This window comes from Bartonella sp. HY038, assembly GCF_014117425.1.
In the GTDB taxonomy this organism is placed as follows: Bacteria; Pseudomonadota; Alphaproteobacteria; order Rhizobiales; family Rhizobiaceae; genus HY038.
Map to the genome: position 1 here is coordinate 3,003,015 of NZ_CP059725.1, position 41,986 is coordinate 3,045,000.

18 protein-coding genes, 1 tRNA gene and 2 rRNA genes (2 of these 21 only partly in view) are annotated in these 41,986 nt (G+C 39.7%); 9 read left to right on the forward strand and 12 right to left on the reverse strand.

All coding sequences use genetic code 11. From position 1 onward, the window contains the following. Together H3299_RS12990 and H3299_RS12995 are read right to left on the reverse strand one after the other, a co-directional pair. A protein-coding gene (locus H3299_RS12990; RefSeq protein WP_182418062.1) for a DUF5682 family protein crosses the window boundary here: on the reverse strand, positions 1-1,181 show its start. The gene continues 1,243 nt to the left of window position 1, outside the view; 1,181 of the gene's 2,424 nt are visible here — the first part of the coding sequence; its start codon is at positions 1,179-1,181; its stop codon lies beyond the left edge, outside the window. Continuing rightward, on the reverse strand, positions 1,178-2,272 hold the full coding sequence (locus H3299_RS12995) for an AAA family ATPase (protein ID WP_182418063.1): 1,095 nt from the start codon (positions 2,270-2,272) through the stop codon (positions 1,178-1,180). Before H3299_RS12995 ends, H3299_RS12990 begins: the two co-directional genes overlap by 4 nt. A 181-nt stretch (positions 2,273-2,453) precedes the next feature. Between H3299_RS12995 and H3299_RS13000 the strand changes: the two genes are divergently transcribed. The 8 genes from H3299_RS13000 (at position 2,454) to H3299_RS13035 (ending at position 29,950) form a co-directional block, all read left to right on the forward strand. Next, the gene (locus H3299_RS13000) at positions 2,454-6,206 is read left to right on the forward strand and encodes a DUF4132 domain-containing protein (RefSeq protein ID WP_182418064.1); all 3,753 of its coding nucleotides are present in this window, start codon (positions 2,454-2,456) and stop codon (positions 6,204-6,206) included. 90 nt (positions 6,207-6,296) lie between these two features. Further along, complete coding sequence (locus tag H3299_RS13005; protein WP_182418065.1) at positions 6,297-10,109, forward strand: DUF4132 domain-containing protein; 3,813 nt, start codon at positions 6,297-6,299, stop codon at positions 10,107-10,109. 146 nt (positions 10,110-10,255) lie between these two features. Beyond that, positions 10,256-14,029: a DUF4132 domain-containing protein gene (locus H3299_RS13010; protein ID WP_182418066.1), complete on the forward strand. Its 3,774-nt coding sequence runs from the start codon at positions 10,256-10,258 to the stop codon at positions 14,027-14,029. Positions 14,030-14,127: 98 nt separating this feature from the next. After that, positions 14,128-17,937 (forward strand): DUF4132 domain-containing protein, encoded by a 3,810-nt coding sequence (locus H3299_RS13015; RefSeq protein WP_182418067.1) that lies wholly within the window; start codon positions 14,128-14,130, stop codon positions 17,935-17,937. A gap of 72 nt (positions 17,938-18,009) precedes the next feature. Further along, positions 18,010-21,750 (forward strand): DUF4132 domain-containing protein, encoded by a 3,741-nt coding sequence (locus H3299_RS13020; protein ID WP_182418068.1) that lies wholly within the window; start codon positions 18,010-18,012, stop codon positions 21,748-21,750. Between the two features lie 160 nt (positions 21,751-21,910). After that, positions 21,911-25,750, forward strand: coding sequence for a DUF4132 domain-containing protein (locus tag H3299_RS13025; protein ID WP_182418069.1), 3,840 nt, complete (start codon positions 21,911-21,913; stop codon positions 25,748-25,750). A gap of 53 nt (positions 25,751-25,803) precedes the next feature. Then, entirely contained in the window at positions 25,804-29,502 is a 3,699-nt protein-coding gene (locus tag H3299_RS13030) for a DUF4132 domain-containing protein (RefSeq protein WP_182418070.1), read from the forward strand. 22 nt (positions 29,503-29,524) lie between these two features. Then, complete coding sequence (locus tag H3299_RS13035; protein ID WP_182418071.1) at positions 29,525-29,950, forward strand: hypothetical protein; 426 nt, start codon at positions 29,525-29,527, stop codon at positions 29,948-29,950. Between the two features lie 683 nt (positions 29,951-30,633). On the opposite strand, the gene H3299_RS13040 is transcribed toward H3299_RS13035, so the two are convergent. The 7 genes from H3299_RS13040 to tssI (H3299_RS13070) all read right to left on the reverse strand — a co-directional run bounded on the left by H3299_RS13040 (position 30,634) and on the right by tssI (H3299_RS13070) (position 36,461). Next, positions 30,634-31,365, reverse strand: coding sequence for a hypothetical protein (locus tag H3299_RS13040; RefSeq protein WP_182418072.1), 732 nt, complete (start codon positions 31,363-31,365; stop codon positions 30,634-30,636). A gap of 108 nt (positions 31,366-31,473) precedes the next feature. Then, a complete protein-coding gene (locus H3299_RS13045) occupies positions 31,474-31,824 on the reverse strand; it encodes a hypothetical protein (RefSeq protein ID WP_182418073.1) in 351 nt (116 codons plus the stop codon). Further along, positions 31,803-32,369, reverse strand: coding sequence for a DUF2515 family protein (locus tag H3299_RS13050; protein ID WP_182418074.1), 567 nt, complete (start codon positions 32,367-32,369; stop codon positions 31,803-31,805). The genes H3299_RS13045 and H3299_RS13050 overlap by 22 nt, the downstream gene beginning before the upstream one ends. Positions 32,370-32,762: 393 nt before the next feature. Next, complete coding sequence (locus tag H3299_RS13055) at positions 32,763-33,302, reverse strand: hypothetical protein (protein WP_182418075.1); 540 nt, start codon at positions 33,300-33,302, stop codon at positions 32,763-32,765. 223 nt (positions 33,303-33,525) lie between these two features. Continuing rightward, on the reverse strand, positions 33,526-33,894 hold the full coding sequence (locus tag H3299_RS13060) for a PAAR domain-containing protein (protein WP_182418076.1): 369 nt from the start codon (positions 33,892-33,894) through the stop codon (positions 33,526-33,528). A 15-nt stretch (positions 33,895-33,909) separates the two neighbouring features. Then, the gene (gene tssI / locus H3299_RS13065; protein ID WP_210276108.1) at positions 33,910-35,526 is read right to left on the reverse strand and encodes a type VI secretion system tip protein TssI/VgrG; all 1,617 of its coding nucleotides are present in this window, start codon (positions 35,524-35,526) and stop codon (positions 33,910-33,912) included. Next, the gene (gene tssI / locus H3299_RS13070; RefSeq protein WP_182418077.1) at positions 35,523-36,461 is read right to left on the reverse strand and encodes a type VI secretion system tip protein TssI/VgrG; all 939 of its coding nucleotides are present in this window, start codon (positions 36,459-36,461) and stop codon (positions 35,523-35,525) included. The genes tssI (H3299_RS13065) and tssI (H3299_RS13070) overlap by 4 nt, the downstream gene beginning before the upstream one ends. A gap of 1,293 nt (positions 36,462-37,754) precedes the next feature. On the opposite strand from tssI (H3299_RS13070), the gene H3299_RS13075 reads away from it, so the two are divergent. Continuing rightward, a complete protein-coding gene (locus H3299_RS13075) occupies positions 37,755-38,312 on the forward strand; it encodes an LA2681 family HEPN domain-containing protein (RefSeq protein ID WP_256434229.1) in 558 nt (185 codons plus the stop codon). A 443-nt stretch (positions 38,313-38,755) separates the two neighbouring features. On the opposite strand, the gene H3299_RS13080 is transcribed toward H3299_RS13075, so the two are convergent. The 3 genes from H3299_RS13080 to H3299_RS13090 form a co-directional block, all read right to left on the reverse strand. Beyond that, positions 38,756-38,832, reverse strand: a tRNA-Met gene (locus H3299_RS13080). Between the two features lie 231 nt (positions 38,833-39,063). Next, positions 39,064-39,178, reverse strand: a 5S ribosomal RNA gene (gene rrf, locus H3299_RS13085). Between the two features lie 76 nt (positions 39,179-39,254). Further along, a 23S ribosomal RNA gene (locus H3299_RS13090) occupies positions 39,255-41,986 on the reverse strand; it runs 81 nt beyond the window's last position.

The window sequence follows — 41,986 nt, forward strand, 5'->3', positions numbered from 1 at the left end:
AACGAATAAAATTCGGCTAAGATTCCACTGCCTTCGCCACCTTCATGCCCTTTTAGTAAAGCGGTGCGTAAAGCATCTATAATATCACTGCGCATTGGCCCTTTATGGCCACGCAACTGCGCCAAGCTATTGGCCATTTCCAACGCATTTACTAAAGCTGGAAATGCGATACGCTCATGGCGCATATCTTTGCGCAAATGCGCAATAAATTCGATTACAATTTTTTCTGCAATAATCTCAAAAACGTTACTTGGCTTTGTTTCATCTTCAACAATGCAATTTTGTTGTTGCCAAAGCCGATCATAATACCAAGGAAAAGGCAAACCACTCATATAACCCGTAAGGGCATTTAACTGACGAAAGCCATAGCGGATCAAATATGATTCCTCTAGCGTTTCCACGATCTTTGCTTGTTGTGGCGCACGCACCAAATCCAGTAAAACAGGTGCATGGAAACCACCAACAATAATTACGATCGGACCAGTTTTTTTAGCGCTCTCGCGGGCAATAATTGCCGCCATTTGCGCTTCACGCTCCAAAGTGCCATCACGTTGCAAAAGTTCATCATTGGTAGATTGACGCATATGATCACAATAAACACCAATCCCAGAAAATAGACCGCGCCAATCGCTTTCACCAAGCTGTGTTTCAAACATCTGGTCCCATAATTCATCACCATCGCGGCAACCAATTTTTTGACAAAGTGCCTTGGTATAATCACTACTATCAAAATAGTCCTTGCTTAAGGGAACGAACTTATTGGCAATATGGCTTTGTTTTTCTTCATCACTTTCATCATCGTTAATGTCATTATCGTCAGATGTATCATTTTGAAATCGGGAAAAAATGGGTAGATCAATAAAATGCGTCTCGACCTTGTTTTGGTGTGCCCATAATAAGCCAATATATTCAGGGCTATGGCTACAAATTGGATAATAGCTGCTACCTAACGCATTTTTAGAGGGAAAAGTAACAATGGCGACTGGCGGAACAGTGCCATCATCAATGATCTGATCTATAAGGCGATCATAATGATTAGGGCCTTCAATCAGCACCGTTTTAGGCTTGATTTCGTCAAGTAATAAACGCACAGCAAAAGCACATGCCGGACTATGATGGCGTACCGGCACAATGGTAATCTGCAACTTTTCATCATAAAGAAAAGACGGATGTTTTGTCATGTGAGTTTTAAGGCTCGCGCTGCGCTGTAAAATTCCCTCCAAGGGCCTTTTTTACCGGCGCGATCTTTAACTATATAATCAATATAGGCTTTAAATCTTTTGCCATCCTCCGGCTCATCTTTTAAAATAACCCCTTGTATTTGGTGGGCGATATGGGCGCCCGATACACTGCCATTATCCAAAAAGGCCGCTTCCAGCGCGGCTGCTTGCATAACATTTACCGCTTCTGCCGTTGACATAACCGCATCAGGTTTGGTGAGCGCTATCCCCTCACGCGTGCGGCCAGTGCGCAAATCCTGAAAAGTTTCAACCAAAATATCTATTGTTGCATCTATATTGCTAACCTCAATGCCAAGCGGCGCTAACCTCGCATCAAGCTGTTGGCGCACCAAGGCGCGCTCTTGCTCGCCATCACTGATTGGATGAACAATTTCAAAATTAAAACGTCTTTTTAAAGCGCTCGACATTTCATTTACGCCGCGATCACGTAAATTGGCCGTTGCAATAATATTAAACCCCGGCGCTGCACGCAAAGCATCATTTGAACCAAGTTCAGGTATTGCTAAAGATTTTTCGGACATGATAGAAATCAGCGCATCTTGCACTTCCGGCGGGCAACGGGTAATTTCTTCAAAGCGGACGATGCGCCCTTCTTTCATAGCTGAAAAAATCGGGGAAGCAACCAGCGCTCGTTCACTTGGCCCTTCAGCAAGCAGCAAAGCATAATTCCATGAATAGCGAATATGATCTTCACTGGTACCAGCAGAACCTTGCACAATAAGCCCTGAATGACCGCTAATGGCGGCGGCTAATAATTCTGATAGTAGCGATTTTGCCGTGCCCGGCTCTCCTGCCAACATCAGCCCTTGCGCACTCATCAAGGAAACAATAGCACGATCAATTAAACTATCTTCGCCATAAATCTTACGGGAAATGCCCTTTTTTTCATCACCAACAATGAAACACCGAACAAAACGCGGCGACAACAGCCAACCTTTCGGCTTTGGTAAATCATCAAGGCTTTTTAAGCTTTGCAATTCATCCGCATAGATTTCTTCAGCAGGTTGCCGCAAACTGGCCTTTTTTTCCATAGACTATGACCTTTATATTATAAATATAAGAATACACTAATATTATTTTAGAAAAATTATAATTCTTGTGAATTAAAACATATACTAAAAACTATAATTTACATTGATTTGTAGTCTTGCCGCCTCATTGAAAATAGATATTATACTTTGCAAGGATCACGTCAATTAAAAAGGGGTAGCTATGAACAGCTTAAAGCTAGGCAGCAATTTGACTGTTGAAGATACGCCACCCAAAGTTTCATTGGATCGCTACCGGATTACCTCTGGATTAAATAGTATGCGCATGGGAGATTTAACTTTAGCACCAGCCTTATGTGATTACATAGAAACTGGCAAAAATGAAGCAATCTTGCTCCAAGCTAGAGGTAAGGCTACAACAACCTATTGCAACCTACATAATGGCAAAATACTATATGCATTAAATTATAAATGGCAACCATTAGCTTTTATACGCTTAGGCAAAGTTTTAGCTTCATTATCGCCAATAACAAGTACAAATTATAAGATGCGCGGCACTAGCATATCACCAGATTGGTGGCGTTATAGCGTATATTACTTGCAAAATTTAGATCATAGCTCAATTGCGGCTGCCTCTGATGAATTATATGCATTAATTCAAAAACCCGGAAAACTTTTGTTAGAATTGGCTGATATTGGCGGCTTAGGCGTTGAAGATATTTTTGACGTATTTATTCACAACTATAATGGTTATCGCAATGAAGTAATCCTAAAAGACTTCTACGGCATTGAAGATTGGTTCATAGAAAATAGACAAACGATCATCTCTCTCGCCAAGAAACTTCCAAGCAATAATATGATTGAATTTTGCGTTTCTCTTTACAAATTGAATCTCGTCGAACCTTTTACTGATTTCCTAATTGAAGAAACAATGAGTAAAAGCAAAACTGTTCGCCAAAAAGCATTACTTTCACTAAACCATGCTGATAAAATCATATTAAAAGAACGCATATTGCAGCTTTTTCCAACACAGCCGAGTGCGAACCAAATTTTATTAGTAAATGCAGTGATCGTACTTTTTAACGAGCAAGCAAAATCAATATTGGAAATATGGAAAAACGATAAAAATCCACCCAAACTTAAAAAAACAATTGAAGAGCAGTTAAACTTCCAAAACGCCACTGCGCACTCAGCTCAACAAGATTTTTCAAATAGTGGCGGTTCCTATCTTGCTTTAGATGGCAGTATCGTCACTATTCCTGCTTATGACAAGGCAAAGGAACAAGTCCATTTCGCTATTAATCCTATTGATGAAAGCTATTTTTTACCGGTTTTTGATGCACTTGCAAATTATAATCACCATTTTGATAAATCCTTGGCAAGACGAAATCCAAACGATAAATGGCATTGGACTAAAAACGCAAAAAAACTTGACAAACAGCAGGTCAATAAAGAGCTGCACGCTATTTTATCGGGAAGTTTAGATAAAGCCTTATCGAGCCATAACTTATTTGACACCCATCAAAAGCGCAATTTTGATACCTCAGGCTTGAAAGAATTTGCGCAATGTAAAGACCTTTCGCTTTACCAACTCATGCTATTGTTAAATATGGAACATTATGTTGATCATTTATCGAATTTAAGCACTTTTGGGGAAAATATTTTTGGTCCTGTTATTTTAAAAAAAATGCGTGAAATTGGCGATTGGCGAGTTTTAAACCATATTTGTATTAAACAACAAAGACGCCCAATTTTGGAGCACCTTTTAACTGCAATGGAATGTTATGATTTGCCCCTTATTCCATTTATAAAGGCTGAAGATCTTTGGACGCTTGTTGCCGAAAATCTTGATCTTCTTGACCAAGCCTTTAATATTGCTCCTCCAATTGATAATGTCAGCTATCGTTTTGATATTGCATTTTATCTACTAACACTATTACCCAAAGTTCCAATGCGTTATGCGACAGCCCTCATACTGATGGTGACTGGTAACAACTTGAATGGCAATAGGATAACTCGGCAAGAAAGACAGCAAGCTCGTACGTTATTAGCAGCCTCACCACAGCTTGATCCTGCTATTTCAGGGCTTTTAGAAAATGAACAAAAAGAAATACGCATTAAAGCAGCCGATTGGCTAAAAAGCCGTAAAGCCGTTTCGCAAATTCCTGCTTTGCAAGCAGCACTTAAAAAAGAAAAAAATGATGCAGTACGCGGAGCACTTCTTTCTGCACTTCAACATTTAGGTGATGATATTTCCAGCCACTTTGTAGCAGAAAAATTACTAAGCGAGGCACAAAAGAGATTGGAAAAGGCCAAGGGAAAAGAACTTGATTGGTTTCCTTTTTCCCAATTACCGCAGGTTACTTGGAACAACGGCAATGCCGTTGACCCTCTGATTATCCGTTGGCTATTAATCCTTGCCACAAAGTTAAAGCAACCGCAAGGCAATCCGATGATAACCTTGTGGCTTGATCAATTTACAAAAGAAAGCGCCCATACCCTTGGGGCTTTCATTGTGGAAGCGTGGATTGCCTATGACACGCCAATGACAACCAATGAAGAAGCGACAAGTTTTGCTATAGCTCATATTGATCAGCGCTTACAAACCAATTTACAATTAGTTAAGGCAGCACCACAATCTGCATCTTTCTATACAACCGACCGCGATTTACTATTTGAAGAACTTCGCCATGAAAAATTAGGCAAATACAAACAAAGCGCGATTGACAGTAAGGGTATTTTAGCCCTCGCAACCCGTACTGATGGCGCAATCATTGCAGCCATTGGCAGTAGCTATATTAAAAAACATGGCAAGCGCACCGCCCAAGCCAAAGCAATCATTGACATGCTGGCAGGAAATCCGGCCCCTGCTGCTATCCAAGCAATTTTAGCGGCAGCAACCCGCACCAAACAAAAAACGGTGCAAGACCATGCACGCCAAGCCATTAATGACATTGCTGAGCAGTATGGTTGGACCTTAGACGAATTGGCTGATCGCACTATTCCAACGGCAGGGCTTGATGATAATGGCGAAGCAGAGCTTGCTTGTGGCAAGGGGCGAATTTTTAAACTTAAACTCAATGAGCAAGGCAATCTTATTATTTTTAACGATAAGGGCAGCCAAATAAAAAGCTTGCCAACCGCAAGTAATGCGCTTGAAAGCCAAGAGATTAATGAGGCCAAAAAATTTATAGCCAATGCGCAAAAGGAAATAAAGCAAGTTGGCACAGTACAAACAGAGCGGCTTTTTGAGGCCATGTGCTTGGAGCGTGTTTGGTCGGTTGAAGAATGGCAAAACTATCTTTTCAACCACCCTGTAATGCGGAAAATTATCTGCGGACTTATTTGGATTGGTATGGATAATGATGGAAAACCACTATTAACATTTAGACCAATGGAGGATGGCAGCTTTACCGATAGTAGTGATGAAGCGGTTGATTTAAATAAAGTATCAACTATTAAACTTGCCCATATTAACTTGCTAAATAATGAAGAAGGCAATGCTTGGCGTCACCATAAAAAAGATTATGCATTAACGCCGCCTTTTAGGCAATTGCGTGAAGATTTACCAACCATATCGAACAGTATAAAGCAGCAATTCGAAATTACCGATCGCATCGGCTTTATGGTTGAAAGCAATAGCTTGCGTAACGTGGCTAACAAGCTTGGCTATCAGCGCGGCGATGTTGTTGATGGCGGTTATTTCACGAATTATATTCGCCGCCATACATGCCTTAACCTTGTTGCTAGCATTAATTTTACCGGCAATATTTTGCCTGAAAAAAATATATCAGCGGCTTTAACTAGCCTTTGCTTTTATAAAATGAGCAATAATAAATATTCTGCAAATATGGAAATCACTTTGGAAGAAGTTCCACCCGTTTTACTTGCTGAAACTTATGCCGATTATCATGCTATGGCAGCCGCAGGAACTGGTTTTGACAAGGATTGGGAAGCCAAATCTGAACTTTATTAACGTTATAAAACCATCACATATTTTTAATTTAGCACGCGTAAAATTAACAATTAAACTCGTTTGTCATATTATCATCTGAAAGGGATTAAGATGAGCCTATTTAGAAAACTATTAAATAAATTTTCTAATAAATTCAACAAAGCAACCCTTTATGACCAAACAAGTGAAACCATAATTGTAAAGCGTAAATCTTTTGAAAAGCTGCTTGGAAGTTTAGGGCTAGAAGATAAAGACCTGATCCAAGACCTATACACCTATGTTGAAACAGGACAAAACCAAGCCATATTGCTAAAAGCCGCCCAATCAACCGATAATTTCTATTGGTATGATACCGGACTAATGCTCTATCTTCCGCAAATTTTTGACTATAATTGGCAACCGCTTGGTTACCTAAGAATGGCCAAGATAATAAAAAATTTGATCCGTCACCCTCTTTACTCCAGCCACGTCTATGGTAGCAAGACATCACCCGATGAATGGCGCTATTTTGTAACTTGTGCCATACTTGCGAGCAAAGACCGCAATGCACCGCCATCTGGGGGTAGCCTACAAGGCTATAAAATAGATTGGCAGCAATTTGAGCAATTGGCCAATTTATTCAATGCTTCTATGGCTGAAATATTCGATCTTCTGGTCACGGACCATCCCGCTATGCGTTTTTCGCAACAAATACGCAATCCTGACGATTTAAAGCAATGGTTTATTGATAATAAGCAAGAAATCATTGCACTTTTAAAAACAATTAAAGGCGAAAACCTCACCAATTTTTGCAAGCTCATTCAAACCCTTAAACTTTGTGATGACTATTTAGACGAGCTTTTGCAAATCAGCATGAATAGTTCAAAAGCTGTAAGAAGCGCAGCTCTTACAGCGATTTCAGCTGCCGATAAAAACCTATTTAAAGAAAAAATAGTTGCAATTTACCCTGACCAATCACCAAGCAACCGAGCTTTGCTAGCTTTAACAACGGTTACTATTTTAGAACGTGCGGCACTACCAATATTGCTAAATTGGCAAAGCACCGAAACAGCGGCAAAACCAAAAGAAACCATTAAACAACAATTGTCATTTTTAGGCAGCAATGGCGTTGAAGCTGATGATGGACTAAATAGTGATGACCGCTTAACCTATACGGCTCTTGACGGCAGTGTCATTACCGTACCGCCATGCGTATTTGATGATGAGCAAAAGCAAAGTGAACTTGGTGATATTGATGAAATATTTTATACTAATTTTGCCAATGCGATTGATAATTATAACCAACACCTAGCGCAATTAAAAGCAAAAAGAAAAGAAAATGGTGGTACTTGGCATAGTTATGACGGCAAACAATTAGATAAAAAAATGATGTTGACGCAGCTGCGCAATGTTATGAAAGGCGAAATTGGTAAGGCTAAAAATTTAAACAATGCTTTTTTTATTTTATGGAGAAAAGACGTTGATCTTTCGGGAATAAGTGAATTTGTTGCCAATCCGCAATTGTCACTTTATCAGCTTTTGGCATTATTGGTATCCACTACCACTAACCCACTTTATTACTTGTGTAATAGTGATCAACAATCCATCTTTCGACAAGCAATCATCAGTAAAATTAAACAATTAAACGATCTGCGTGCTTTTGAGCGCATTTGGGTGAATAAGTTAAAACAACAATCTTTTTTACGTCAATTATTAACAGGCACCTATTATAGTAGCGACCAATTTGATTTTCTAAACGATTGCGCTGAGCAATCAAGCAAGGATGCTGTTTCGTACTTTATTTTTGATGGCTTTGATCTATTTGATGAAATTTTTGGATTAAAACCATCGCAAAATAAAGATCACTATGATGTTTACAAGGCTTTTTTACTATTAGAAATGCTGCCTAAAATACCAAAGCGCTATGCAACGGCATTAATGATAGTAGCAACCGGTGGCGCCTTATTTAGTGGGAGCATCAATAAAAACACTAGAATTTTAGGCCGCAATTTATTAGAAAGCATGCCACACATCAATCCTGCTATTGCCAAATTATTGCAAGACGGACAACAAAATACGCGAGTGGAAGCGGCGCAATGGTTAGTTATACGCAAGGCAAAAGATGAGCTTCCAGCGTTAAAAACAGCTTTAAAAAAAGAAAAAAGCGATGTTGCCCGCGCCGCCATGATATCAGCACTTGGCCAATTGGGCGGTGATGTTAGCGAATATTTGGCACCCGACAGATTATTATCAGACGCACAAAAAGGTTTGGAAAAAAATAAGGTCAAAGGCATTGACTGGTTTCCTTTTGACCAATTGCCAAAAGCTGAATGGAAAGATGGCAGCGCGGTTGAGCCGATTATTTTACAATGGTGGATTGTGCTTGCTGCCAAACTAAAAGAGCCACAAGGCAATGCCATGCTAAGCCTTTGGCTTGATCAATTAACTCCAGAAAGTGCCGATAAATTTGGTATTTTTGTTGCAAAAACATGGGTCGCCCATGACACATTTGCGGTTGGCAGTGATGAAGCCAATGCCTATGCATCTGCGCGCATTGATCAAGAGCTGCAAAGCAACCAACAAGCTGTAAAAAAGCACCCGCAATATGCTGAATACTATACCACAGACCGCGATTTGCTCTTTCAAGAGCTTCGCCGCCATGTATTGGGTAATTATAAACAAAGTGCAATTGACGCAAAGGGTATTTTAGCCTTGGCGGCACGCGGTAATGGTGCAGAAATTGCTGCTATTGGCAGTCAATATATCAAAAAACATGGCAAACGTGTTTCGCAAGCCAAAGCAATTATTGACATGTTAGCGGCAAATCCTTCCACTGCAGCCATTCAAATTGTATTAGCGTCGGCTAACCGTACCAAACAAAGGACAGTTCAAGAGCATGCGAAAAAGGCGATTGATGAAATTGCTGCAAAATATGGTTGGAGTTTAGAGGAACTAGCAGAACGCACCATTCCAACCGCTGGACTTGATGAAAATGGTTGTGCTGAACTTGAATGTGGTAAGGGCCGTATTTATAAATTGCAACTCAATAGCCTTGGTAATTTAATAATTTTAAATGATAAGGACAAAGAAGTTAAAGCCCTGCCAACACCTAATCCTAATGATGAAGAAGAAAAAGCTGAAATTTCCGCATCGAAAAAATTTGTCACCAATGCCAAAAAAGAATTAAAACAGGTTGTTACCTTGCAAACCGAACGGCTTTTTGAAGGCATGTGTTTAGGGCGGCTTTGGCCCAAGGCCGATTGGCAAGATTTTCTTTTTAACCACCCAATAATGCGGCAAATTATTTGCTCATTGGTATGGATTGGCCTTGATAAAGACGGCAATAAAATCCAAACATTCAGGCCACTTGAAGATGGCAGCCTTACCGATAGCAATGATGAAGAAATATCACTTGATGCCATTCACATAATCAAGCTTGCGCATATCACTTTACTTAGTGAAGACGAAACCAAGGCTTGGCGAACGCATCTTAATGATTATGAAGTGAAACCAGCTTTTATGCAGTTTCGTGAAAATCCTTTTGTCCTTACTGAGGACATGAAGAATTTAACCGAAATCAATGATCGTCGAGGTTGGATGATTGAAACCTTTAAACTACGGACCTTAACCAGTAAATATGGTTATGAACGCGGACAAGCTGAAGATGGTGGTTGGTTTACCACCTATACGCGCCGCTTTGCTAATGCCAATATTGTCGCTATCATTGAATTTACTGGCAATTATTTTCCTGAAACGAGCAGGCCTGCTGCCTTGCTTAATATTAGTTTTTCTAAATATTCAAGTAACGGCTATTATTGGGGCCAGGGTATGACATTGGGTAAAATTCCACCTGTATTATTAACCGAAATCTTGGCCGATTATTACGCCATTGCGGCGGCAGGTACTGGCTTTAATCAGGATTGGGAAAAACTAACCTCATTATAAGACTGCATTATTACAATACAGCAAAATACAAAAATATCTATGACTTAATATAGTTTAAAAAAGTCATAAAATACGCATGATTAAACTTAAAAATATTAAATATACAAACAAATTTGAATGCATATAACTAACGGGAAGAGATTATTATGAGCGAAGAGACTAATAAAAATTTGCGGCAGGCGGGCAAACTAACCATTAATCGCAAACAAATATTTAATTTTTTAAAAAACCTTTATATTACCAATAATGAGCTTCTTGAGGCTTTAGCCGATTATATTGAAAGCGGAGACAATGAGGCCATTTTACTTTCAGCTTCACAAGCGCCTAATGCGGGGCATTTATATATCTATGAGATAACAGATCCATTGGTGGGTGCACTCAGCAATCTGTGGCAACCGCTTGCTTATATTCGTTTAGCTAAAGTTTGTTCGGCTTGGTCAGCCCCTCTAGATAACAAAGAATATCAAGTTTTTGGTAGTAAAGCATCACCCGATTGGTGGCGCTATAGTGTAACCTTTGCGAATATTTGCCATATGTTTAATGCTCGCTATGCAACAAAATTACGAGATAATGGTTTTGAGCTAACAAAAGAACGGCTACTTGAACTTGCCAAAGCTGGCGGCGCCACAAAAGCAGATATACTCGATGTGCTTTTGGCAACACCTAGGGGGTATGGCGAAGAGTCTGAAATTCCAAACTTTGTTGGCATCAGTCAATGGTTCAAGGATGAAAGGCTTGAAATAACGGCGCTAGCTCCTCAATTATCTGCTGAGCAATTAGCGCGTCTATGTGCGGCCGTTCACCAATTAAACTTTAGCAATGAATATCTTGATGTTTTAGTTGATGCGTCACTTAATAAAGCCAAATCTGCACGCAGCAGCGCCGTTAATGCGCTTATCGGCGTTGATAAAAATGCCCTTAAAACACGATTACGCACCATTTATAGCAACCAAACGCCGGCCAGTCGTGCCTTGCTCGTTTCAACCGCTGTCACATTATTGGGCGATGAAGCGAGCGATTTATTAAATGAATGGGCAAAAGCGGAAGATAATGCAAAGACGAAAGAAGCTATTGAACAACAACTTGCCTTTTTAAATATTGATACAACTGACCAGCAAAACTTAACCGATGATGCATCGCGTTATATTGCCCTTGATGGCACGATTGTAACAATTCCCCCTTGTGAATATGAAAGTGAAGAAAAACTATTTGAATTAGGCACGATTGATGAAATTTTTTATGACAATTTTTCCAAAGCAATTGATAATTATAATACTCATGTAGCTGCTATAAAAAGCGGGGAAAAAAAGACCCACAGTCATTTGCGCGCTAAAGAAGCCAAACCATTGGATAGGGAAAAAACTGTCAACCAATTGCGTCAATTGATGAGCGGCAATAAAACAAAAACTAATCTTGTAGCAGAAGTGCTCGCTCTTATTGATAGCAAAGATTTTGACACATCTGGAATTGCGCAATTCATTGGCAATCCTGCCTTATCACTCTATCAAATATCACTTTTAGCGCAGGCTGATGATATGATTGCACATCGCCATTTAATGTATTATTTCAATAGGCAAGGCTCAGTATATCAGGCTATGTTCAATAAAATTAATGCACTTGGCGATTGGCGTGCTTTTGATCACCTTTGGATGATAAAATTCAACCAATCACCATTTATTTTTCACTTTTTAGAAAAAGATTATTATAAAATACCCTTCCGTGATTTTTTACAAAATTATGCCAGCAAAGCTGGAAAAGACGCTTTTTGGCCGCTTATAATGGATAGCATTTCCTTGCTTGATGAAGCTTTTGGTCTTGCCCCCAAGCGAAGCCAAAAGCCTTTCGAAATGGATTTTGCATTTATGCTTTTAGCGATTTTACCCAAGATTCCAAAGCGTTTTGCAACGCCATTAATGGTTATGGCAACAGGTAATACAGTTAATAATAGCACGATGAACAAAGCCATTGTGCAGCAAGCCCGCAATTTTCTAAATGATTTGCCAAATCTTGACCCTGCCATCGCCAATTTATTATTAGACGGCCAGCAATCAACCCGCATTGGTGCCGCCAATTGGCTAAAAAACCGCAATGCGAAAACAGAAATTCCCGCTTTAAAAGCTGCATTAAAAAAAGAAAAAAATGATGTCGCTCGCGCAGCCCTACTTTCTGCCCTTGATGCCTTGGGCGAAGATATTTCTAGCCATTTTGCGCCAGAAACGCTGTTAAAAGATGCGCAAAAAGGCTTAGAAAAAACTAACATAAAGAGCATTGACTGGTTTCCTTTTGACCAATTATCCAAAGCGAATTGGAAAAATGGTGCCGCCGTTGATCCTATGATTTTGCAATGGTGGGTAACATTAGCCGCAAAATTAAAGCAGCCGCAAGGCAATGCCATGATAAGCCTTTGGCTTGATCAACTCGCCCCAGAAAGTGCTAACCAATTTGGCCTTTTTGTTGCCAAAACATGGGTGGCACATGACACCGTTGCGTTAGGTGATGATGAAGCCAATGCCCATGCCGCCGCCCATATTGCCCAACGTTTACAACAAAACCAACACTATGTAGCACGTCATCCGCAATTGGCTCAATATTATACAATAGATGAAAACCTATTATTCCAAGAACTGCGCCGTGAGGTTTTGGGTAATTATCTTCAAAGTGCGGTTGATGCCAAAGGTATTTTAGCTCTTGCTGCACGGGTAAATGGTGCAGATATTGCCGCCATTGGTAGCCAATTTATTAAAAAGCATGGCAAACGCGCATCACAAGCCAAAGCCATTATTGATATGCTGGCTGCAAATCCAGAACCTGCGGCTTTACAGGTTGTGTTGGCTTCCGCCAACCGCACCAAACAACGCTCGGTGCAAGAACATGCACGCCAAGCCATTGACCAAATTGCTGAAAAATTTGGTTGGACCTTGGATGAATTGGCAGATAGAACCATTCCATCTGCCGGTCTTGATGAAAATGGTGAAGCCGAACTAGAATGTGGCAGAGGCCGTATTTATACATTAAAATTAAATGACGATAGCAATCTTATCATTTTAAATGATAGTGGCAAAGAAGTGAAAGCCTTGCCTGCCGCTAATCCCCAAGATACGCAAGAAAGTGAAGAACTGGCCAGCGCCAAGAAAATTGTCGCCAATGCCAAAAAAGAGTTAAAGCAAGTGATTGCGTTACAAACAGAGCGGCTTTTTGAAGCCATGTGTTTAGAGCGTATTTGGCCTGTTGCTGATTGGCAGGATTATTTATTTAACCATCCGCTTATGCGCCGTATTGTTAGCTCGTTAATTTGGATTGGTCTTGATAAGGATGGCAATCAAAAATTGCTATTTAGACCAATGGAAGATGGCAGTTTAACCGATAGCGATGATAATACTGTAACCCTTGAGGGTGTATTTGAGATTAAACTTGCCCATGTTCAACTCATTAGTGATGAGGAAGCAACGGCTTGGCGCAACCATATCAAGGACTATGAAATTAAGCCCGTATTTCAGCAATTGCGCCAAGATTTGCCGCAAATAACCGATGATCTTAAAGCAGAAAATGAAATTATTGATCGCAAAGGTTGGATGATTGAAACGTTTAAATTGCGTGCAGCAGCCAAAAAATTTGGCTATGTTCGCGGTGAAACCGAAGATAGCGGCAGCTTTTTTAACTATAGCCGCCGCTATGCGGGAGCTGATCTTATTGCCTATATTAATTTTACCGGCAGTTATGTGCCAGAAGAAAATATTGCCGCAGCTTTAACTGAATTGCGTTTTGGCAGAGATAGGGGTGGCAACTACAATTATGGTGGGGAAATTCGTTTGCAAGATGTTCCACCTGTATTGTTAGCTGAAACCATAGCCGATTATCACGCAATTGCTGCAGCAGGAACCGGCTTTATTGAGAATTGGGAAGATCAAGCGGCTTTATAATTTTTTAGTCTCTACCAATAAAGATTTAGAGCATTTTTCAGCGTAAGCGGTAAATGCTCTAAATCCTAAAATATTTCCCCAAAAGCTAAGGAACAATTATGAGCCTGCTTAAGTCGATCAAAGAATTTTTTTATCCCAAAAACGCGTTGAATAGCGATAGTAACAGTGACAGTGACGGCTCTCGCGTGCAAGCAGGCACAAACACACTTAATCTTGAACATCTAAAAAAAATATTTGCAACAGCAGGATTAGACGATCCACACTTAATCAATGATTTATGCCGCTATATGGAAAATGGGCAAAATGAAAGCGTCTTATTAAGGCTATCCCCTACATCATCCCATGGTTCATTTAGTTTTTATGAGATCAACAAATCATTTACTGCAGCCTTAGGCAATGTTTGGCAACCCTTTGCTTTTATTCGCCTCGGCAAAATTTTTGCGCAGTTGCGACCGATAGGAGGCAAAAATTTTGTACATTTTGGCAGCGAATTATCGCCCGATTGGTGGCGACACTGCCTTACCTTTGCTTATATGCCATGCAATAAACACTGCACATTTATTTTTTCAGGTGATCAACATAAAGGCTTAGAACTAACAGCACCTCGCCTTATTGAGCTAGCACATTTTGGTGGCGCAACAATAAATAATATACTTGATGTTGTTTTAACCCTTACAGTCAGTCAATTTGGAGCAAATGAAGTCGATACATTTCCCGGTATTGAACATTGGCTTAAACAACAAAGCCAAGAGATCTCTCAATCCTGCGCCCATTTACCAACCAGACAATTTGCCCAATTGCTTGGCGTTATAGGTGGCTTTAACCTTGGTGATCATTATTTAGATATTCTTATTCCCGCATTGATGCAGAATACAAAAACTGTACACGGCAATGCCATTACCGCACTAACCAGTGCGAATAAAGATAAGGTGGTGAGTAAGCTGCGTGATATTTACGCCGATCAAACGCCTGCTATTCGTCACCAAATTATTGTTGCAACAACAATCATATTAAAGCACCGAGCAAGCGAATTATTTCATGAATGGCTTAAAAAAGAAAAGACACTGAAACTTAAAGACGCTATGGCGCAACAAATAACAATGTTAAACAATGGGTTAACCGAAAATCTTGAGCAAGACTGTGCTGGCTCCTATGTGGCGATTGATGGTAGCACCGTTACAATACCGCCCTATGATGTTGAGAAAGAAAAATCCTATATCGCACTAAATATCATTGATAAAAAATATTACACGGATTTTTATCAAGCCGTTGAAAATTTTAATGCTTTTTATGCTTTGGAGAAAAACGAAAAAAATAAGGATGGGAGCTGGCATTGGACTGATTATAGTAAGCCAATTGATAGTGATTTAGCTTTAGCTGCATTAAAAGATGTTTTGCAAGGGAAATTACCAACATCGAATATTTTGATTGAGCTATATGAGCATGTGACACGCCGTGACTTTGATCATTCTGGCTGCGTTAATATTTTTAAAATTCCTAATCTTTCTCTTTTTCAAATGATGCTATTAGCAAGAAAAACAAAAGACTATAATTATTTAAGCATTGTTTTTTCTGCTCAAGAGGATTTATCGTTGAAAAGCCAAATTATCAATCAAATTGATATGTTTGGTGATTGGCGGATTTTTGATTATATCTTAACGCAAAATCTAGGCGAAGAATCCTTAATTCACGAATTATCGGGGCCCTATGGCCCTTACTATCGTGATGAAATAAATCTTAGTGACAGCCAATTATTTTGGCCGCTGATAACTGAAAACCTATCCTATATTGATAAGGCTGTGGGGCTTTTACCAATAGAAAATAAGGTAGATTATAGCCTATCTGCAGCCTTTGATTTATTAAAAATGCTGCCCAAATTGCCATTATCCTACGTACCCCCACTTATGCTTATTGCAATGGGGCGCGCAGTTAATGGCAGGGCTGTCAGCCGCGAAGATAGGGAATATGCGCGGCAATTACTAAGCCCATTGCCAAATCTTGACGCATCCATCGCACATTTTTTAAAAGATGGTCAGCAAGAACTTAGGACAGCCGCAGCCAATTGGTTAAAAGACCGCAAAGCAATAACCGAAATTACGGCCTTACAAGCCGCCATTAAAAAAGAAAAAAGTGATGGAGCGCGAGCTGCACTCTTATCTGCCTTAAATATTATGGGCGCAGATATTTCAAGCTATTTTGCCCCAGAAAAACTATTGCTTGATGCCGAAAAAGGCCTGAAGAAAACCAAAGTTAAAGGACTTGACTGGTTTCCCTTTGCGCAAGTTCCCTCATTAAATTGGAAAAATGGCACCCTTGTCGATCCCATTATCGTTAAATGGTGGATCACATTAACGGCAAAATTAAAGCAACCGCAGGGCAATCAAATGATGAGGCTTTGGCTTGATCAACTTAAACCAGAAAGTGCAAACGAGCTTGGATTATTTATTTTGCACACTTGGATTACAGAGGACACATTAACCTATAATGAAGATGAGGCCTTTGCTTACGCCAACACCCATACAGATCAAAGGTTACAAGAAAATTTACGATACATTAAGATCTATCCCAATGCCGAAAGCTATGTATTGACCGATCGTGATCTAATTTTTAAACAATTATACGAAAGCGCTTTTGAATATTATAAACAAAGTGCGGTAGATTCCAAAGGTATTTTAGCCTTAGCCTCGCATATTGATGATATCCAACTTGTCGCCATTGCCCGCGATTATATCAAAAAACATGGCTCAAGAGTTTCGCAGTCTAAAGCAATGATGGACATGCTTGTTGGCAATTCCTCTTCGCCGGCCATTCAAGTCATTTTGTCGGCAGCGCGGCGGATCAAACAAAAATCTTTGCAAGATCATGCCAAGCAGCTCATTAAAGACATTGCTGATCGCCATGATTGGACCTTTGACCAATTGGCAGACCGGACCATTCCAATGGTTGGTTTGAGTGAAAATGGTGAAGCTGAACTAGATTGCGGTAAAGGGCGTATTTATCGATTAAAACTAAGTGATGATAATAGCATAAGCATTATCAATGATAAGGGCAAAGGGGTAAAAACTCTACCAACGCCAAATCTAAACGATGCTCAAGATGTAAAAACAATTAATGACGCAAAAAAAATCGTCTCTACCGCAAAAAAAGAGTTAAAGCAACTCATTACATTGCAAACAGCGCGGCTTCATGAGGCTATGTGTTTGGAACGCCTTTGGCCTATTGATGAATGGCAGGCGTATATTTTCAACCATCCGATCATGCGCACGATTGTTACAAAACTTATTTGGATTGGCATGAATGAAGATGGCAAAACAATCGTAACGTTTCGCCCGTTAGAAGATGGCAGCTTGACCGATAACCATGACAATGCGGTATCACTTGATCAAATAGCGACAGTCAAACTTGCCCATATAAGCTTGCTTGATGAGGCTGATATTAAGGCATGGCGCACGCATCTTACTGATTATGAAATAAAGCCGCCTTTCAAGCAATTGCGTGATGACTTACCACGGATAACAAAGGATGTAGGAAATCAAACGCACTTAAACGATCGCCAAGGTTTCATGATTGACACTTATAAGCTACGAACCATTGCCACAAAACTTGGCTATCATCGTGGAGCGGGCGATGGTGAGCATTTTGATACCTATGTACGCCATTATGCTAGCGCCAATATTGATGTTCAAATCGAGTTTACTGGGAATGAACTTCCTGAAAAGAATCTGCCTGCTGCTTTAATAGAGGTTGTTTTTATGAAAGTTAAAAATGGTGGTCATTATCAAAGGCCTATCACCGACCTTGAAAAAATACCCATGGTGCTTTTAGCAGAAAGCATGGGCGATTATCATGCTATTGCCGCGGCTGGCACTGGCTTTGATGAGGATTGGCAAACAAAGTCGGCTTTTTGATACAGTTTTTAATAATTATCAGTTGGGTCAATGTGACCTATTTTTCTTACCACGAAAATTAAAGGTAAAATAATGAGCCCGATGACAACAAACACAAGCATTGAGAAAACCAGCAAGATTGCAATTAATCTCGACCGTTTGAAAAATGTATTTGAAGCAGCGCAAATGAGCGATGGACAGTTAATTGATGATCTTTGCAAATATGTGGAAACTGGAGAAAATGCTGCCATATTATTAAAAGTTTCATCAACACCCAAAACAGGACCATTTGATCTTTTGCAGGTTAGCCACGCAATATCAACGGCAATAGGGCGCGAGTGGCAACCGCTTGTCTATGTGAGACTAGCAAAAATTTTGGCAAATTTACATCCATTATTAAATAAGCAAGACCACGTATTTGGCAATAAAGAAGTAGCAGTTTGGTGGCGATTTTGCGTTAGCATTGCCTTTTCATCACACGCAACACCGGTGGATGACGTCGTCTATCTTGGCAGAAGCCAAAAAAGGGGGCTTAATGCCAATCGTCTTCTCGAATTGGCAAGCCTTGGCGAAGCAACAACAACTGATATTTTGAATATTCTTTTAACGCCAGGAATTTCATATTGTGAAAAAAATGAATTGCATAATTTTCTTGGCATCAAACAATGGTTTGAAGATGAGCATTGCAAGATATCAACATCAAGTAGCCAATTATCAGGCTCAGTTTTAGCGCAGCTCATCGCGGCTATTGGCAGCTATAATCTTAGCCCCCTTTATTTGGATGTTCTCATCTCTGCACTTACACATAAGGCAAAAACAGTTCAAGGCAATGCGATTGTAGCACTATCCAATGCTGGCAAGGAACGGGTAGAAAATAAGCTGCGAAATATTTATGCCGATCAAACCCCAACTATTCGCAGCCAAATCGCCATTTCAACAGCGATTATATTAAAGAAAAAAGCAGTTGGAGTATTGAATGATTGGCTCAGAACTGAAAACGATACCAAGCCCAAAGAGATGATCGAACAGCAATTAGAATTATTAGGTCTGAGCCAGACAGAAAATACCAAGGCTGATTCAAGCACCTCCTATACTGGCTTTGATGGCTCTATCATAGTTATACCGCCTTTTGATTTGGAAAAAGCAAAACCTCACATTGAATTTAATGTTATTGATGAAAAATATTACCAAAATTTTCATCAAGCATTGGAAAACTACAATGCGTTTTATGCGAGTGAAACAGATGGCACAAAAAAAATTGAAACTTGGCATTGGACAACATTTTGCCAACCAATTGATAGTGACAAGTTAGTTACCGATTTAAAAGAACTAATGACCGGCAACGTGATTAAAGCTAAAGCGCTACAAGATTTTTTTAAGAACGCACCTGAGCACGGTTATGATTGTTCAGGTATTACAGATTTTTTTAACAATCCTAATCTTTCTCTTCATCAATTAATGCTATTGGCGCGAAAAATAAGAAAATATAGATATCTTAACATTGTTCTTAAGGGGGGGAATGGCTTTACTTTTAAAAATCCAATATTCAATAAAGTTACCGAATTCGGTGATTTGCGCCTTTTTAATCATATTCTAACCAAATGTTTAAATGAGACGAGCTTAACTTACGACCTCGACCCTTCCTTTTTAAGCGCTATTGATATGCGTGACACCAAGAGTGTTTGGCCGCTGATTGCCGAAAACAGGACCTTTATTGAAAAGGCTTTTGGTCTCAAACCAAGCAAAAGCGATGACTATCATAGTTTGTCAGTCGCCATGTATCAGTTAAAATTACTGCCGCAAGTCCCACTATCCTATGCGATGCCACTTATAATTATTGCCATGGGGCGGGCAGTCGATGGTACCGCGGTTGGTAAAGATGAGCGCGAACAAGCTCGCGCGTTACTGGCCGACTTGCCAAATCTTGATAGATTTATCGCCCGCTTATTGGAAGATAGTCAACAAGCGACAAGAACGACAGCCGCCAATTGGTTAAAGGATCGTGGCGCAAAATCAGAAATTACAGCCCTTTATACCGCATTAAAAATAGAAAAAAATGATGCAGCACGCGCAGCTATTTTATCAGCGCTTAGTGCTTTAGGTGAAGATATTGGCGACTATTTTGCACCAGAAAAATTGTTAAGCGATGCCCAAAAAGGCTTAAAAAAGGCCAAACTTAACAATCTTGATTGGTTTCCCTTTGCACAATTACCGCAATTACACTTTAAAAATGGTGATATTTTTGATCCAACTATTGTATTGTGGTGGATTACATTGGCTGTTAAATTAAAAACACCACAGGGCAACGTGATGACAAACCTATGGCTTGACCAATTAACACCGGAAAGTGCCAACAAACTTGGGTTATTTATTGTTCAATCATGGATTGCTCAAAATATTATTGCCATGGATGAAAATGAAGCTTTCACCTATGCCCAAACCAATATTGACCAACGCCTTCAGCATAATATTCACATATCCAAGCTCTTTCCCCATATGTCGCAATATTTTTTAACTGATCGTGATTTACTCTTCAAGCAACTGCATAATGAAGCCTTGGGTACCTATAAACAAAGTGTTATTGATGCCAAAGGCATTTTAGCCTTGGCAGCCTATGTTGATGGCGCTGAAATTGTGAATATCACCCGCAATTTTTTGAAAAAACATGGCTCTCGTGTATCACAGTCAAAAGCACTGTTAGATATGCTTGCCGGCAATTCTGCCTCTGCTGCAATTCAACTGTTGATAGCCAGTGCAAGACATACCAAACAACCGTCTCTACAAGACCATGCTAGAAACCTCATTGATGATATTTCACAACAACAAGGTTGGAGTTTTGACCAATTAGCTGACCGCACTATTCCTGCGGCAAGCCTTGATGACAATGGTGAAAATGAACTAAAATGCGGCAAAGGACGTGTTTTTAAACTGGCTTTAAATGGTGACCATTTGATCCTGTTAAATGATCAAGGCAAGGAAGTAAAAGCCCTACCTACTGCCAACCCCAAAGATACAGATGAAGTCGAAGAAATAACCGCGGCTAAAAAAATCATTTCCAATGCCAAAAAAGAACTAAAACAAGTTATCCCGTTACAAACCGCACGGCTTTATGAAGCCATGTGTTTGGAACGCCTTTGGCCGGTTGATGAGTGGCAAAACTATATTTTCAACCATCCCATCATGCGCCCGATTATTACAAAACTAATATGGATCGGCATGAATATGGATGGCAAAACAGTGCTAACTTTCCGCCCGTTAGAAGACGGCAGCTTGACCGATAACCATGACAATGCGGTATCACTTATTGGGATAGAAACAATCAAACTTGCCCATATTAGTTTGCTTAATGATAATGATATTCAAGCATGGCGCACGCATCTTACGGATTATGAAATAGCGCCGCCCTTTAACCAATTTCGCGAAGATTTACCGATCATAAGCGATGAAATAAAAAACGCTGCAAACATTGATGATCGTGAGGGCTGGATGATTGACGCTCCGACCTTAAGATCCGTTGCCAATAAATTGGGTTATGAGCATGACCAACATTGTTATGGCGGCTTTTTTACGGCCTATACTCGTCATTTTATGAGTGGCGGCTATATGGCTTATATCAATTTTACGGGTACAAGTTTAGCGGAAAGAAATGTTCTTGTCGCCTTAACGCAACTGGAGTTTCGCCAATACGTAAAATTTTTCAAAAATTTTAATTACGTTGATAAATTGCAAGTAATTCCACCAATTCTTTTAACTGAAACCATTGCCAATTATCATGCTATTGCTGCGGCTGGCACTGGCTTTGATGAGGATTGGCAAACAAAGTCGGCTTATTAGAGCGTTTTTTTCAAAAAGTGTGAAGCGGTTTTCAGACAAAAAACGCGGTGTAAACAATGGATTAGAGCGCTTATCTGATCCAATCAGATCGAAATGCGCTCTAAGCTGCTATCAATATTACAGCTTCACGTGAAATCTCACGCATTATTGGGGGAATAATATGAGCCTTTTAAAATCAATCAAAGGATTTTTTTCAACGAATAGCAATGCCGCCAATATTGAAGAAGCTGCAGACTTTTCCAAGACGCCAAAATTAAATCTTAACCGCAATGCTTTACAAAGATTCTTTAATAAATGCGATATTCATAACCAAGATGTAATCGATAAGCTATGTGATTATATTGAAACAGGCAATGAAGAGATTTTACTAAAAATATCGCCAAAAGCGGCACATTGGAACTTTACGCCTTTTGAAAAGCATCATTTATTTCACACCGCATTTAATGATCAAAGCTATGTTCTTGGCTGTTTTCGGCTTGGCAAAATGATCGAGCATTTGCAACCCAATGATTATAATCTTTCCCACTTATACGGTGATCAAGCATCTCCCGTTTGGTGGCGGGCGAGCTTTACATATGCCTTACTTGAGAGCAAAAATAAGGATGAACAAGCCGGCAATCATCCGCACAAAAATTATAAAATGACCATTAATGATCTTCATCAATTAGCAAATTTAGGTGGGGCAACGATTGCTGACATTCTTGATATTTTTGTAAATGATCTTTTTGGAGACGGTATTACCAATGAGGTAAAAAAGATTGAGAATATCAATCAATGGTTCATTGACAACAAACTGGCAATCACTTCGCTTGCAAAGCAGTTAAATGATGAACAGCTTTCGCAATTTTTTACTATTTTAAGCTGCCTTAATCTTGGAAATGACTATATCGACCTTTTAATTGCAACGACCATGCATGGTGCAAAGACCGCACGTAAAAAAGCACTTATGGCATTAATTACAGCAGATAAGGATTTAATTGAAAAAAAATTAACCGATGTTTACGACGAGCAAACACCAGCAAACCGTATTTTATTGGTCATTGCAGCAATAGCGCTTTTTAACAATGATGCCGCCAATTTATTAAATCATTGGCTGTCAGTTGAAACTTCTGCCAAGCCAAAAGAATTTATTGAGCAACAATTGGCGTTTTTAAATACTAAAACTTCAAATAGTGAAGTAATAACCCAAGATAGTTGTCTTTCCTATACCGCCCTTGATGGCAGCGTTATAACCGCACCTCCTCATAATGTTGATGATGAAATACAGCAAAGTCAGATAGCTTTTATTGAGGATATTTATTACCAAAATTTTTTGCAAGCTATCGAAAACTATAATGCCTATTTAAATAATGCCCAAATATTGAGAGACCAAGCATTAAGAGGCCAAAATGACAGTGGATTCTATCCTTACTTAGAGGATAAATTAAATGCCCAAGCCGCGATAACACAGCTTAAAAATACCATGAATGGTAAAATAGAAAAAGCAGAAGACCTTATTTACGCAATGAAGCTGTTAGAGAAAACCGGCTTTGACAATACGGGCATCTCAAACTTTATCAATAACCCAGCTTTGACGCTTTATCAATTATTAGCCTTATTAAAAGTTGTAGCAGATGATCCATATTTTTATCTTGTCTGCAATTTGCAATCTTCAAACCCATTATGTGCAGCTCTCACCCGCAAAGTCGAAGAGATTGGTGATTGGCGGATAATGGAGCGCATTTGGACGCAAAAATTAAACCAACCCTCATTCATTGAGCAATTTTTATCGGATGGCGAAAACAAAAAACTACACTACAAATTTTTTACCTATTGTTATGAAAAATTGGGCGAAAATGCTTTTTCATATCTTATCATTGATAATATAAAAACATTTGATGAAGTATTTGGTCTTAGTCCAGTGCAAGCCCAATATAATTACGACATTAACAATGCATTTTTCTTATTAAAATTGCTGCCCATGCCGCCAAAACGCTATGCAACGGCAATAATGTTGCTAGCTACTGGCAATAAAATTATGAATATTGGTGTTGTTACTAAAAACATCAAAATGCAGGCCCGCAGATTGTTAACTAGTATGCAGGAACTTGATCCAGCAATTACAAAATTATTACAAGATGGGCAACAAAATGTGCGCGCAAGTGCTGCTGCTTGGCTTGCAAGTCGCAATGCAAAAAAAGAAATTCCAACACTCCAAACCGCACTTAAAAGCGAAAAAAGCGAGGTCGCACGCGCCGCCTATCTTTGCGCGCTTGAACAGCTAGGCGATGATGTTTCAAATTTTCTTGCGCCTAACACATTGTTACTTGACGCAAAAAGAGGCTTAGCCAAGACAAGAATTAAAAGTCTTGACTGGTTTCCCTTAGAACAACTCCCACAAGCCCATTGGAAAAATGGTGATGTAGTTGACCCGATAATCTTGCAATGGTGGGTGACTTTGGCAGCAAAATTAAAGCAACCAAAGGGCAATGCCATGATGAATTTATGGCTAGACCAATTAAAGCCAGAAGATGCGAACCAATTTGGACTATTTGTGGCACAAGCTTGGTTTGCTTACGATACCCCCACTTATGGCCTTGATGATGCCCAAGCCTATGCCGCCCGCCTTGTTGATTTAAGTCACACAAACCCGCAAAGCTTCGCCAGTCAATATCCACAATATGGCTATTTGCTTAGCTTGCATGATGATGAAATGCTTTTTGAAACCATTGTTAAAATGCAAAAGGGTGGATATAAAAATAATGGTGCCGACACTAAGGGCATTTTAGCTTTAACCACAAAGGTTAAGGCTGCACATATTGCAACTTTGGGCGCTAATTACCTTAAAAAACACAGCAAACGTGCGGCGCAAGCCAAAGCAATACTTGATATGCTAACTGCAAATGCTACGCCTATTGCACTTCAAATAATTTTAGCTGCATCCAACCGTATCAAACAACGTAGCGTAAGAGATTACGCCAAATTAGCTCTTGAAGAAATTGCCGATAAAAATGATTGCAGCCTTGAAGACTTGATTGAGCGCACCATACCAACCGCAGGGCTTGATGAAAATGGCGAGGCGGAGCTTGAATGTGGAAATGGGCGAATTTTTAAACTAAAGCTTAACCAAAGCGGTGCGCTGATCCTGTTAAACGACCAAGGCAAGGAGGTGAAATCTTTACCCAATGCCAAGGGCGATAATAAGGTTGATAAGGATCTTATAACTGAAGCAAAGAAATTTATAATTGATGCAAAAAAGGAATTGAAACAAGTTTTCACCTTTCAAACTGCTCGGCTTTTTGAAGATATGTGCTTTGAGCGTCTTTGGTCAACTGCTGATTGGCAAGCCTATATTTACGATCACCCAATCATGCGAAACATTGTTTCAAAATTAATTTGGATTGGCATTGATCATGACAAGAACCAAATAAGTTTTCGCCCTTTAGAAGATGGCAGTTTTACCGATAGTAGCGATAATGCAATATCATTAAACAATATTGAGCACATCAAACTTGCGCATATTACATTGCTTAGAGATTCGCAGGCAAAGGCTTGGCGCCAGCATCTATCAGATTACGAAGTAAAGCCTTCATTTTTGCAATTACGTGATGACTGGCCAATATTTACGGACGAAATGACCACATTAAACCAAATTGATGACCGTAAAGGCTTTATGATTGATAGCTTTAACTTACGAACAATTGCTAATAAATATGGCTATGAGCGTAGCGAGCAAGAAGAGGCTGGGTGGTTTACGAGCTATCAAAAGCCTTATCGATCAGGTAATTTGGTAGCTAAGATACATTTTACCGGCAACTCCTTGCCTGAAACCAATAGAGTAACTGCTATAACCAGCTTAAGTTTTCTACATGATGCGGGTATTGGTTTTTATGGTATCTACCCAATAGCGATCAGAGATGTGCCGCCAGTGTTGTTAGTGGAAGCCTTAGCGGATTATCACGCCATTGCTGCAAGCGGAACGGGCTTTGATCCTGACTGGCAGAAAAAAACAAGCTTCTAAATAAACTTTGCCTATATTTTATTTAGTATGCATTTAATCAATGTGGGGTTGATATGAGCAATAATCAATATGAGATAAAAATTAGACGCCAGCATATGATGCGTTATTTTAAAGCGTTAAACATTTTAAACAAAAAACTCATCTTAGAGTTTTGTGATTATATTGAAACTGGAAAAAATGAAGAACAAATCATAACACTAGCACAACAAAACCAATTGGATTTTATTGAATTTTTTGATGGCCGTCGCCCACTTCTATCAGCTTTGGGATATAAATGGCAGCCCTTAGCTTATGTTAGATTGGCAAAAATTTTAGCAAATTTAACATCAGAACAAAATGCGTTTTATGCTCTATGTGGCACAACAGACTCGCCATTTTTTTGGCGTTACACTATCAATCTTGCCCTGCTTTTGTGCAGTCGTCACTCTAGTTATGTTATTGACCAATGCCATGAAAATTATTTCCTAACTGCTCCGCGATTTCTTGAATTAGCCCAGTTAAGTGGTGTTTCATCTGCCGATATTCTCGATATCCTCTTAACCCAATATTATTGCTATGGCTTTGAAAATTTAACTTACGCATTTACGGGTATCGAACAATGGTTTCATGATCAAAGGCATGTGTTAGCACCGCTGATAAGCCAAGCTAATCCTGAAAAATTATCCCAATTTTTAAATATCGCCCGCCAACTTCATCTTGCTGATGACTATTTAGATATTTTAATCCATGAAACAATGAATGGTGCTAAAAAAAATCGTAATATTGCGATTTTAGCGCTTGCTAGCGCCAATAAAACTTTAATTAAGGACAAGTTACTATTATTATATCCAACACAATCGAGCACCAAACGCATTCTTTTAATCATGGCAACAATTGCCATTTTCGAATATCGAGCAATTGAAATATTAAAGCTTTGGCTTAATGATGAACACAGCACCAAGCCCAAATCTACCCTTGAACAACAGCTTTCCTTTTTAAATATCAATAATACTACGGAAGATGAGCAAGCTATCAACGGTCAATTGTCCTATAAAGCCCTTGATGGAACGAAGATATCAGCCCTACCTTGTGCCTTTGACAATATAGAAAAACAACGCGACTTTAGCAAAATTGATAAGAAATATTATCAAGACTTTGCTGAGGTAATTAACAACTACAATAAAACTACCAGTTACGTCATAGACTGCGATAAATATCTCAGCGAATTTGAGCATATTATGAATGGTGGTGATTTTGAAGGCCAGCCACTGAGTTATCTTATCAGCATATTATTACGAGATCGCCAAGGCCGCAAAGCGTTGGAGCAATGCATTTGTGATCCTTCTTTATCCTTGTTTCAGATTTTAATATTCTGGAAAAGTACAATTTCCAATTTTCCTAATTATTTTTTTTCCACCCGTATTGAACACAAAATAATCAATAAGGCGCTGATAAGTAAAATAAAAGAAATTGGTGACTGGCGCGCTTTTGATCGTATCATCGTGCAACAATGGCAATCCCCCACCATTATCGAAATATGTTTAGCCAATAAATATAGTAAACAGCAATATTTTAATCAATTGCAGGACTATATCCAAAAAACTAGCAAAGATGCATTTTGGCCAATGATAATGGATAATGCTGCGCTTTTAGACCAGGCCTTAGGGCTAGCCCCAATACAAGACCAAAAGCAGTATTTTGTTGAAAATGCGCTTCTTCTATTAAAAATGCTACCACAAATTCCCATGCGTTATGCAACCGTATTAACGATGATCGCAACTGGGCAAGGTGTAAGCAATTCGGTCATTAAAAAACCAACAAAATTGCTATCACGTGAATTGCTTAATGGTATGCCAAAACTTAATCTGGCAATAGCAAAATTATTACAAGATGGGCAACAAAATGTGCGCGCAAGTGCTGCTGCTTGGCTTGCAAGTCGCGATGCTAAGAGCGAAATTCCAGCATTAAAAGCCTTTCTAAAGAAAGAAAAGCATGAGATTGTACGTGCAGCGTTTCTAAGCGCCCTTGAGCAATTAAAGGTTGATATTTCAAATTTTCTTGCGCCTAAAATATTATTACTTGAGGCAAATAACGGCTTAGCCAAAACAAAAATTAAAACTCTTGAATGGTTTCCATTTGACCAAATTCCACAAGCCCATTGGAAAAATGGTGATATAGTTGACCCAATAATTTTGCAATGGTGGGTAACATTAGCAGCAAAATTAAAGCAGCCAAAGGGCAATGCCATGATGGATCTTTGGCTAGATCAACTAAAGCCAGAGGATGCGAACCAATTTGGACTATTTATAGCACAAGCTTGGTTTGCTTATGATACACCGACATATGGTGGTGATGAAGCCAATATTTTAGCGGCTGAAATTATAAAAATGCGTCAAATGCATATAACTATTTTCGCCAATCATTACACACATTATAATCGCTTTTCTTACTTATCTGATGATTTGCTGTTTGAAAAAATTCGTCAAACGGAAAAAGGCAATTATAAAAATAGTGGTGCTGATGCTAAGGGTATTCTAGCGCTGACAACAAGAGTTAAAGGCACTGATATTGCTAATTTAGGTGCAAATTATCTTAAAAAGCATAGCAAGCGTGTTTCCCAAGCTAAAGCGATTATCGATATATTGGTAAAAAATCGCTCGCCTGCCGCCATTCAAGTTGTTGTAAATACGGCTAATCGCACCAAGCAACAAAGTGTTCAAGATTATGCCAAACAAGCAGCAGAAGAGATCGCTGATAAAAATGGTTGGACGCTTGAAGAGCTAGCCGAGCGCACCATTCCAACCGCAGGGCTTGATGAAAATGGCGAGGCGGAGCTTGAATGTGGAAATGGGCGAATTTTTAAACTAAAGCTTAACCAAAGCGGTGCTCTTATCTTGTTAAACGATGAAGGCAAGGAGGTGAAATCTTTACCCAATGCCAAGGGCGATAATAAGGATGATATAGATCTTATAACCGAAGCAAAGAAATTTATAATCGATGCAAAAAAGGAATTGAAACAAGTTTTCACCTTTCAAACTGCCCGGCTTTTTGAAGCTATGTGCTTTGAGCGTCTTTGGTCAACTGCTGATTGGCAAACCTATATTTTCAATCATCCTATCATGAGGCATATTGTTACAAAACTGATTTGGATCGGCGTAAATCAGGAAAGAAAGCAGCAAATCATATTTCGCCCACTTGATGATGGCAGTTTTACGGGCGTTAATGATGCTGAAATAACATTAACAGATTTTACAGCAATTAAACTTGCTCATGCTAATCTGGTAGGTGAGCAGGAAGCTGCAGCTTGGCGCAAACATTTATCAGATTATGAAATAAAACCTGCTTTTAAACAACTACGCGTCGACTTACCGATAATCCCTGATGAACTGGAAGAGCTTAACGAAATTGATGATCGCAAAGGCTATATGATTGATAGCATTCAACTACAAAAAGCTGCATATAGCTATGGTTACGAACGCGGTACCATTGAGGAATATGGGTACTTTTACAGTTATCGGCGGCGTTATCCTAGCGTTAATCTGGTTGCCCAGATTTATTTTACTGGCAGCCCACTACCTGAAACCAATATGCCCACCGCTATCACACATTTGAGTTTTGCCGATGGCTCGGGTAATGATTATCATACCGCAGAGGTAATTGCGTTAAAAGACGTGCCACCAGTCTTATTAGTTGAAACTCTAGCCGATTATCACGCCATTGCTGCAAGCGGAACGGGCTTTGATCCTGACTGGCAGAAAAAAACAAGCTTCTAAATTAAAACAGCAAAGTTGAACCATGTGGAACTATATAGCCGATATTGAAAACTTAAAGAAGTTTCGAAGTGAAATTGATGATGAAACATTTCAATACATAACAGATCTTTGGTTTTATGACCCCGATAGCCATACATCTTTACACGATGCATGGCTGGTATCGTTAAATATAAACTATGGCAAAACAAAAGATCTGTTGCAACGAAAGTTTGAACCCGTCAATCTGCAACTATCCCTTTTAGGAGCCTATCATGACCAAATCATTGATATCTTCTATGAAGATGTTTTACAATATAAAATAGAAGGTAATGGTGATTTATCGGACTTGTTAACCCATAAATTCGCTTGGCATGACGATCACCTTTGCCACGAACTTTGCTTTGCAATGGGCAAACTTGTCATTGAATTTAAAAATGTAAAATTTAAAGTTTCAAGCATAGAAGAATGAGCATCGCTCGCAGCCAAAATAATAAAGACCATTATTAGCACCTTACATCATAGATTAACATCAACACCCCTCACACCATCATACAAATTCCAATCTTATCGCTATATGAGTTTTATGATTGGGAACCTTTTCCAAGTCGTATAAACGGGTTATATTTGCAACGGTATCCCATATGACTAACAATTTGATTTAGAGGCAGTGGTTGATAATTTATTCTCATCCTATGACATAGGTGTAGGCAATGCTAAACAGGACGTATAAATTTGCTCTAGGGCTATAATAAATTCCTACTTTGCCGATAGATAGATTTAATTGACTGCGTGGGGCAAGCATAGATTGTGACGATAATTGCATGTAAAGGTCGTCTTATATCTCGCTTAATTCTAGTTGTACAAATTGCGTTTCGCCATAGTTACATTTTGCCATTCAGCGCCAGATCAAGGCGGAAGATTGTAGCGGAAATGGATATATAGCAAAATGCATTATTCCTGCCAAATGTGCTTGATATACAATGAAAGTAAACTGCTTAAACAAATAATTTCACCCAAGTGAAAAGATCGTTTAGAAACATAAACACAATGTAAATGTTGAGCACCATTAAGAAAAATATTAAATCCTCTAGATAAACTGAAATATCTATATTCGTACAGCTTATCTAAAAATCAAGAATTTGTTTTTATATTTTAAATAAACTTTCCATCCCATCCTTCAGGACGCCAATTTGGGTCATCATACCAATTTCTTAATTGCATATCTAACTCAGGGCCACCACGACGAATTCTAGAGAGTAGACTCAATTCCGCACGAAGTGGCGAAGGAATTTGACCTTTTAATTTTAACATATAAACTGTTTCATTGGCATTAATCCCCGTAACAATTGCCGCTGCTGGTGGCAATGTAGAAGCAACGGATACTTTTGATGAGAGAATATTAATTTCACAATCATAATAGGTGTTTTCACGAATGCCCTGAATAGGGCATCGCCATATTGAATGTGTTGCACTATAAAAGCTTGTTTCTGCCAAAACACTTTCGGTCAATTTACGTGTGTTGATATAAACAGGTTCTGAACCTGCTGTTGAAAACCGTGCAGCACATTCATTTGCTATAGCCAAAGCTTCATTAAAATCGAGATTTTTAACTGGAAGATAAATTAGAAAACTTGTAATATACCCTGCTATTGTATCCAAATTTACTTCCCGTGCTTCTGGGAGATAAAGTGCTTTTCCATTTACAAGTTTTGGAGAATAGGTCATCTTTTTTCCGTCTTTATTCCGCATAGGAAAAGAAAATCCACTTCTATAATCCGGAAGATCCATTCCATCCCTGCTATTAATTAAGAAAGGCTCTGGATTAATATTGTTTGAGATAAAAAAATCGCGAAATTTTTGGAGAATTTGAATTTTTAAATCCATGTTAACAAGCTCCTTATAAGTCGACAATTTGAAGCCGGCATAGCCAACGGCAGCTAGGCCGACACTACTGCATATAAATTTTCTTCTGTTTGAAAAAAGCATTGGTATTTACCTTAGTAAGCCATTCCAAGCATTCATGAGATCCCAAAAATATTGTATCCTATCGTTATAATCGGTCAAATTGCCGTTAAATGTTACAGGTTTTTTATTAGAGTTGCATTCTATTGTAACAGGTATATGCTTTTTCTGTGTCATAAACCCTCCAGTTCTTATCGTTCTAAATGCCCAAGGGTTTTCATCATAATAACGCTGATTAATTTCTTTTTGTTCATACCCAATGATAAAATCTGCGGCATTTCTAAAGTCACCGTCTCTCATTTTTTCTATAGCAGGTTTTAAATCGATATAAGTCTTATATTGCTCATCACCCGTTTCTTCTAGTTTTTTAATACATTCCAAATAACGATCATATCCGCATTTTGAAAGTATGAGCATCGGTGGATACATTTTTTAAAAATACCTAAATTTGCCTCATCTAACAGATCCTGCATCCATTTTGTCGATATTTTTGACGCAAATACCCCTTCAGAATATGCCATCATGCAGCCAAGTTGAAATGAAACAATAGCAGCCATACCCGACCAATAATTAGGTGATGCGAAACGACCTCCTGAAGGCGGGCTAGGTAAAATACGACTATCACCATATATACCTGCCTCATATAAATTAGCATAATGGTTGTTGATAGTGCTATTTCGCTTCCTAGGATTACTAATCGTTTCAGCATTTTTTACAGCACGATTAGCCTCCTTAAAAATATCTTCGCAAGAATGTCTGCATGTAATCACATGCCCCATATTTATTTCTAACTCACTGGGAGTATTAGAGGTTGCAGTTCCTGGGTGAAGTTCGCGTGGGAAAAGAGGACCTGAACCTCCACGCCCTGGAGTATAATCCTCATCATCTTCATGTCTGTATATTATAATAGGATAATCGGAACTCATTCAATGTCTCCTTTTGATAAAGGATAACGCAAACGTAGTTTTAATAGTTTATCACCAACAAATATATCTTTTGCTCGAATAAGAAAATTGGCTTCAACATCAGCGATAATATCCTTTTCATATAAAATATGCATCGCAATATATTGGTATAAGTAATTACTTTCTTTAAACCCGTAAACATGATAACCTGAGTAACTATAATCATGTACCTTTTGAAAAAGCTCTTTCTCATTAGTTGATTTTAATGTTTCTGTATATTCCTGTTTTAATTTTTGAGAAAATATTTGGTTAATGGCTTCAAATCTTTTTTTTCCATTGCCTCCATATCATTAATGGAAAGGAAAAGTGGAATATTGCTATTTGCAGAATCAACATTAGGAGAATTTTTCATCCTCATAATTTCTTGTCCCCAAGGATAACTTGGACAAAAACACACTTCTTGAAACCCTCCAATAAAGCGTTTTTTTTGATTGGTTCTAATGAAGGTAACATTTGGGCTAATACATTAGCATCTGAATGTCTGAATAGGACAAAATCGAGATATTCTTGATTAAAATTCCCATAAACTGTAGGCGCTGATTTAGCTAACTCTTTTACCAATGAACGCCTTATAAATTTCTTAGGTATCCAGATGCGATTTAAACGTCGCAAATGATCATATAATTTATCCCACGTTGCGGATTGATCACCAATCCAAATAACAATACCCGTTAGCTCTGGTAATATATTTAAAAAATTCATAGCTTGCTGATAAGCTGAATTAATATCATAAAAATTTTCAACTTGAAGGAGGCCGCCACCATTTGGATCTCCTCGTTTTATTGCCTCATCCATATGTGATGCAAGAATCAAAGCTTTTTCTTCGAGTGATATATCTGCTTCTAATTTTAATAAAATATTCTCATCGAGATTTGCTATCCCAAAGAGCGGCATGTATGGTGTTACAATCCAAGGACCACCAATAACTACACTAAGATTTCCGTTGTTTTTATAGAGTGGGCGATGTGCAATATTATATTTAGTTAATTGCTCTGGGAGGGATGGAAAACACGAGCCATCTATAGAAAAAAAACACGTGTATTCTCATCGTTTAAGGCAGAATGTACATATGATTTTAATTCTTCTAATATGGAATTACCTACCGCTTCCATCATCACTATCCTTTTTGCATCGGTGATGCTTCTTTTTTCGCTTGATATTGGCATGTATTTGCATCGGTGCCATTTTTATTACCAATATTTACATTCTTCGACCCATTTTGAGCAACCCCACCGCAATCAATAGCATCACCAATACGTACAGCAACCTTACCATTGACGAAGACCGAACGTGAACCGACAGATGCTTTACGTCCATGGGAAGCCGATGGGCATATATTGCAAGCATGTGGCGTATATGTGTCATCAACGCGCATTAGCGGACGTCCATTAACAAAAACATTAGGGCTGCCACTATTAGCAACGGATGGTGGATAATGGCATCCATGTCCTGATCCAATATCGCCTTTTCTATGAGCTGGGGGCATTTTTAAATCCTATCCCTATTCATTCAAATTAATTGGACTACCCTCAATTTTTATTGGTCCAGTCGCGACAAAATCAAACTCGGCACCGCGTAAAGTGACCTTGCCTTTACTATCTAATATCAACTCGGCCATTGGCTCTTCTGTATCTTTATCTTTGCCGACAGAAAGAATAAATTTTTCACCAACAAACATTTGTCTTGTATTGCCAACTTGTTCGGAATGAACCTGTCCAACAGTTGTCACTTTAACTTGTCCTACTTGTTCGGTTGAGGCAAAACCAGCTGTCTGGTTAGTGATTTTAGAAACAAGCTGATTGAAAATCCCGCCACCAACCATGCAATCTACAGATTGCGCAATATTGCTACCTGCACTTGCCATTGCTTCGCCACCAGATGAACGTAAGTTATGTTGTTTGTCATTATTAGCAACAGAACGCGCTTGATCAAAACCTTGTGCAATGGTTGCCATCCTCCCAACAACTCCACCAGCAGAAAGAAGACGACTAAATTCCGAAGTTGTTTGTGAGAAAGCTTCTACACTATCGGTAAAGGCTGTGATAATTTTTTCACCACTATTTGAGCCAATATCGGATTTTGCAACATTCGTCTTCGCCGCAATCGCTATGCCTTGTTGAAGTAACTCAGCAGATTGTCCCATAAGCCCTAGCAATACTTTGCCAAGAATCCCCGTTGCTGCGCCTCCGATCGCACCAACAACCATATTCATGCCGCCGCCAACTTGTTGGTTGACGTTGTTACCTACTTCTATCGCTTGGTTTTCACCAATATTTTGAATAGCATTAGCATCAATTCGCTGCATCTGATTATTCTTGATCTTAATTGTTTGGTCTTTCTCAGCATGAAGAAACATATTTTCTTGCCCCCTTTCATCTTCAAACGATAATTCGTTAAATCCACCATCCCCCTTATGACTGTCTGATCGAATTACCGTCTTGGTTTTATGGTCGGGCAACTTGTAAGGTGCGACATTCATTTCATGATAAGTACGTCCTATAATAAGTGGCTGATCGGGATCACCGTCCAAAAAATCAACAACTACTTCATGACCAACACGGGGAATAGATAAGTTACCATATTCACCACCACCCCATGCTTGTGAAACACGAATCCAACATGATGAATCTTCGGCCTTGAGTTTTTTGTGCCTATCCCATGGGAAGTGAACTTTAACACGACCATATTGATCAGTGAGTATTTCTTCTTCCGGTGGCCCAACAACAATGGCAATCTGTGGGCCATCAATCAGTGGCTTCACCATCTGCGGTGGACGGTACGGGAGATTGGAGGGTTGAGCCGTAAATGCATTTGCATAAAGCGTCGCTAGCGTTACATCTTGGTTGACTGCCGATTGAAAAACAAGATTCTTGCAAGGGTTTAGAGCTTGGTTAAGAAGATTGGGACTTTTTGAATTCGTCATGCTAAAGGCAAGACCAGAATGCTCGGCACCCAATAATCCTGGTGTAACAACGCTTGTCGCTGCTGATGTAATTCCCTGTGCGTCTTCTGACAATGCTTGTGGCTGAACTCCTTCATGACGAATGCTGAGCAGACGCCATTTCTGGTTAAGTTTATTGTCAGGATGTTCTGTTATTGTAACAGCATGCCCAGTCAAAAGATGGGGGCATTAGAAACACCATAACCAAGGGAAGCATCAACACGCTTTGCTTCCAATCTATATCGGGTAAAGGGCTTACCCACAGCATCTTTCTTATAACGGCCAGGATAAACATAAAGCTCATAGTCTTTTTTCTCACCATTGGATGTTGATGTCTTTTCCTTATGCTCTTGAGAATATTCAGGATTGCGAAATGTATAATCACGTTGCACCATTGTGGTCGAGGTGAGCTTCTCGCGATAGCTTAAAGATGAGCAATACACCCCCTTCACCACACCAGAGGCAAGTGCATTATATGCCAATGTCTTCTGTTCAGGACTATCCGAGAGAACTTGAGCGCGATCGGTGAAAACAACATTCAACTGCCCTTCCATACCATGATGGAAGTAATAGAATATTCCCTCTTCCGCCAGGATCCGTTCGACAAAAGCGAGATGACTCTCACGATATTGCACGCAATATTCACGCAATTCGTGTTTAGCCTCTTCAACGCTCCAGATCACATTTTCGATGCCATGATCAGAAAATATTTCTTTGACAATATCAGTAACTAAACTTTGCTTGAAAATACGACAATCAGAGGCATAGTTTAAACGATAGAGTGAGGGCATAAGAACTAAACGGTAACTAGTTCTATGATGCCCCTTATCATCACGTTCTGCCTCTACAACAACTCCAGAAAAATGACGGGGTGTTTCAAGATATTTATGATGAACGGTCAATGTACCGGCACTATCCATAAGCATCTGCAAATCAATATCATCATCCTTTGATGACAGCATGACTTCTATCTTGGTCATACCAAAAATCGCTTCATCTACAGCAAAAGCAGTGACCACAAACTTATTATCTGGCGCTTTTTTCATCCAAAAAGTAAAAGCGATATCTTGATCTTGTAATTGTTTAGGTAACAGCAATATTGGGTTCATCATTATTCTCCTAATATCCTGCACTTATCAAGCAGGATCATATAATCACAACAATTGTTATTGATTTTTAGAACCAAAGTAGATTTTTTTGATGGAGCAAGAATTAATACTATCCTTAACACCCACTGTGTCAATAAAAATGTATTAATTTGTATTCAATAGGAATTTAACTATATTATTTCTTATATAAAAATCCCTAAAATTATGCTTATTTGCTATTAAATTAATTTATATAATTTCAAAATAATTATCGTTGCTAAAGAGATTACAAGTTAACACATCGTTTTATTAGGCAAAAAACAAATTCGTAGATATCGTCTTATTTTCTATTGCATCATTGGTGGAAGCGTATTGTCAGTAAGCAAGTTATCATCAGGATTGCCTTTAATAAGAAGCATGGCTCGCAGTGAACTAAAATAGGTCTTGACAATTTTTTTGAGTAAAACATGTTATAGCGCACTCATCCACTGGAAGCAGTTGGGCGTGCTTAATTGCAACTTGCTTCAATGGCTAGAGATGACGTAAAACCTTAGTATATGATCTTAGACGCTACAAATCTAAAAGCTCAACCTGCAGCAACAAGATTCTTTAAAAGACAAATTCTCCGCCGAACTGAAAGAGAATAAGCTTAATGTCTAAACTTAAAGTAGTCTTACATTAAAATAGCAAGCAGACATACCTGATGCGAAGAATTTCTTTGCCGTAAAATTTTTTTAGGCGAATTGACTTAAACTCATTCGGTCAACCATGACTAGTTTAAATATTAACCCTCTATTTCTCTATAAAAAGAGAAAACTGTTTAAACAATACGACCTATAAATTCGGTTTCATGATCGACAGCTTGTATGAAAACTTAAAAATTAACGGCACAATCGACAAGATATACCCGACCAATATTATAATTGTGCATGTGCGCTCTTACCAACAATATGGCTCATTGCTACAAGTTTTTACCCCCGTTTTAAAAAAGTAACTTATGTTAACGGTATTTCGCAGTCAATTCAGACATGGCATCAGCATAGGCTTCTTATCGTGCAAGTTTACTTAATTTTGCTGTTGTAGTTTGCCTTGGGTTGATTTAGTCATAAGGCAACGATGATGGAAAAGTTATGATGCTTTCTTACTCTACATTTTTGCAAATCATATTAAAGATTACATCATTAATCTTTCCACTAGCTTGATAAATTATTGCCCAAATAATTCCAATACGCTGTAAAACTACAATGCAAGCCTCCGAATATTTGTCAGGTGTCCTGAATTCAATGATTAACTTTATATGTTTTAAGGAAAATTTCTTTGTTAGCGGGCTTTGCCTTTCGTATTGCATATTCCCTATTGGATAAAATTGCTTATTTGGTTAATCACTATTGGGCTTTAAATAAAAAACTCGACAGAATAGGTTTTAAAAATATTTGGATGGTGGAAAATAAAAAACATCTTTTACCGCAATTTAAAAAATTAGATAACTTGCCTTTACGTGGGCTATTTTGGTTATCAAAAGAATTATTTGATGAAGATATTAATGCAACCACATCAGCTGACGCCCAAGATTTGCACACCATTCGCAATGCACTTGAACATTCATATCTGCGTGTCATAGAAGGCTGGGCAAAGCCATTCATGTCACCAGAAACACGAGATAGAATCTTGGGTATTACCATCGGCAGCGACGAGCTTGAAACTAAAGCAATACGCATCATGCAAATAGCTCGTATGGCGATCTTATATGTGTCTTTTGCAATTGCTATAGAAGAAAAGAAAAGGAAAGAAAAACACCCTGCTAAATTGAGTTTTGAAATGCCGTTATCTAACCTAAAAATATCTCGTAAAAAACGCCCACCTGCACCATATTAAGATAATCACGGGTCGTTTAAACTGTTTTTAAATCTGGGTAGTTTATTAGGCAAATAAATATTTGGGTGGAGCTATTAAACTAAAAATCCTAAATACTAGTCGGCTTAACATCGCAGGGCCTTAAACAGTATTAAGCGTAGTTTTTTCAACGCCAGAAACCGCCTCAGTTGCGGCTATTGTATATAAAGCTGATATTTTTCTTGGATTCTTGTCAGGTTTTCTTGCGCAGTGTTGATTTTCACTGCCGACGTTGATGTTATGGTTGGTTTTTTAGCATTTAGATACATACCAGCACCTCAGCGCCAATCAATGTTAACACGAAGCCATTTTGACGTTATTATAAAATAACGCGCATTATCACCGTCAACCGTCGAAAGCCACATTTTGTAACTATAAGATATAAACATTATCAATGTGTCTATTATTTTGCTGATGGGTTTTATTGGTTGCGGGGGCAGGATTTGAACCTACGACCTTCAGGTTATGAGCCTGACGAGCTACCGGGCTGCTCCACCCCGCGTCAAGGGTTTTGTTTACTTCTTCACGACCGGTATGTTGTGAAGGAGTATCTGATATTAAGGCACATTTTTAAAATAATGTCATGCTTTTAGGAAGCGTTATTATCTTGATTTTGTGTCTTTTTTCCAAGGAATGATTTAAGCTATAGGGCTTATATTGCTTGGGATTTATCAGCTAGACAAATTGATTTGTTTGATGGTGAAGAGAAAATATTCATACATGCATTTTGCAGACCTGGCAGCGACCTACTCTCCCGTGTCTTAAGACAAAGTACCATTGGCGCTGGAGCGTTTCACGGCCGAGTTCGGAATGGGATCGGGTGCAGCCGCTCCGCCATAACCACCAGGTCGGCGAAAGGCATGAACGAATTGAAGCTGGTTTTGATTTTTCTGCTTTTTTATTAACTGGATATAGGTAATGGGAACGATCAAGCCGATTGAACGATTAGTATCAGTAAGCTTCATGTGTTACCACACTTCCACACCTGACCTATCAACGTGGTCGTCTTCCACGGTTCTCATGGGAATACTCGTTTTTAGGTGGGTTTCCCGCTTAGATGCCTTCAGCGGTTATCCCTTCCGTATATAGCTACCCTGCTATGCGGCTGGCGCCACAACAGGTCCACCAGAGATACGTCCATCCCGGTCCTCTCGTACTAGGGACAGATCCTATCAATATTCCTACACCCACGGCAGATAGGGACCGAACTGTCTCACGACGTTCTGAACCCAACTCACGTACCGCTTTAAATGGCGAACAGCCATACCCTTGGGACCTGCTCCAGCCCCAGGATGCGATGAGTCGACATCGAGGTGCCAAACAACCCCGTCGATATGGACTCTTGGGGGTCATCAGCCTGTTATCCCCGGCGTACCTTTTATCCGTTGAGCGATGGCCCTTCCACACGGGACCACCGGATCACTATGACCGTCTTTCGACTCTGCTCGACTTGTCAGTCTTACAGTCAGGCAGGCTTATGCCATTGCACTCAGCGAACGATTTCCGACCGTTCTGAGCCCACCATCGCGCGCCTCCGTTACTCTTTAGGAGGCGACCGCCCCAGTCAAACTACCCACCATACACGGTCCTGGTTCCGGATAACGGAACGCAGTTAGACATCCATGTAGATAAGGGTGGTATTTCAAGGAAGACTCCACAATGGCTGGCGCCACTGCTTCAAAGTCTACCACCTATCCTACACATGTCGACACGAATGCCAGTGTAAAGCTATAGTAAAGGTGCACGGGGTCTTTCCGTCTAACCGCAGGAACCCCGCATCTTCACGGGGAATTCAATTTCACTGAGTCTATGTTGGAGACAGCGGGGAAGTCGTTACGCCATTCGTGCAGGTCGGAACTTACCCGACAAGGAATTTCGCTACCTTAGGACCGTTATAGTTACGGCCGCCGTTTACTGGGGCTTCAATTCAATGCTTGCACATCTCCTCTTAACCTTCCAGCACCGGGCAGGCGTCAGACCCTATACGTCGTCTTGCGACTTCGCAGAGCCCTGTGTTTTTGGTAAACAGTCGCTACCCCCTGGTCTGTGCCACCCCCTAACGGTTGCCCGCTAAAGGGTCACGCTTCTTCCGAAGTTACGCGTGCAATTTGCCGAGTTCCTTCAACATAGTTCTCTCAAGCGCCTTGGTATTCTCTACCGGTCCACCTGTGTCGGTTTCGGGTACGGTCTATAATGTGGGAGCTATTTCCTGGAACTGCTTCACTGCATCATCAATCCAATAAGATGATACAATTTACGCAATCCGTCACTTCCCACAGGCCCACGAATATTAACGTGGTTCCCATCGACTACGCCTTTCGGCCTCGTCTTAGGGGCCGGCTCACCCTGCTCAGATTAACTTTAAGCAGGAACCCTTGGACTTTCGGCGAGGGAGTCTCTCACTCCCTTTATCGTTACTCATGTCAGCATTCTCACTTCCAATACCTCCAGGATCCCTCACGGGTATCCCTTCACAGGCTTATGGAACGCTCCGCTACCACTTACACTTACGTGTAAATCCACATCTTCGGTGTATGGCTTTAGCCCCGTTACATTTTCGGCGCAAAGACCCTTATTTAGACCAGTGAGCTGTTACGCTTTCTTTAAATGATGGCTGCTTCTAAGCCAACATCCTGGTTGTTTTGGGATCCTCACATCCTTTCCCACTTAGCCATAACTTGGGGACCTTAGATGGTGGTCAGGGTTGTTTCCCTCTCCACGACGGACGTTAGCACCCGCCGTGTGTCTGCTAGTCAGTTCTTCCAGGTATTCGGAGTTTGGTTAGGTTTGGTAATCCGGTGAGGACCCCTAGCCCATCCAGTGCTCTACCCCCTGGAGAATAAAACTAACGCTCTACCTAAATAGATTTCGCGGAGAACCAGCTATTTCCGAGTTTGATTGGCCTTTCACCCCTAGCCACAAGTCATCCCGATCTATTGCAACAGATATGGGTTCGGCCCTCCAGTAAGTGTTACCTTACCTTCAGCCTGCTCATGGCTAGATCACTCGGTTTCGGGTCTAATCCGACGAACTGAACGCCCTGTTCAGACTCGCTTTCGCTACGCCTACACCTATCGGTTTAAGCTTGCTCGTCAGACTAAGTCGCTGACCCATTATACAAAAGGTACGCCGTCACCCAGAACTAATCTTGGGCTCCGACTGTTTGTAGGCATTCGGTTTCAGGATCTATTTCACTCCCCTCGTCGGGGTGCTTTTCACCTTTCCCTCACGGTACTGGTTCACTATCGGTCATGCACGAGTACTTAGGCTTGGATAGTGGTCTACCCATGTTCAGACAGGATTTCACGTGTCCCGCCCTACTCTAGGACTTAAAATCAATTTACGTGTACGGGACTATCACCCACTTTGGTTAAGCTTTCCAACTTATTCCACTTTTCTCATTTAAGCCACTGGCCTGGTCCGCGTTCGCTCGCCACTACTAACGGAGTCTCGTTTGATGTCCTTTCCTACAGGTACTTAGATGTTTCAGTTCCCTGCGTTCGCTTCTTACACCCTATTTTATTCAGATGTAGATACCTTTTTAAAGATAGCTAGAAACCTAAGCAGTCCATTGCTGAACAACTTAACTTTTCTAGCCATCAAAGGTGGGTTCCCCCATTCGGAGATCTACGGATCAAAGGTTATTCGCACCTCCC

What these genes read in the sequence shown, in the direction of transcription:
- H3299_RS13000 (WP_182418064.1), top strand. Translation starts at nt 2,454, where the DNA reads ATGAACAGCTTAAAGCTAGGCAGCAATTTGACTGTTGAAGATACGCCA.
- H3299_RS13020 (WP_182418068.1), top strand. Translation starts at nt 18,010, where the DNA reads ATGAGCCCGATGACAACAAACACAAGCATTGAGAAAACCAGCAAGATT.
- H3299_RS13050 (WP_182418074.1), bottom strand. Translation starts at nt 32,369, where the DNA reads ATGAGTTCCGATTATCCTATTATAATATACAGACATGAAGATGATGAG.
- H3299_RS12995 (WP_182418063.1), bottom strand. Translation starts at nt 2,272, where the DNA reads ATGGAAAAAAAGGCCAGTTTGCGGCAACCTGCTGAAGAAATCTATGCG.
- H3299_RS13005 (WP_182418065.1), top strand. Translation starts at nt 6,297, where the DNA reads ATGAGCCTATTTAGAAAACTATTAAATAAATTTTCTAATAAATTCAAC.
- H3299_RS13010 (WP_182418066.1), top strand. Translation starts at nt 10,256, where the DNA reads ATGAGCGAAGAGACTAATAAAAATTTGCGGCAGGCGGGCAAACTAACC.
- H3299_RS13035 (WP_182418071.1), top strand. Translation starts at nt 29,525, where the DNA reads ATGTGGAACTATATAGCCGATATTGAAAACTTAAAGAAGTTTCGAAGT.
- H3299_RS13025 (WP_182418069.1), top strand. Translation starts at nt 21,911, where the DNA reads ATGAGCCTTTTAAAATCAATCAAAGGATTTTTTTCAACGAATAGCAAT.
- H3299_RS13060 (WP_182418076.1), bottom strand. Translation starts at nt 33,894, where the DNA reads ATGCCCCCAGCTCATAGAAAAGGCGATATTGGATCAGGACATGGATGC.
- tssI (WP_182418077.1), bottom strand. Translation starts at nt 36,461, where the DNA reads ATGATGAACCCAATATTGCTGTTACCTAAACAATTACAAGATCAAGAT.
- H3299_RS13040 (WP_182418072.1), bottom strand. Translation starts at nt 31,365, where the DNA reads ATGGATTTAAAAATTCAAATTCTCCAAAAATTTCGCGATTTTTTTATC.
- H3299_RS13030 (WP_182418070.1), top strand. Translation starts at nt 25,804, where the DNA reads ATGAGCAATAATCAATATGAGATAAAAATTAGACGCCAGCATATGATG.
- H3299_RS13015 (WP_182418067.1), top strand. Translation starts at nt 14,128, where the DNA reads ATGAGCCTGCTTAAGTCGATCAAAGAATTTTTTTATCCCAAAAACGCG.
- H3299_RS13055 (WP_182418075.1), bottom strand. Translation starts at nt 33,302, where the DNA reads ATGCCGCTCTTTGGGATAGCAAATCTCGATGAGAATATTTTATTAAAA.